42 protein-coding genes (1 of these 42 only partly in view) are annotated in these 57,671 nt (G+C 72.5%); 23 read left to right on the top strand and 19 right to left on the bottom strand.

What is annotated here, in order from left to right:
* Nucleotides 1–782, top strand: partial view of a beta-glucuronidase AbsR1 gene (locus tag BMZ82_RS00820; protein ID WP_093770523.1) — the 3' portion only. It extends 304 nt beyond the left edge of the window; only the last 782 of its 1,086 coding nucleotides appear in the window; its start codon lies off the left edge, out of view; its stop codon occupies nucleotides 780–782.
* 119 nt (nucleotides 783–901) lie between these two features.
* Here BMZ82_RS00820 and BMZ82_RS00815 read toward each other — a convergent pair whose 3' ends face one another.
* The 5 genes from BMZ82_RS00815 to BMZ82_RS42590 all read right to left on the bottom strand — a co-directional run bounded on the left by BMZ82_RS00815 (nucleotide 902) and on the right by BMZ82_RS42590 (nucleotide 4,984).
* Entirely contained in the window at nucleotides 902–2,278 is a 1,377-nt protein-coding gene (locus tag BMZ82_RS00815; RefSeq protein WP_093770521.1) for an NtaA/DmoA family FMN-dependent monooxygenase, read from the bottom strand.
* An 18-nt stretch (nucleotides 2,279–2,296) separates the two neighbouring features.
* Complete coding sequence (locus tag BMZ82_RS00810) at nucleotides 2,297–3,511, bottom strand: LLM class flavin-dependent oxidoreductase (protein ID WP_093770519.1); 1,215 nt, start codon at nucleotides 3,509–3,511, stop codon at nucleotides 2,297–2,299.
* 79 nt (nucleotides 3,512–3,590) lie between these two features.
* Nucleotides 3,591–3,656 (bottom strand): putative leader peptide, encoded by a 66-nt coding sequence (locus BMZ82_RS42595; protein ID WP_371270931.1) that lies wholly within the window; start codon nucleotides 3,654–3,656, stop codon nucleotides 3,591–3,593.
* A gap of 134 nt (nucleotides 3,657–3,790) precedes the next feature.
* The gene (locus tag BMZ82_RS00805; protein ID WP_093770517.1) at nucleotides 3,791–4,672 is read right to left on the bottom strand and encodes a glutathione S-transferase C-terminal domain-containing protein; all 882 of its coding nucleotides are present in this window, start codon (nucleotides 4,670–4,672) and stop codon (nucleotides 3,791–3,793) included.
* A 192-nt stretch (nucleotides 4,673–4,864) separates the two neighbouring features.
* Nucleotides 4,865–4,984, bottom strand: a complete 120-nt coding sequence (locus BMZ82_RS42590; RefSeq protein ID WP_329222829.1) for a putative leader peptide — start codon at nucleotides 4,982–4,984, stop codon at nucleotides 4,865–4,867.
* Between the two features lie 299 nt (nucleotides 4,985–5,283).
* Here BMZ82_RS42590 and BMZ82_RS00800 point away from each other — a divergent pair, with 299 nt between their 5' ends.
* Nucleotides 5,284–5,622 (top strand): trypco2 family protein, encoded by a 339-nt coding sequence (locus BMZ82_RS00800; RefSeq protein WP_093770515.1) that lies wholly within the window; start codon nucleotides 5,284–5,286, stop codon nucleotides 5,620–5,622.
* A complete protein-coding gene (locus BMZ82_RS00795) occupies nucleotides 5,619–8,858 on the top strand; it encodes a serine protease (RefSeq protein ID WP_093770513.1) in 3,240 nt (1,079 codons plus the stop codon). The genes BMZ82_RS00800 and BMZ82_RS00795 overlap by 4 nt, the downstream gene beginning before the upstream one ends.
* 10 nt (nucleotides 8,859–8,868) lie before the next feature.
* On the opposite strand, the gene BMZ82_RS00790 is transcribed toward BMZ82_RS00795, so the two are convergent.
* The 3 genes from BMZ82_RS00790 to BMZ82_RS00780 all read right to left on the bottom strand — a co-directional run bounded on the left by BMZ82_RS00790 (nucleotide 8,869) and on the right by BMZ82_RS00780 (nucleotide 12,004).
* Complete coding sequence (locus tag BMZ82_RS00790) at nucleotides 8,869–9,369, bottom strand: DoxX family protein (RefSeq protein WP_093770511.1); 501 nt, start codon at nucleotides 9,367–9,369, stop codon at nucleotides 8,869–8,871.
* Nucleotides 9,370–9,515: 146 nt separating this feature from the next.
* On the bottom strand, nucleotides 9,516–11,069 hold the full coding sequence (paaZ, locus tag BMZ82_RS00785; protein ID WP_093770509.1) for a phenylacetic acid degradation bifunctional protein PaaZ: 1,554 nt from the start codon (nucleotides 11,067–11,069) through the stop codon (nucleotides 9,516–9,518).
* Between the two features lie 74 nt (nucleotides 11,070–11,143).
* A complete protein-coding gene (locus BMZ82_RS00780) occupies nucleotides 11,144–12,004 on the bottom strand; it encodes a VOC family protein (protein WP_093770507.1) in 861 nt (286 codons plus the stop codon).
* A gap of 80 nt (nucleotides 12,005–12,084) precedes the next feature.
* Here BMZ82_RS00780 and BMZ82_RS00775 point away from each other — a divergent pair, with 80 nt between their 5' ends.
* From BMZ82_RS00775 to BMZ82_RS00725, 11 genes are all read left to right on the top strand, one after another.
* Entirely contained in the window at nucleotides 12,085–12,663 is a 579-nt protein-coding gene (locus tag BMZ82_RS00775; protein WP_093770505.1) for a carboxymuconolactone decarboxylase family protein, read from the top strand.
* 34 nt (nucleotides 12,664–12,697) lie between these two features.
* Nucleotides 12,698–13,546: a fumarylacetoacetate hydrolase family protein gene (locus BMZ82_RS00770; RefSeq protein WP_093770503.1), complete on the top strand. Its 849-nt coding sequence runs from the start codon at nucleotides 12,698–12,700 to the stop codon at nucleotides 13,544–13,546.
* 35 nt (nucleotides 13,547–13,581) lie between these two features.
* The gene (locus tag BMZ82_RS00765; RefSeq protein ID WP_256251699.1) at nucleotides 13,582–14,124 is read left to right on the top strand and encodes a MarR family winged helix-turn-helix transcriptional regulator; all 543 of its coding nucleotides are present in this window, start codon (nucleotides 13,582–13,584) and stop codon (nucleotides 14,122–14,124) included.
* A 155-nt stretch (nucleotides 14,125–14,279) separates the two neighbouring features.
* Nucleotides 14,280–14,810 (top strand): cupin domain-containing protein, encoded by a 531-nt coding sequence (locus tag BMZ82_RS00760; protein ID WP_093770501.1) that lies wholly within the window; start codon nucleotides 14,280–14,282, stop codon nucleotides 14,808–14,810.
* The gene (locus tag BMZ82_RS00755) at nucleotides 14,807–16,015 is read left to right on the top strand and encodes a cytochrome P450 (RefSeq protein ID WP_093770499.1); all 1,209 of its coding nucleotides are present in this window, start codon (nucleotides 14,807–14,809) and stop codon (nucleotides 16,013–16,015) included. The genes BMZ82_RS00760 and BMZ82_RS00755 overlap by 4 nt, the downstream gene beginning before the upstream one ends.
* Before the next feature lie 23 nt (nucleotides 16,016–16,038).
* Complete coding sequence (locus BMZ82_RS00750) at nucleotides 16,039–16,362, top strand: 2Fe-2S iron-sulfur cluster-binding protein (protein WP_093770497.1); 324 nt, start codon at nucleotides 16,039–16,041, stop codon at nucleotides 16,360–16,362.
* Nucleotides 16,359–17,615 (top strand): NAD(P)/FAD-dependent oxidoreductase, encoded by a 1,257-nt coding sequence (locus BMZ82_RS00745; RefSeq protein WP_093770495.1) that lies wholly within the window; start codon nucleotides 16,359–16,361, stop codon nucleotides 17,613–17,615. Before BMZ82_RS00750 ends, BMZ82_RS00745 begins: the two co-directional genes overlap by 4 nt.
* Entirely contained in the window at nucleotides 17,612–19,042 is a 1,431-nt protein-coding gene (locus BMZ82_RS00740) for a class I adenylate-forming enzyme family protein (protein WP_093770493.1), read from the top strand. Before BMZ82_RS00745 ends, BMZ82_RS00740 begins: the two co-directional genes overlap by 4 nt.
* Before the next feature lie 176 nt (nucleotides 19,043–19,218).
* A complete protein-coding gene (locus BMZ82_RS00735) occupies nucleotides 19,219–20,334 on the top strand; it encodes an alcohol dehydrogenase catalytic domain-containing protein (RefSeq protein WP_093770491.1) in 1,116 nt (371 codons plus the stop codon).
* Nucleotides 20,335–20,373: 39 nt separating this feature from the next.
* Nucleotides 20,374–21,564: an acyl-CoA dehydrogenase family protein gene (locus BMZ82_RS00730; RefSeq protein WP_093770489.1), complete on the top strand. Its 1,191-nt coding sequence runs from the start codon at nucleotides 20,374–20,376 to the stop codon at nucleotides 21,562–21,564.
* Nucleotides 21,561–22,466 (top strand): 3-hydroxybutyryl-CoA dehydrogenase, encoded by a 906-nt coding sequence (locus BMZ82_RS00725; RefSeq protein ID WP_256251698.1) that lies wholly within the window; start codon nucleotides 21,561–21,563, stop codon nucleotides 22,464–22,466. The genes BMZ82_RS00730 and BMZ82_RS00725 overlap by 4 nt, the downstream gene beginning before the upstream one ends.
* A 33-nt stretch (nucleotides 22,467–22,499) precedes the next feature.
* On the opposite strand, the gene BMZ82_RS00720 is transcribed toward BMZ82_RS00725, so the two are convergent.
* Entirely contained in the window at nucleotides 22,500–23,429 is a 930-nt protein-coding gene (locus BMZ82_RS00720; protein WP_093770487.1) for a carbohydrate kinase family protein, read from the bottom strand.
* Complete coding sequence (locus tag BMZ82_RS00715) at nucleotides 23,426–24,112, bottom strand: class II aldolase/adducin family protein (RefSeq protein ID WP_093770485.1); 687 nt, start codon at nucleotides 24,110–24,112, stop codon at nucleotides 23,426–23,428. The genes BMZ82_RS00720 and BMZ82_RS00715 overlap by 4 nt, the downstream gene beginning before the upstream one ends.
* 58 nt (nucleotides 24,113–24,170) lie before the next feature.
* Here BMZ82_RS00715 and BMZ82_RS00710 point away from each other — a divergent pair, with 58 nt between their 5' ends.
* Complete coding sequence (locus BMZ82_RS00710) at nucleotides 24,171–24,836, top strand: TetR/AcrR family transcriptional regulator (protein WP_093770483.1); 666 nt, start codon at nucleotides 24,171–24,173, stop codon at nucleotides 24,834–24,836.
* A 108-nt stretch (nucleotides 24,837–24,944) separates the two neighbouring features.
* Nucleotides 24,945–25,307 carry a hypothetical protein gene (locus BMZ82_RS00705; RefSeq protein ID WP_371270929.1) on the top strand — a complete coding sequence of 121 codons (363 nt, stop codon included), beginning with the start codon at nucleotides 24,945–24,947 and terminating at the stop codon, nucleotides 25,305–25,307.
* A gap of 11 nt (nucleotides 25,308–25,318) precedes the next feature.
* Here the strand turns inward: BMZ82_RS00705 and BMZ82_RS00700 are convergent, their stop codons facing one another.
* The 5 genes from BMZ82_RS00700 to BMZ82_RS00680 form a co-directional block, all read right to left on the bottom strand.
* A complete protein-coding gene (locus BMZ82_RS00700) occupies nucleotides 25,319–29,968 on the bottom strand; it encodes an FtsK/SpoIIIE domain-containing protein (RefSeq protein ID WP_256251697.1) in 4,650 nt (1,549 codons plus the stop codon).
* A gap of 60 nt (nucleotides 29,969–30,028) precedes the next feature.
* Nucleotides 30,029–31,315, bottom strand: a complete 1,287-nt coding sequence (locus BMZ82_RS00695) for a hypothetical protein (RefSeq protein WP_143098808.1) — start codon at nucleotides 31,313–31,315, stop codon at nucleotides 30,029–30,031.
* Nucleotides 31,312–31,854 (bottom strand): sigma-70 family RNA polymerase sigma factor, encoded by a 543-nt coding sequence (locus tag BMZ82_RS00690; protein ID WP_093770477.1) that lies wholly within the window; start codon nucleotides 31,852–31,854, stop codon nucleotides 31,312–31,314. Before BMZ82_RS00690 ends, BMZ82_RS00695 begins: the two co-directional genes overlap by 4 nt.
* Before the next feature lie 262 nt (nucleotides 31,855–32,116).
* Nucleotides 32,117–32,425 (bottom strand): hypothetical protein, encoded by a 309-nt coding sequence (locus tag BMZ82_RS00685; RefSeq protein WP_177244317.1) that lies wholly within the window; start codon nucleotides 32,423–32,425, stop codon nucleotides 32,117–32,119.
* Between the two features lie 170 nt (nucleotides 32,426–32,595).
* Nucleotides 32,596–34,104, bottom strand: coding sequence for a hypothetical protein (locus BMZ82_RS00680; protein ID WP_093770475.1), 1,509 nt, complete (start codon nucleotides 34,102–34,104; stop codon nucleotides 32,596–32,598).
* 260 nt (nucleotides 34,105–34,364) lie between these two features.
* Here BMZ82_RS00680 and BMZ82_RS00675 point away from each other — a divergent pair, with 260 nt between their 5' ends.
* From BMZ82_RS00675 to BMZ82_RS00665, 3 genes are all read left to right on the top strand, one after another.
* Complete coding sequence (locus BMZ82_RS00675; RefSeq protein ID WP_093770473.1) at nucleotides 34,365–46,862, top strand: RHS repeat domain-containing protein; 12,498 nt, start codon at nucleotides 34,365–34,367, stop codon at nucleotides 46,860–46,862.
* Entirely contained in the window at nucleotides 46,859–49,555 is a 2,697-nt protein-coding gene (locus BMZ82_RS00670) for a right-handed parallel beta-helix repeat-containing protein (protein WP_093770471.1), read from the top strand. Before BMZ82_RS00675 ends, BMZ82_RS00670 begins: the two co-directional genes overlap by 4 nt.
* A gap of 82 nt (nucleotides 49,556–49,637) precedes the next feature.
* Complete coding sequence (locus BMZ82_RS00665; protein ID WP_093770469.1) at nucleotides 49,638–50,495, top strand: hypothetical protein; 858 nt, start codon at nucleotides 49,638–49,640, stop codon at nucleotides 50,493–50,495.
* Nucleotides 50,496–50,503: 8 nt separating this feature from the next.
* On the opposite strand, the gene BMZ82_RS00660 is transcribed toward BMZ82_RS00665, so the two are convergent.
* Nucleotides 50,504–51,703, bottom strand: coding sequence for an erythromycin esterase family protein (locus tag BMZ82_RS00660; RefSeq protein ID WP_093770467.1), 1,200 nt, complete (start codon nucleotides 51,701–51,703; stop codon nucleotides 50,504–50,506).
* A gap of 58 nt (nucleotides 51,704–51,761) precedes the next feature.
* Here BMZ82_RS00660 and BMZ82_RS00655 point away from each other — a divergent pair, with 58 nt between their 5' ends.
* The 4 genes from BMZ82_RS00655 to BMZ82_RS00640 all read left to right on the top strand — a co-directional run bounded on the left by BMZ82_RS00655 (nucleotide 51,762) and on the right by BMZ82_RS00640 (nucleotide 55,107).
* Nucleotides 51,762–52,496, top strand: coding sequence for a TioE family transcriptional regulator (locus BMZ82_RS00655; RefSeq protein ID WP_093770465.1), 735 nt, complete (start codon nucleotides 51,762–51,764; stop codon nucleotides 52,494–52,496).
* Between the two features lie 134 nt (nucleotides 52,497–52,630).
* Nucleotides 52,631–53,104: a hypothetical protein gene (locus tag BMZ82_RS00650; protein ID WP_093770463.1), complete on the top strand. Its 474-nt coding sequence runs from the start codon at nucleotides 52,631–52,633 to the stop codon at nucleotides 53,102–53,104.
* Between the two features lie 42 nt (nucleotides 53,105–53,146).
* A complete protein-coding gene (locus tag BMZ82_RS00645) occupies nucleotides 53,147–53,896 on the top strand; it encodes a response regulator transcription factor (RefSeq protein WP_093770461.1) in 750 nt (249 codons plus the stop codon).
* Complete coding sequence (locus tag BMZ82_RS00640) at nucleotides 53,893–55,107, top strand: sensor histidine kinase (protein WP_093770459.1); 1,215 nt, start codon at nucleotides 53,893–53,895, stop codon at nucleotides 55,105–55,107. The genes BMZ82_RS00645 and BMZ82_RS00640 overlap by 4 nt, the downstream gene beginning before the upstream one ends.
* Here BMZ82_RS00640 and BMZ82_RS00635 read toward each other — a convergent pair.
* From BMZ82_RS00635 to BMZ82_RS00625, 3 genes are all read right to left on the bottom strand, one after another.
* Nucleotides 55,085–55,423, bottom strand: a complete 339-nt coding sequence (locus BMZ82_RS00635) for a barstar family protein (RefSeq protein WP_093770457.1) — start codon at nucleotides 55,421–55,423, stop codon at nucleotides 55,085–55,087. The two genes, BMZ82_RS00640 and BMZ82_RS00635, sit on opposite strands and share 23 nt — an antisense overlap.
* 71 nt (nucleotides 55,424–55,494) lie before the next feature.
* Nucleotides 55,495–56,043 carry a ribonuclease domain-containing protein gene (locus BMZ82_RS40120; RefSeq protein WP_093770455.1) on the bottom strand — a complete coding sequence of 183 codons (549 nt, stop codon included), beginning with the start codon at nucleotides 56,041–56,043 and terminating at the stop codon, nucleotides 55,495–55,497.
* 317 nt (nucleotides 56,044–56,360) lie between these two features.
* Complete coding sequence (locus tag BMZ82_RS00625) at nucleotides 56,361–57,584, bottom strand: PTS fructose transporter subunit IIC (RefSeq protein ID WP_093770453.1); 1,224 nt, start codon at nucleotides 57,582–57,584, stop codon at nucleotides 56,361–56,363.
* Nucleotides 57,585–57,671 lie beyond the last annotated feature (87 nt).

Below are 57,671 nucleotides of genomic sequence, written 5' to 3'. Positions count from 1 at the left end.
AGGCGGAGCTGCGCATCGGCTTCCAGTCGGGTGACGGCTCCTGGTCGGCGGTGGGCCGCGACGCGCTGTCGGCGGGCCGGGGCGAGCGCACCATGAACTTCGGCTGGGACCTGACCGCGCCCGGGGAGCGCGCGACGGCCCTGCACGAGATCGGGCACGCGCTCGGCATGCAGCACGAGCACCAGAGCCCGTTCGCCGGCCTGCACTGGGACGACGAGGCCGTGTACGCCGATCTGGCGGGCCCGCCCAACTTCTGGAGCCGGGACCGGACTTACTTCAACATCCTGCGCAAGCTGGACCCGGCCGAGGTGAACGGGTCGGTGTGGGATCCGCAGTCCGTGATGGAGTACCCCTTCTCGGCGGGGCTGGTCCTGGAGCCGGAGCAGTTCCGCGGCGGTGTGCATCCGCCGGGCTCGCTGTCGCCGCTGGACAAGGAGTTCGTGCTCGGCTGGTATCCGCCGCTGGACGCGCCGCGACCGCCCGCGCTGCTGCCGTTCCGTTCGGTGCCGCTGTCGCTGGGGCCGGGCGAGCAGGCCGACTTCACCGTCGAGCCGCCGGAGACCCGCGAGTACGTCTTCGCCACCTTCGGGGAGTGCGACTCGGTGGCCGTGGTCTTCGAGGAGCGGGACGGCGAGCCGCGCTTCCTCGCGGGGCACGACGACGGGGGCACCGCGCACAACGCCACGATCAGGGTCCGGCTCGTGCGGGGCCGCCGCTACTTCGTCCGCGTCCGCCTGTACTCCGGCTGGGGTTCGGGCGAGACGGCCGTCATGTGCTGGTGAGCCGTACGGCCGGGTAGGGACCGCAGTCCGACGCCGGGGGAAGCGCCGGGGACACGTCACCTCGGGGGAGGGAGACGTGTCCCCGGCCACACCGCGCCGTGGGGGTGCTCGGCACTGTTTCAGGATGCCGCGCGCTCGGCGGTGCCGGGGGCGTCGGGGTGGGTGAGGCCGAGGTGGTCGCGGAGTGTGGTGCCCTCGTACTCGGTGCGGAAGACGCCCTGTTCCTGGAGGAGGGGGACGACCTTGTCGGCGAACTCGTCGAGGCCGCTCGGGGTGATGTGCGGGACGAGGATGAAGCCGTCGGCGGCGTCAGCCTGCACGTAGTCGTTGATGGTCCGGGCGACGGTCGCCGGGCTGCCGACGAAGTTCTGCCGGTTGCCGGTCTCGATGACCAGGTCGCGGATCGACCAGTGGTTGGCCTCGGCCAGCTCCCGCCACTCCCGGGCGGTGGCCAGCGGATCGCGGTACATGCGGACCTGGGCGCGACCGCGGGCGATGTGGTGCTCGCCGGGGTCCGGGTCGATGGCGGGCAGCGGGCCGTCCGGGTCGTAGCCGGACAGGTCACGGTTCCAGACGAACTCCAGGTGCTTGAGGGCGGTGGCGCCGCTGACCTGCTTGCGGCGGACGTCCTTGGCGATCTCCTCGGCCTCGGCGTCGGTGTCGCCCAGGACGAAGCTGGCGGCGGGCAGGATCAGCAACTGGTCGGCGCGGCGGCCGTACCTGGCGAGGCGGGACTTGACGTCGGTGTAGAAGGCCTGGCCGGCGTCGAGCTGGGCGTACCGGCTGAAGATGGCGTCGGCGGAGGACGCGGCGAACTCGCGGCCCTCTTCGGAGTCGCCGGCCTGGAAGATCACCGGGCGGCCCTGGGGGCTGCGCGGGACGTTGAACCGGCCGTGGATGTCGAACTGCCGTCCCTCGTGGACGAACGCCCCGGCCTTGGCGTCGCCGAGGAAGGCGCCGGTGCTCTGGTCGGCGAGGATCTCGTCGCCCCGCCAGGAGTCGAAGAGTTCGTGGGTGGTGGCGAGGAACTCCTTGGCGCGGGCGTAGCGCTCCTCCTGCGGGAGGTAGCCGCCGCGGCGGAAGTTCTCGCCCGTGAAGGCGTCCCAGGAGGTGACGACGTTCCATGCGGAGCGGCCGTCGGAGAGGTGGTCGAGGCTGGCGAACTGGCGGGCCACCTCGTAGGGCTCGTTGAAGGTGGAGTTGATGGTGCCGGTGAGGCCGAGGCGCTCGGTGACGGCGGCGAGGGCGGCGAGGACCGTGAAGGTGTCGGGGCGGCCGACCACGTCCAAGTCGTAGATGGCACCGCCCTGTTCGCGCAGCCGAAGTCCCTCGGCGAGGAAGAGGAAGTCGAACTTGGCGCGCTCGGCGGTGCGCGCGAAGTGGGCGAAGGAGCTGAACTCGATGTGGCTGCCGGCCCGCGGGTCGCTCCACACGGTGGTGTTGTTGACGCCCGGGAAGTGCGCGGCCAGGTGGATCTGCTTCGGCGGCTTGCTCATGGTGGGGCTCCCTCCCGCTCAGGCGTTCGTCGCGGCGGCGTAGCGGTTGGCGGGGCGGGGCAGGCCGAGCAGCCCGCGCAGGGTGTCGGCCTCGTAGGCGCGGCGGAAGGCGTCGCGGCGCTGGAGTTCGGGGACGAGGCCCCGGGTGATGGCCGGCAGGTCATGGCCCGCGACGGCGGGCCGCAGCCGGAACCCGGTCAGACCGGCCGCCCGCAACTCCTGTAGCAGGTCGGCGAGTTGGGCGGGCGTGCCGGTGAATATCCGGGCGTCGCTCGTGTACTCCTCGCCGGCGAGGGTGTCGAGGCGGTCGCGGCGGGCGGCGGCCTCGGCGGGGTCGTCGTCGAGGAAGACGACCAGGTCGCCGAAGAGGTGCAGCGGCTCGGCGGCCCGGCCCGCCGTCTCCTGTTCGGCGCGGATCTCGGCGACGATCGCCCGGGCCCGGTCGGTGTCGTGCGGGGTGACGAAGCCGACGTCGGCGGCGCGGGCCAGCAGGCGGTAGGAGTCCGTGCCGTGCGCGAGGGCGGTCACCAGGGGCTGGCCCTGCGGCGGGCGCGGGGTGATGGAGGGGCCCTTGACGCTGAAGTGGCGGCCCTCGAAGTCGATGTAGTGGAGCTTGTCGCGGTCGATGAAGCGGCCCGTGGCCACGTCCCGGATCTCGGCGTCGTCCTCCCAACTGTCCCAGAGGCGGCGCACGACCTCGACGTAGTCGGCGGCCTCGTCCAACAAGGTTTCGAGGGCCTCGATGCCGGGGATCGCGCGGCGGCCGAAGTGGGCCGCTTCGGTGGGGCGGGCGGTGATCTGCACGCGCAGGCCCGCGCGGCCGGTGCTCACGTAGTCCAGGGTGGCGATCGCCTTGGAGAGGTGGAACGGCTTTGTGTGCGTGGCCACCACGGTCGGCACCAGCCCTATGTGGCGGGTCAGCGGGGCGACGCGGGAGGCGATGAGTACGGCGTCGAGGCGGCCCCGGACCTGGTCGGTGCGGTCGTCCGGGTCCAGGAGGTGGGAGGACTGCGGGCCGAGGCCGTCCTCGATGGTCACGAAGTCGAGCAGGCCGCGCTCGGCCTCGGCGACCAGGTCGGCCCAGTATCCGGCGGTGAACAGCTCACGGGGCCGGGCGACGGGCTCACGCCAGGAGGCGGGGTGCCAGCCGGCACCGTCCAGAGCGACGGCGAGATGGAGGGGAGAAGGGGACGTCGGAGAAAGGGGAGTCGGAGAAGGGGAGGTCGAGGACACGGGGGTGCCTTCCTGAAGGTCCGTACGAGGGCGCACTCCACCCGCGGCAAGGGGGTGGGGTGCGGCGGAGAGGAACGGGTCAGGAGCAACAGAGCGCGGCGGCCACGCGCTGGAGGTCTATGTGCGGCCGGGAGTGCAGGTGCACGGCGTGCAATATGTGCGTCACGTCCGCCACCTCCCCCTTCCGGGCGCGCTGTCGCGCCTCGCCTCATGCTTCTCGTCATCAGTCACAACGACCCGGCCCGCTCAGGTGTTCCCACCCGCACGCACCAGCCTGAGTCAGCGCCGGTCCGCTCCGTCCGTCGTGTGGGTCGCCCAGTCCAGGATCTGGACCGCCGCGCCGGCGGCCTCCAGGCCCTGGCAACGGGCGTGGTGGCGGCGGGCGATGGCGTCCAGGTCGACGTGGGCACCGAAGGCGGGGTGGGCGGCCAGTCGGCGGGCGTAGGCCCACAGGGCGGGGTGGTCGGCGATGCGGTGCACGGCGCTCGCGTCGAGGTGATTGCGGTGCACGGTGTCGAGTTGGACCAGCGCGACCCACAACTCGACGTCCGCGGCGGTGATCTGATCGCTGATCAGATGGGCGTGACTGCCGAGCCCGCGCTCCAGCACGCCGAGCGTGGTGAGCAGCGTGTCGAGCGCGGCGGCACGTTCCGCCTCGCCCGCGTCGGCCGCTCCGGCGCGCTGCGCGGCCTCCTCGATGCCCTGCGCGCACATCCGCTCGACGGCCTCGATCTGCGACTCCGCGCCGCACGGGTACAGCACGACCCGTCCGCCGCCGAACCGCCGGGCCAGGTCGCGGGCGATGTCGGGGCCGTGGCTGCTGACGATGCGCCCCGACCAGTCGTCGCTGAGCACGGGCGCGAGGGCCGGTCCGGTGTAGCGGTGCGCGCTGGCGTCGTAGAGCGGGCGCAGCGCGGAGTGGCCGCCGTCGGGGCAGTCCGGGACGGCCGGCAGGAAGGTGACCGGGCAGGCCCGGTCCAGGCCGAGGAGGCTGTGGGTGACGGCGATGCGCAGACAGTCGGGGTCGGCCGTGGCCAGGTGCAGGCGATAACGGCCGGGCACGGCGTAGTGGCCGCTGCGCGCGTCCCGGCCGATCCGGCCCCGGAAGGCGGCGGCGGGCCGGGCGGACGGGTGGGCGGCGGCCAGTGGTGTGACGGACATGTCTCTCCCCGGGGGCGGGCGCGCTGCGTAAGGAGGACGTGCGCGCGGCGGTTGCGACGTCGGGCGGGTGGGGCGGGGGCCGGAAGCCGGGGCCCAGAGCCGGGGGCGTGGCGCTCGTCCGCGCGCGCCGACGAAGCGGGGCCGGGGGCGGTACCGGGGGGGGGCCGGTGCGGCGCGGGAACGGGCCTGGGCTCAGCCCAGGGGGATCGCGCTGCACACGCGCTGTAGGTCGATGTGGCGGCGGGAGGTGAGAAGGGGCGACGACCACGCCGTACGGCTCACTCGGCTGGTGACCGGCTCTTGGCGCCCCATTGTTTCCCTACCCGTTCACTAGGATTCCCGGATCGAGTGTCGATCCGCCCACAGCGCCCGTCAAGGGGGCGTCCACCAGGTGGGTACCGAGCGGGTGCGGGGCGGGTGCGGGGCGGGTGCGGGGCGGGGTGCCGGGCGGGGTGCCGGGCGGGTCGGTCGACAGAAGGCGAGGATCACAGGTCGTCGGTCGCCGGGGCGGCGAAATGCCGGATCCGCCTGCTCGGAGGGGGTGGCGTGCAGCATGATGTCGGGCAGCGCCGAACTTCATGACGCTTGAGCATCAAGGGAGTTGACCCACCATGGCGAACCCGCCCGACGACGACCCGGCCCTCTCGATCGACCTGGTCTCGGCCGTCCAGGCCCTGCGCACCCAGATCACCGAGGCAGCCGCCACGGACCCCGGCTCCGACGTACGTTTCCAGGTCGGCCCGATCCAACTGGAGTTCTCCGTGGCGCTGACCCAGGACCGTACCGTCCAGGGCGGGGTGAAGGCCTGGGTCGTCACCGTTGGTGCCGAGGGCAAGTGGTCGAACGCCCAGACCCACCGGGTGACGCTCAACCTCACCCCGATCCTGGCCTCGACCGGTGAGAGTCCCGAGATCCGCAACACCGACGCCGGTCACCGTCTCGTTCCGTGACCGCTCCTCGCCACCCGAGCCGGGCCCACCTGGTCGCCGTCACCACGGCCGGTGACCAGGTGCGCGGCAGCGGCTACCTGCTCAACCCGCGCCTCGTGCTGACGGCCGGCCATGTCGCCGCCGACGTACCGCCGGACGAGTTGCGCGTGTGCCGCCTGTCGACGCTCGTGAGCAGTCCGGCCGAGGTGGTGAGCGTCAGGAGCGACGTCGCCTTCCTGCTGCTGGCCGAGGATCTCGCCGAACCCGGCGACCTGTCTCCGGTGCACATGGCCGATCTGGCGCCCGACACCCGGTTCGGCGACTGCTCGGCGCTCGGTCTGCCGGGGGTCATGACGAGGCCTGCCAGTGGTGCCGCCCCGCTGGAGGCGGCCTTCCGAGTCGCGCCGAACACCGCCGACCGGCACGGCTATCTCTCCCTCGAGGTGGAGAGTCATCCGCCGGAGGGCGCCAAGCCGTGGAGCGGCATGTCGGGAGCGCCGGTCTTCCACGCGGGGCGCTGGCTGGTGGGCGTCATCGTGCGGGACTCGGTCGGCTGGCAGCACTCCCGGCTGGAGGCCGCTCCGATCGGCGCGTTCTTCGAGGCCTCGCCGCTGGCCGACGCGGTGTTCCGGGTGCCGGTCCCGCTCACCGAGGCGGACGCCAGGGACGCCGCGTTCCTGGACGCGTACCGCAAGGACGTGATCCGCCGCTACGGGCACATCGAGCTGTTCGGCCTGGGCCGGCACGGGCACCTCGACGACGACATCGGCATCGAGCACGCCTACGTCAGTCTCGACGCCGGCCTGACCACCCTGGGGCTGTCGTCCACCGACCAGTCGAGGCCGGTGGAACAGTTGCTGCCGAAGAACCCCCGTCTTCTGCTGCGCGGCGATCCGGGGGCGGGCAAGTCCACGCTGCTCGAATGGCTGGCCGTGTCCATGGCACGCAACTCCTGCAAGGGCCCCCTGGAGCCGTTCAACCACCGGGTGCCCTTCCTCATCCGCCTGCGCGACATGTACGCGCCCCGGTGGAAGCAGGAGGAGGGGCGGGACGGCGTTCCGCCCGCACCCGAGGAGTTCCTCCGGTTCAACCGGATGGCCACCGGCGCGCCGCCCCCGGACGGGTGGCTCCGCCGCGTCCTGGAGCAGAACCGGGCGCTCCTGCTCGTCGACGGACTGGACGAGGTGCTGGAGTCGCACCGCGACGGCGTACTGAACTGGGTCAACAAACTGCTGAGGGACTTCCGCGACCTGCCCGTGATCGTCACCGGGCGGCCCGAGGCACTGCTGCGCTGGAGCCCGCCCACGAAGCTCGGCTTCGTCGAGCTCAAACTCCTGGAACTCAACAAGGACCAGCGCGCCCAGCTCATCCACAAGTGGCATGCCGCCGCCAAGCTCGGCGTCGCGGCCCCCCACCTCGACGACGAGGAGCGCGAGCGCCGCATCACCCGGCTTACCGAGCTCGAAGCCAAGCTGATCAGGCGCATCGACGAATCCCACGACCTCTCGACACTCGCCGCCACCCCCTTGTTGTGCGCCGTCCTGTGCAAGCTCCACGAGGTGCACGGTGCCCGACTGCCGCGTTTCCGGCAGGAGTTGTACGCCAAGACCGTCGACATGATGCTCGGCCTGCGCGACGCGGACCGCAAGGTTCCGGACCCGCTGCCCGAGGTGGACGTGGATCAGCGGCGCGCGATCCTGTCCTGGGTGGCCGGATATTTGACGACCGAGGGCGAACGGGAAATCACCCTCGACCGCTTCGACGACAAGGTCCGGGAGCGGCTGCGCAGCCTCGGCCACGAAGCCGGCACCCACACTCCCGAGGAGATCCGCAAGGCCCTGCACGAGCGGAGCGGGCTGCTCGTCGCGCCCGCCGAAGACACCCTGCGCTTCAGCCACCGCACCTTCCAGGACTACCTCGCGGCCACCGACATGGTCGCCCAGCGCGCCTTCGGCCAACTCGCCGGCCACGCCGGGGACGAGAGCTGGGACGACATCCTGCGCTTCGCCATGAGCCAGTGCAGTCTGGCCGACACCCATGAGTTCGTCTCACAGTTCCGCAAGAAGCTGCGGCTGATGACGAACCGGAAGCAGAAGGATCGGATGCGGATGGCGGCGGCCGCGTGTATTCCGTACGCGGTGCAGATGTCCGAGGACGACCGGCGGGCGCTGGTCTCGGGGGTTGCCAAGTCCTTCTGGGCCAACAGCTCTTACTCGCAGACCGTGCTCGGCTTGAGCCAGTTCGTGGCCGTGGGACCCGATCTGCTGGTGGAACTACAGCGAGTAGCCAACTGGAAAGAATCCGTCGCGTCCTACAGCGCCATCCGACTGGCCACGGCAATGGGCGGCCCTGAAGCCCTGCGCTTCCTCGCCGCCATCCCTGACAACCGGCGCAGAGCCCTGTCCTCCCGTCTCGCCGATGCCTGGATGGACTTTCCCGGCCCGGAGTTCGCCGACGAGATACTTTCCGGTCTGAACATCAGCGACCTGCCGATCGGCCGCGCCCAACAACTCGTCCAAGGGCGGGTCATCGGCCGCGTCGGCAAACTCAGAGTGGCAGGGCGCATTCCGATGGACGCGATCGCCGCCTTCGCGAACGAGCATGCCGTCGATTCTCTGTACCTCGACTGGCGCGTGCTCTGGGGCGACGTGTCGCTTGCTCCACTGGACAGCGCGCGGAGTCTGTCCAGCCTGAACGCCACAGGTCCAGATGTGTCCCTCAGAGCACTGTTCGACGATGATTCACCCAGATCCACTGCTTTGTACCGCCCGTACGCCGGCCAAACACGATTCGCTCTGCCTGCACTTCCCCACCTGCGAGAACTGTCCCTCGCCAGCCTCCCCACCGACTGGGCCGTACACACGGCCGGCTGGGCGAGCCTGAGCCATCTGGGCCTTTACGATCAGGCCGAGGTGGGGATGCACGCGCTTGCCGCCCTCCCCGCGCTCACCCACCTGGTCCTGACAGCACATTCGGACTACGCGCTGTTGCCGACACCCGTACACCCCGGGGTGACCCACCTGTTCCTGCTCCTCGGCGACGCTCAGGAGAAGCGCGTCGTCCTCTCACAGTTGTTGTCGGCGTTTCCTTCCCTGGTTCGGCTTACGCTCTTGTCGCTGCCCGGCCGCGAGACATGTGTGGACCTGAAGGGACTTGAACGCGTTCCCCACCTGCGCGTCCGCCTCAACGGATTCACGCGCTTCGACCCCCGGATCATCGGGGTCGACGCCTCCCACCCCCAACTGACCTGGCGGTGAACCGGGTTCCTCAACTAGCCCTCCGCGGACGCCAGAACACCGCCAGCAACCCAGCCGTAGCGACAACCCCCACCCCAACCACCACTCCCGCACCCGCCCATCCCGTCACGGCGATGTCCGCCGCCTCGTCGATCGCGCACTTGCCCGGCCCCCATGCCCCCAGCGCCACCGCGAGGACGCCCAGGACGAGGACGTACTCGTAGCCCTCCTTGAAGACGAAGAAGCCGTTGCGGCGGTGGGCGAGGAGGCCGGCCACCAGCATCACGGACAGCACCGCCGCGCAGGCCAGCGGGGTGAGGAAGCCGGTCAACAGCAGGGCGCCCGCGCCCAGTTCGGTGAGGACGCTCAGCCAGGCCTGGAGGCGGGGGCGGGTGAGACCGAGGCCGCCGAACCAGCGCGCGGTGCCGGTGATGCCCCCGCCGCCGCGCCAGTGGTTCCAGCCGTGGACCACCATGACCACGCCGAGTACGACCCGTACGAGCAGCAGCGCCGTGTCCGAAGCCTCGCTCATGCCACGTCCCTTCTCCGTGGGCAGCGCCTGTGCGCATGCCCGGCTGGTCGTGGCGTACCACCTGCGGGGTGAGGTGTACATGGAGAGGCCGCCCCGTGGTCCCAGATCCACGGGGCGGCCTTCGCGCGTCTGTTCCTCGGGGGGCGCTACGCGCCGCTCAGTGCGTCCAGCACTCGACGCGAGCCCTGCACGGCGGTGCGCTGCATGAGGTCCAGGACTCCCCTGGTGCCGGCCATCTCCGAGCCGCCGCCGGCCCGGCCGGGGCCGCCGTGGCGCAGGGCCGGCAGGGGGGAGCCGTGGCCCGTGGTCTGTGCCATGTTCGCCGAGTCCAGCAGGTGCAGGCGGCCGTGCCAGGGTGCCGCCTCCCGCACGAAGGCGGTCGTCCAGGCGAGGTCGTCGCTGACCACGGAGGCGGCGAGGCTGCCGCGGCCGCGGGCCACCAGGTCCGCGCCGTGCTCGGTGTCGCGGTAGGCCAGGACGGTCGCCGCCGGGCCGAACGGCTCGACCTCGTGGGGTGCGGCGGCGTCCGGGTCGGCGGAGACGAGGAGGGTGTCGAGGAAGGCGCCCCGCTCGGGGTCGGCGTCCAGGACGCGCACCTTCTCCGGGTCGCCGTGCACGAAGCGGCCGGACTCGGCGATCCTGCGCACGGCCCGTCGGATGTCGTCGCGCTGCGCGAGGCTGACGACCGCGCCCATCGTGACGCCCTCGGCGGCGGGGTTGCCGACGACGACGCCGGCCAGCGCGGCGGAGATCGCGTCGAGGGCGGCGGACTCGTGGGCGCCGGGCACCAGGACCCGGCGGATCGCGGTGCACTTCTGGCCCGCCTTGACCGTCATCTCGGTCACCACCTCGCGCACGAACGCGTCGAAGAGGGGGCTGCCGGGGGTGACGTCCGGGGCGAGCACGATCGCGTTGACGGAGTCCGCCTCCGCGTTGAAGCGGACCGAGCGGGCCACCACGTTCGGATGCGTGCGCAGGGTCTCGGCGGTGGCGGCGGAGCCGGTGAAGGACAGGACGTCCTGCTCGCCGAGCAGCCCGAGCGCCGGCCGCACCGAGCCGACGACGAGTTGCAGCGCCCCCGGCGGCAGGACCCCGGCGTCGGCCACGATCCGGATCAGGTGCTCGGTGAGGTACGAGGTCGGGGTGGCCGCCTTCACCACGCTCGGCATCCCCGCGAGCAGGGACTGCGCCAGCTTCTCCAGGGGCGCCCACACGGGGAAGTTGAAGGCGTTGACCTGGAGCATCAGGCCCGGGGAGGGCGTGACCAGGTGGGCGCCGAGGAAGTCGTCGCCCCGGGCGAGCCGTTCGGCGGGGCCCTCCACCAGGTGCGGGGCGTCGGGGAGTTCGGCTCGGGCGCGGGTGGCGTAGTCGCGCAGGACGCGGATGCCGCCGTCGACGTCGTACCGGGCGTCGTTCAGGGTGGCGCCGGCGCGGGCGGAGAGGGTGTAGAGCTCCTCGCGGCGGGCGCGGACGGCCGCGGCGAGGGCGTCCAGGAGGTCGGCGCGCTGGTGGAACGTCAGGGCGCGCAGCGCGGGGCCGCCGACCCGGCGGGCGTGGTCGAACGCGCCGGCGAGGTCGAGGCCCGCGGAGGAGACCCGGCAGACGAACTCTCCGGTGACCGCGTCGCTTACGTCGACCGCCGGTTCGTCGGCGGTGGCCGTGGGGGTGACCCAGGTGTCCTGCAGATAACTCTGGAGCATGAGTGCGGCTGCTTTCGTCGAAGGACGCGGGAGTGACGGAGGGCGCAAGGGGGGCGGGGGGGCGGGCCGGTCCGTCAGTCGGCCGGGTGGTGGCCCCAGATGTCGGCGGTGTAGACCCGGCTGACCCAGGTGCTCTCGTCGACCTGCACGCCGCCCGCGCCGATCTCGATGCCGAAGCCGGCCGGCGAGTGCATGTAGAAGGAGAACATCCCGTCGTTGGCGTGCTTGCCGAGCGTGGCCATGAGTTTCACGTCGTGCTCACGGGTGCGGTCGAGGGCGCGGCCGACCTCGTCCGGGCTGGTCACCTCGCACAGGATGTGGTGGGTGCCCTCGTTCTTGTACGACCGGATGAAGGCGATGCTGTGGTGGCGCGGGTTGCAGCCGAGGAAGTGGAAGGTGCCCCAGGGGTAGTCGGCGGTGTCGCTGAGCCGGAATCCCAGGACGTCGCAGTAGAAGTCCACCGCCTCCTGCACGTGCGGTGTCTTCATCACCACGTGCCCGAGCCCCTGCTCGCCGGTCACGAAGTCGACGCCGAGCGGTGACACGAACTGGCTGGAGGCCAGCCGGCGGCCGCAGAACAGCTCGGTGCGGATGCCGAGCGGGCCGGTGAAGTGCACCATCCGGGCCACCTGCCGGTCCTGGCACTCCTCGTCGGTGCCGACCGACACGTCGACGCCGGCCTCTTTGAGGCGCACCGTCGTCTCGTCGATCGCCGCCGGGTCGCGGACCTCCCACCCGATGACCGTCACGCCACCCGTCGGGGCTTCGGTCAGCCACATGCGGAAGGGGTGCTGGTCCATCCGCAGCCGGTACCGCACGGGGCCCTCGGAGCCCCCGGGCTCGACCGCGAGGCCTATCACGTTGCGGGCGTACTCCGCCCATGCTGTCGGGTCGGGGGCACCGATGCCCACGTACCCAAGGCTCTGGATCGTCATGCCGAGGACGATATTTGTTAGACCCTTGACGGTCAAGACTCATACGAATACGTTGACGCCATCGAGCCGAGGAGGTCCCGATGCCGGCAGAAGTGCCCGGGAAGGCCCGCGTGCTGCCACGCGACGAGAGCGAGCTGCACGAGAAGACACTGGCGTCACTGGCGCCGTACCGCGATCAGGACGGCCGGATCTACACGATCTGGGCGACCCTGGCGCACCACGAGGACGCACTGCGCCGTTTCGTCGTCTTCGGCAACCACGTACTGGGGAAGAACACCCTGCCGCTGGCGTCCCGGGAGCTGATGATCCTGCGGATCGCGGCCCGGGCGCAGGCCGCGTACGAGTGGGACCAGCACGTGCGGATCGCCCGCCGCGCCGGGCTCGCCGACGACACGATCCTGGCCGCCGTGAACGGCGACTGGGCGGGGCTGGACGAGCTCGACCGGGTGCTGCTCACCGCCACCGACTCGCTCCTGGGCCGCCAGGGCGTCGACGACGAGCTGTGGGGCCGGCTGACCGACCACCTGAGCATCGAGCAGGTCATCGACGTGCTCTACACCGTCGGCCAGTACCTCACCATCGCCACCGTCATCAACACGCTCGGCGTCCAGGTGGAGGGCGACCTCGCCCTGCCGCTCCCCCAGCCCGTCGACCGGTAGCACCCGTCGACCAGTAGCAGAAGGAAGAAGCCGCATGAAGCTCGCCAACCTCGCCGGACGCCCCGTCGTCGTCCGGGACGACCGCGCCCTCGACATCGCGGACGCCAGCAAGGGAGCGATCGAGCCGCGCCTGGAAGTGCTCTCCGACCTCGCCCTCCACGACGAGCTGCGCGCCCTCGCCGAGCAGGCCGCGGAGGCGGACTGGAAGCCGTTCGCACCGGCCGACCTGGGCCGCGTCGCCAAGCCGTACAAGGCCATCGGCGTCGCCCTGAACTACCGTGCGCACGCCGAGGAGTCGGGCCTGCCGGTGCCGGACGAACCGTCGGTGTTCGCGAAGTTCGCCTCGTCGGTGGTCGGCCCGTACGACGCGATCGTGGTCGAGGCGCAGTACGACAAGATCGACTTCGAGGCCGAGCTGGTGGTCGTCATCGGCAAGGAGGGCAAGAACATCTCCGAGGCCGACGCCTGGTCGCACGTGGCCGGGGTCACCGCGGGCCAGGACGTCAGCGACCGCAAGGAGCAGTGGCGCAAGCCGATCAACCAGTTCACGCTGCCGAAGTCGTACGACACGTTCAGCCCGATCGGCCCGTACCTGGTGACGCTCGACGAGTTCGCCGACCCCGACGACATCGAGGTGGCCGGCTGGGTCGACGACCTCGAGGTGCAGCGGGGCCGCACCTCGGACCTGATCTTCAGCGTGCCCGAGCTGATCGCCTGGCTGTCGAAGCGGGTGACGTTCGAGCCCGGCGACCTGATCTTCACCGGCACCCCGGCCGGCTGCGGCGTCCGCCGCACCCCGCGCCTGTACCTCACCGAGGGCAAGGTCCTGCGGACCGAGGTGACGGGTGTGGGCACTATGGTCAATCCGGTCGTCGGCGGCTGACACCGGCGAGACCGGAGAGGGAAGGGTGACAGACCGTGACGGACACCGCGCGTGAACCGGAGACCGCAGGCGCGCGACGGACCCGGGAGTTCTCGGAGCTGCTGCGCCACCAGCACCGTGAGCTGGGCACGACCGATCCCCGCAATCTCGACGCGATCGAGATGGTCACCGACCTCACCCGCCTCGAAGCCCGGCTCACGAAGGACTTCGAGAAGCACGTCCACCGGCCGCTGGGCCTGACCTGGGCGGGCTTCCGGATCCTCAACGCCCTGTGGGTGTACGGTCCGCTCGGCCAGCAGGACATCGGCCGGGTCTCCGGATCCACCCGGGCCAGCATCTCCAGCGCCCTCGCGACGCTGGAGGGCCGCGGCCTCGTGACCCGCGAGCGGGTCGAGACCGACCGCCGGCAACTGGTGGTCGAACTCACACCGGAGGGCCGCGAGACGCTACGGCTGGCCATCGCGGCCCAGACGAAGCGCGAGCACGCCTGGACGGGCGTACTGCGTGACGACCAACTCAGTGAATTGGTGCATTTGCTGCGTACTCTGGTCAACCAGGAGACCCCGCCCGCGGAGTGACCGGGCCCGGGAACCGACCCAACGACCCATAGCCCACCGGCTCGTACCCGCGGCCGGGTCGCGCACCTGTCGAAAACAGTTAGAACCCTTACCGTCAAATATCTAACAGTAGGTCACGTATCTCGCAGTAGGTTGGTTTCTCAAGGGAGAGAATCATGGTCCGTCGTGTTGTCACCGGTGTCAGCCAGAGCGGCAAGCCCGTGATCGTCAGTGACGGCGAGCCGCCGGTCACCCTGCAGTACACCCACACCCCCGGCTTCGCCCGCTCCCTGGTGTGGAACACGGCGTCCCCCGCCGTCGCGTCGGCCGACCCGACCGAGGCGCTGGAGTCCTACGTCCCCGCCCCGGGCGAGACGATAGCCCTCACCATCACCTTCCCGCCGGCCAGTGTCTTCGCCGACCCGTCCTGGGACCCGGTCGCCGCGGGCGCCGAGCAACTGGCGGGCGCCCCGGGCCTGGCCGAGCTCTTCGAGCCCGACAACCCCGGCATGCACACCACGCCCACCGTCGACTACGGCGTCGTCCTCAGCGGCGAGATCGTCCTCGACCTCGACGGCGGCGAGACGGCCCTGCTGGTGCCCGGCGACCTGATCGTGCAGAACGGCACCCGGCACGCCTGGCGCAACAACGGCACCGAGCCCGCCACCGTCTTCTTCGTCCTGATCGGCGCGGGCGGCACGGCATGACAGCCGTGAGCGCGGTGACGACGGCGGCGCCCGGAGCGCCCGTCGTCGACCTCGACCTCGCCGACCTCCGCCACGACCCCTACCCCGCCTACGCCGAGCTGCGCGCCCGCGCCCCGCTCGCCTGGGTGCCCTCGGTCGGCCGGCACCTGCTCACCCGGTACGAGGACATCGTCCACGCGGAGAAGCTCCCCGAGGTGTTCAGCTCCCGCGAGCAGGGATCGCTGCTGCTGCGCACGGTCGGCCCGAACATGCTCCGCGAGGACGACCCGAACCACCGGCGGCTGCGCTCCGCGGCCGAGCCGCCGACCCGACCGCGCCAGGTCCGCGACCTGTGGGCAGGAGCCTTCGAGCGCACCGCGCACGACCTGCTCGACCGGATCGCCGGCCGCGGCGAGGCCGACCTGATCGCCGACTTCGCCGAGCCGCTCGCCGCCGCCAACCTGGCCCTCGTCCTGGGCCTGCACACGGCGAGCGCCACGGACATAGCCGACTGGTCGCGGGCCATGATGGCCGGCAACAGCAACTACGCCGACGACCCCGACATCTGGCTGCGCGCCGAGCGGGCCACCGGGGCCATCGACGACGCGGTCGCCGAGGCCGCCGAGGCCGCGCGGCGCGAGCCCGACGGTTCGGTGATCTCCTCGATGGTCCACGCGGCCGAGCCGGTGGACCTCACCGAGATCCAGAACAACGTCAAGGTCATCATCGGCGGAGGCGTCAACGAGCCGCGTGACGTCTTCGGCGTGGGCGCCTGGGCGCTGCTGAACCGCCCCGAGGTGCTGGACCGGGTCCTGAAGGAGCCGGCGAGCTGGAAGCGGGTGTTCGAGGAGACGGCCCGCTGGGTGTCGCCGATCGGCATGTACCCGCGCCAGCTCACCCGGGACTACGAGATCGCCGGGCTGACCCTCCCGGCCGGCAGCCGCGTCGGCCTCGTCATCGCCTCGGGCAACCGGGACGAGTCGGTGTTCGAGCGGGCCGACGAGTTCGATCTCGACCGGCCGAACCGTCCGCACCTCGCCTTCGGCGGCGGACCGCACTTCTGCATGGGCGCGTGGGTCGCGCGCCACGAGGTCAGCGCGGTCGCCTGGCCCCTGGTCTTCAGCCGTCTCAAGGGGCTCCGCCTCGCAGCGGGCACCGAGAGCCCCCTGGAGGGCTGGGTGTTCCGCGGGCCGACCGCACTGAACGTCACCTGGCAAGCAGCCTGAGCCGTCCCCTTCCGGAGGACTCCATGCCCACCGTCATCTTCCAGTTGCCCGACGGGACCGAACGCAAGGTCACGGCCGCGCCGGGGACCGTGCTCATGCAGGCGGCCGTCGCGAACGGCGTCGCAGGCATCGTCGCCGAGTGCGGCGGCAACGCCTCCTGCGCCACCTGTCACGTCTATCTCGACGACGCCCAGTCCGCACTGGCGGGCGAGCCGGGCGACGTCGAGGACGAGATGCTCGACTTCACCGCCGCCGAACGCCGGCCCACCAGCCGGCTCAGTTGCCAGGTCCGGCTCTCCGACGCCCTCGACCCGATGCTCGTCCACGTGCCCGAGGAGCAGGTATGAGCGCGGACCGACCCGGCGCGGCGGGCGTCGTGGTGGTCGGCGGCGGGCAGGCCGGCTTCAGCGTCGTCTCGGCGCTGCGCGCCGGCGGCTACGACGGCCCGGTCACCGTGTTCACCGACGAGCCCCATCTGCCGTACCAGCGGCCGCCGTTGTCCAAGAAGGCGCACACCGAGCCGGACGACCTGCGGGTCTCGCTGGTCCCGGAGTCCTTCTACGGCGAGCGGGACATCGAGTTGCGGCTCGGTGACGACGTGGTCGCCCTGGACACCGCCGCCCGCACCGTCCACACCCGCGCCGGACTGAGCGTGTCCTACGCCCACCTGGTGCTGGCGACCGGCGCCCGCAACCGGCCGCTGCCCGTCCCCGGCGCCGATCTGGCCGGCGTGCACGCCGTGCGCTCGCTGGACGACGCCCTGGCCGTCGGCCGGGCCCTGACGACGGCACGGGACGTGGTCGTCATCGGCGGCGGCTTCATCGGGCTGGAACTCGCCCAGGTGGCCCGGTCGCGCGGCGCACGGGTGACCGTCGTCGAACTCGCCGACCGGCTGCTCGGCCGGGCCGTCTCCCCGCAGGTCGCGCAGCATCTGCGGCAGCGGCACGAGGAGTCCGGGGTCACCGTCCGCACCGGGACCGCCGTCCGGGCGATCGAGGGCACGGACCGGGTCCGGCAGGTCGTGACGTCGGCCGGGACCCTCCCCGCCGACCTGGTGGTGTACGGCATCGGCGCGGTCCCCCGCGACGAGCTGGCGCGGGACGCCGGCCTCGCCGTCGACGACGGTGTGCTGGTCGACGAGCAGCTCCGCTCGGTCACCGACCCGCGGGTGTCCGCCGTCGGCGACTGCGCCCGCAACCCCCACCCGCACGCGCCGGGCCTGGTCCGGCTGGAGTCCGTACAGAACGCCACCGACCAGGGAGCCCTGGTCGGCCGCCGGCTTGCCGGGCAGCCCGCCGCCGCGTACGGGAACCTGCCGTGGTTCTGGAGCGACCAGGGTGCCGTAAAACTGCAGATAGCCGGGCTGCGGGAGCCCTCCGACGACGTCCGGCTGGTCGCGGGCGACGCTCCGGGGCGCCTCGCCGCGTACGCCTTCCGGGGCGGCCGGCTGGTGGCCGTCGAGACGCTCGACTGGCCCGCCGAGCATCTGGCGGCCCGTCGGCTGCTGGAGCGGGAGACACCGGTCCTGGCCGACGAGCTGACGGACACCACGCTGGGCGGGCTCGCCCGCTCGCGGCGAGCCGCGGAGGTGCGGGCATGACCGCCGCTTCCTGGTTCGGAGCGCACCTCGTGACCAGCGCCGCCGAGGCGGGCTCCCGGCTCGCCCTCGTCTTCGAGGACCGCTCCTGGAGCTACGCCGAGCTGGACCTCGCGGTCCGCCGCACGGTCGCCCGGCTCGACAAGTCCGGGGTGCGGGCGGGCGACCGGGTGGTGATGCAGGGCGCGGCCCGGCCCGAGGCGCTGATCACGCTGTTCGCGGTGACCCGCATGGGCGCCGTCCTCGTCCCGCTGCACCCGCAGGTCACGGGCGGCGAGCTGGCCGTCGTGTGCGAGGAGACCACTCCGACGGCCGTGGTCGCCGACGAGGGGTTCCCGGCGGGCACGGGCCTGCGGCTGAGTTGGGCGGACCTGCATCCCGAGGACGAGGGTCCCGAGGCTCCGGACTGCGCTTTCCCGGCCGGTTCGGACGTCGCGGTGATCGCGTTCACGTCCGGGACGTCCGGCCGTCCCAAGGGCGTCGCGCTCACCCACGACAACCTGGACCGGAGCATGGCGGGCGGGCTGGCCGGGTTGCCGTTCGGCACGGACGACACCGCGCTGGTCGCCACCCCGCTGGCGCACGTCGCCGTCCTGGGCGGGCTGCCGCAGTGCACCTGGGCGCGGCGCGGGACGGTCGTGCTGGCTCCGCGCTTCGACCCGGACCTGTTCGCCGACCTGGTCCGCGACCACAAGGTGACCTGCGCGTTCGCCGTCCCCGCGATGTCCGCCCTGCTGGCCCGCCACCCGCGCTTCACCGGCGGCGACCTGGGCACCCTGCGGTGGATCCTGTCGGGCGGCTCACCGGCCCAGACCGCCACCCGCGAGCAGTTCCGGGCCCGCGGGATCGGCGTGGTCAACTCCTACGGGCTGACCGAGACCAGCGCGGGGGTCACGTACTCCGCGCCGGACGAGGCGGCGACCTCGACGGGCCGCCCCGTCCCCGGGGTCGAGCTGACGATCGTGGACATGACCGGCGAGATCTGGGTGCGCGGCCCTTCGGTGGCGTCCGGGTACTGGACCGCCGCCGGGCCGGTGCCCGCGACCGACGCCGAGGGCTGGTTCCACAGCGGTGACCGGGGACGGTTCGACGACGAGGGCCGCCTCACGGTCGTCGGCCGGCTCAAGGAGACCATCATCACCGGCGGCGAGAACGTCGACCCGGCCGAGGTCGAGAACGCCCTCGCCGACTTCCCCGGCGCCGTCGAGATCGCGGTGTCGGGGGCGCCGGACCCGGTCTGGGGCGAGGTCGTGACCGCCTTCCTCGTCACCGACGCCGGCGCCCCGACCCTGGAGGACGTCCGCGGTCACCTGGACGGCCGGCTGGCCCGGCACAAATGGCCCCGACGCCTGTGCGTCGTGCCGGCACTGCCGCGCGGGGCCACCGGAAAACTGCAGCGCGCGCGGCTGACGACGCTGCTGGACGACTGACCCGCACACCCCCCGCACCGCCGCACCGCTCCACCGCCACACCGCTCCACCCGTTCACCGCCACACCGCCTCACCGCTCGAGGACGGCGCGAACCCGGCGCCGGCACCCCCACTCACCCCCGAGACCGCGCCCCCCTGACGGCGCCGTCTCTCCCTCCCCTCCCTGAGGAGACGCCATGAGTGCGACCATGCGAGCCGCGCGGATGCACCACGTCGGAGAGCCGATGAAGCTCGAGGAACTCCCCGTTCCCGTGCCCGGCCGTGGTGATGTCCGCGTGACCGTCCACGCAGTCAACATCGTCCCGAACCTCGCCAACATCCTGAACATGTGGACCACCTGGTTCCCGCACAGCCCGCTGCCCACCCTGCCGGCGATCTTCGGCCTGGACCCGGCCGGCGTCGTCGAGGAGATAGGCGAGGGCGTCGAGGGCTTCGAGGTCGGCGACCGGGTGTACGTCAACCCGGGCCGCTCCTGCGGCTCCTGCCGCTCGTGCCGCGACAACGACTCGATCAACTGCGCCAGTTACGCCTTCGCCGGGTACTTCGGCTTCTCCCCGACCGCGCTGAAGCTGCTCGACCGCTACCAGGGCGGCCTGGCCGAGTACACGATCGCCCCGGCGTACAGCCTGGTGAAGCTGCCGGACTCGCTGTCCTTCGAGGCCGCGGCCCGCTTCGGCTACCTCGGCACGATGTACTCGGCGCTGCGCAAGGCCGGGGCGGGCCCGGGCAAGCGGGTCCTGATCAACGGCATCAGCGGCACCCTCGGCATCGGCGCCGCGCTCCTTGCACCCGCCCTCGGCCTGACCCACGTCTACGGCACCGGCCGCGACCGGGCCCTGCTGGAGCAGGTCGGCAAGCTGGCGGGCGGCGACCGGCTGCGGCTGCACTCCCTGGACGAGGGCCCGCTCGACGAGTGGATCCACCAGGAGACCGACGGCTACGGCGTCGACATCTACATCGACGCCCTCGGTCCGGGCGCCCCGCACGAGACCTTCCGGGCCGGTATGCGGGCGATGGCGCGCGGCGGCATCGCCGTCAACATCGGCGCCGTCGCCGGCGATCTGCCGATCGACATCCACCGGATGATGGACCAGCAACTGCGGCTGATCGGCTCCGCCTGGTTCACCGCCGGCGAGGGGCAGGCCATGGCCGACCTGGCGGAGGCCGGCCTGCTGGACCTGAGCCCGCTGGAGCACCACGTGTACCCGCTGGAGCAGGTCAACGACGCCATCGGCGGGATCGCCGAGCGCAACGGCGGCTTCAGCAACTTCGTCATCAGCCCGACGGCCTGACCCCAGCGAAGACTTGAGCGAAGACCTAAGGAGACACCGATGCACACACCGCACGCCGGGCGCCCGGCCGACCCCCTCGACCTCCTCGAACTCGACAGCCTGCTCACCCCGGACGAGCGCGCCGTACGCGACGCGGTCCGCACCTTCTGCGACCGGCGCGTCGACCCGTTCATCGCCGACTGGTTCGAGCGGGGGGAGATCGACGACATTCGCGGGCTCGCCAAGGAGCTCGGCGAACTCGGCCTGCTGGGCATGCACCTGGAGGGCTACGGCTGCGCGGGGATGAGCGCGGTCGACTACGGCCTCGCCTGTCTGGAGCTGGAGGCGTCCGACTCGGGGCTGCGGTCCCTGGTCTCGGTGCAGGGCTCGCTGGCGATGTACGCCATCCACGCCTTCGGCTCCGAGGAGCAGAAGCAGGAGTGGCTGCCGCGGCTGGCCGCGGGCACCGCGATCGGCTGCTTCGGCCTCACCGAGCCCGACTCCGGCTCGGACCCGGGCAGCATGCGCACCGCGGCCCGCCGGGACGGCGACGACTGGATCCTCGACGGCCGCAAGATGTGGATCACGAACGGTTCGGTCGCCGACGTCGCCGTGGTCTGGGCCCGCACCGACGACGGCGTCCGCGGCTTCGTCGTCCCCACCGACTCCCCCGGCTTCTCCGCGCCGGCCATCAAGCACAAGATGTCGCTGCGGGCGTCGGTGACGAGCGAGCTGGTCCTGGACTCCGTACGGCTGCCGGCGACGGCCGTGCTGCCGGAGGTGCGGGGGCTGCGCGGTCCGCTGTCCTGCCTCAACGAGGCCCGGTACGGCATCGCGTGGGGTGCGATGGGCGCGGCGCGCTCCGCCTTCCGCACGGCGCTGTCCTACGCCGGCGACCGGGTCCAGTTCGGCCGTCCGATCAGCGGATTCCAGCTCACCCAGGCCAAGTTGACCGACATGTCCCTCGAACTGAACAAGGGCACGCTGCTGGCGCTGCACCTCGGCCGGATCAAGGACGACCGCGGGCTGCGGCCCGAGCAGGTCAGCTACGGCAAGCTCAACAACACGCGTACGGCGCTGGAGATCTGCCGCACCTCGCGCACGATCATGGGCGCGAACGGCATCTCGCTGGAGTACCCGGTCATCCGGCACGCCAACAACCTGGAGTCGATCCTCACCTACGAGGGCACGGTCGAGATGCACACGCTGGTGATCGGCCAGTCCCTGACGGGCCAGGCGGCGTTCCGGTGAGCACCGGGCCGGGCGCGGACATACGCAGGGTCGGGGTCGTCGGCTGCGGGCTGATGGGCGCGGGCATCGCCGAGGTCTGCGCCCGGGCCGGTCTGGACGTCGTCGTGCACGAGGTGAGCCCGGGCGCGGCCGAGGCCGGTCACGCCCGGATCGCCGGCTCGCTCGACCGGGGCGTACGGCGCGGCAAGCTCTCCTGGGCGGACCGTGAGGCCGCGCTCAACCGGGTGCGGGTCTCCGCCGATCTGACGGACTTCGCCGACCGGGATCTGGTGGTGGAGGCGGCGACGGAGGACGAGAAGGTGAAGTGCGAGCTGTTCACCGAGCTCGACCGGATCGTCGTCCGGGAGGACGCGCTGCTCGCGTCGAACACCTCCTCCCTGCCCATCATGAAGCTGGGCATGGCCACCACCCGCCCGCACCAGGTGATCGGCGTGCACTTCTTCAACCCGGTGCCGGTGCTGGAGCTGGTGGAGATCGTGCCGTCGCTGCTGACGGCCCCTCAGACTCAGGTGCGGGCCGAGGAGTTCGTCACGGAGGTGCTGGGCAAGAAGGTGATCCGGGCGCAGGACCGGGCCGGCTTCGTGGTCAACGCGCTGCTCGTGCCGTATCTCCTGTCGGCGATCCGGATGCTGGAGTCGGGTCACGCCTCGGCGGAGGACATCGACACCGGCATGGTCCTGGGCTGCGCCCACCCGATGGGCCCGCTGAGCCTGGCCGATCTGATCGGCCTGGACACCCTCACGGCCATCGCCGAGGCGATGTACGCGGACTTCAAGGACCCGCTGCACGCCCCGCCGCCGCTGCTGCTGCGCATGGTGGAGGCGGGACTGCTCGGCCGGAAGTCCGGCCGCGGCTTCCACGACCACTCGGAGCCGCGCAAAGTCCCCGCGAAGGTCAACTGAGGCCACCCGAACGACAACTGATCCATCGTCAACTCAGGTGCGGGGCTTGGCTGTTGCCGCGAAGGTGTCGGCGGCCGTGAGGTCGAAGTCGCCGTGGTCGCTGCCGAGCCCCTGCGCGACGAGCGCCGCGGCGGCGCTGCCGAGCACGGCGGCGTCGCCCGGTGTGCGGCCCAGGCTCACGCCCCGCAGATAGCCCGCCGAGAACGCGTCGCCGCACCCGGTGGTGTCGACGACGTCGATCACGAAGGCGGGCACCGGTTCCGCGCCGTCCGCCGTCACCACGAGCGCGCCCTCGCCGCCGCGCGTGACGGCGACGACGCCCGCGCCGGCGTCGAGCAGCTTGCGGGCTCCTGTCAGCAGGTCGCTCTCGCCGGTGAAGCCGAGCACCTGGTCCTCGTTGGGCAGCAGATGATCGATGTACGGCAGGGCCGCCGCCACCTGCTCGAAGCTGCCGAGGACACCGGGGGCGAGCAGGTCCACGGAGGTCACGACGCCGTGTTCCCTGGCGTACGACAGGATGCGCGTCGCGACGTCGACGCCGATCAACTCCGGTCCGCCCAGGTGCAGATGGGTGGCTTCGGCGAGGGCGTCCCAGGGGACGTCGTCGAGGCCGTAGGTGATGTTCGCGCCGAGCAGGTGCAGCGAGGGTCGGTCCCCGTTGGGCCGGATCGGCAGGACGCTCGCGGAGGTCGCGGTGTCGCTGCGGCGGACCAGGAACTCGGTGTCGACACCGGCCCGTTCGAGCAGTTGGACCAGCATGTCGCCGGTCGGGTCGGAGCCGATGGCGCCGGCGCTGCGCACCTCCGCGCCCAGCTTGGCGAGGGTGAGGGCGGTGCCGCCCGCGGTCCCGGCGGCGGTCATCCGGATGTCGTCGACGAGCGTCGCGCCCTGCCCCTCGGGTATCTCCTCGACCGGCCGCACCAGCACGTCGAGCACATGCACACCCATCGTGAAGACCTTCATCGGGTTTCCTCCTGCGCGGGTGGAACGGGGTGGGTGGTTCCGTAGTCGCGGGCGATCGCGGCCTCGATCACCGCGAGTTGCTGCCGTTCGTCGAGGAAGTGGGGGCGGCCCATGGCGGCGGCGCGCTGGTAGAGCCCGCAGGCCCATTCGAGGAGCAGCGCGTTCTCCACGGCCTTGTCGAGGGTCGTGCCGTGGGTGAGCGCGCCGTGGTTCGCCATGAGGGCGGCGCTGCGGCCCTCGAGCGCGGTGAGCACCGACTCGGCGAGTTCGGGGGTGCCGAAGGTGGCGTACGGGGCGACCCGCACGGTGCCGCCGAGGGCGAGCAACTGGTAGTGGATACAGGGCAGTTCGTCTAGCACGCAGGAGACGGCGGTGGCCATCGGGGCGTGCGTGTGGACGACCGCGCCGGTGCCGTGGCGGCGGTAGACGCCGAGGTGCAGGTCCAGTTCCGAGGTCGGGCGCAGGGTCCCGGCGACGATCGTCCCGTCGAGGTCGACCACGGTCACCTGGTCCGGGGTGAGCCGGGCGAGGACCGCTCCGGTCGCGGTGATCGCGACCCGGTCCTCGACGCGCACGCTCACGTTCCCGGCCGTGCCGATGAGGAGGCCTTCGGCCCCCAGACGCCGGCAGGCGTCCGCGACGGCGGCCCGCTCCTGACCCAGCGCCGAGCTTGAGGCGGTCATGGGCGCGAAGGTAGCGTAAACCTGAAACAAAGTCACGTTCAGGTTTGGAGGCAGTTCCTTGGTCCCCCAGGAGACCGCGGGCCCGGGCGGTGGCGCTTCCGGCGCTCCCCTGCGCCGTACTCCCCGGCAGGCGCGCAGCAAGGCGCGGCTGGCCCTGGTGCTGGAGGCCGCCGAGCGGATCCTGGTCGGGGAGGGCGTCGAGGCGCTCACCACGACGCGGGTGGCGGCGGAGGCGAAGGTGTCGGTCGGCTCGCTGTACCAGTACCTCCCCGACCGTGGCGCGATCATCGACGCCCTGGCGGCGGGCTACTTCGCCCGTCTGGAAGCCGTCATGGACGACCTGGCGGGGGCGGCTGCGGCGGAGGGCCGGTGGGACGATCCGGTGGGCGTGCTGATCGACACGTACGCCGGCGTCTACCGCACCGAACACGGCTTCCGCGCCCTGTGGTTCGGCAGCGGGCTGACCGAGCGGACCCGGGCGGCGGACCGCGAGCACAAGCGCCGGATGGCCGACGGGATCCGCCGGGTCCTGCTGGCGCTGGGCGTCGTACGGGACGACGCGGACCTGGCCCGGGCCTGCCACGCCGCGATCCTCACCGCCGACGCCCTCGCCCAGGAGGCCTTCCGCCGCGCCCCGGAGGGCGACACGGCCCTCCTCGACGAGGCGAAGACGATGCTGCGCGCCTACCTCACCGAGGTCACCGCCCGCTACGCGCGGCGGTAGCCGCGCCGCTCCCGGAAAGTCGCTGGCCACGCCACTCGGCAGGCCGATACCGTCACCCTCCCGTCCCCCGAATCCGACCGCCCCGCCGGTCACCGCACTCGGAGAGCAATTCCCGTGACCAGCCGACCCCGCGCCACCACGACCCTCTGGCGCCCCACCGGCCCCAAGGAGCTGGAGCTGCTGCGCGCCCTCGACTGGCGCGCCTGGCCACCCCGCCTCCCCGAGCAGCCGATCTTCTACCCCGTCCTCGACGAGGACTACGCCATCAGGATCGCCCGCGACTGGAACGTCAAACACGACGGCGCGGGCTACGTCACCCGCTTCGAGGTCGACACCGAGTTCCTGAGCAGATACCCGGTCCAGCAAGCCGGCGGCCGCACGATCCTCGAACTGTGGGTACCGGCGGAGGAGTTGACGGAGTTCAACGCCCACATCGTGGGCGGGATCGAGGTGGTGCACACGTTCTCGTGACGCCGGGCTCGTCAGTCGAGTGCCGTCTCCGGGATCTGTACGTTGGTCGGTTCTCCGGTGCGGGGGTCGGCGGTGAGGCCTCGGCCGGGGGTGCGGTTGCGGAGGTGGGCATGGGTGAGGCGGGTGCCGATGATGTCGCCCTCCATCAGGGACTGGGGGTCCAGGAGGACGCCTCGGCGTTGGCGTTTGAGGGCGCTGAGCCAGCCCAGGGCGCTCACCATGCTCTCGCCCGTCGCGGCGACGGCCACGCCGATGCAGCGGTCCCTGCCGGAGTCGACCAGGGCGCGGAGGTCCTGGTCGAGGTCCGTCGGGCCGAGCAGGTCGGCGTCGTCGACGAGGACCACCCGGGGTTCGGAGCCGGTGCCCAGGGCGGCGGCGAGTTGCTGGGCCGTGGGGGACGGTGAGCTGAGCAGTCGTACGCCCGGATGGCCGTCCAGGGCGCGCAGCGGCGACTCGCGGGGGGTGAGGACGACGAGGCGGGTGCCGGCGGCCAGCAGGGAGACGGCGAGGCTGGCCAGGGTGGTGCTGCGGCCGGAGCCGGGCGGTCCGGCGACCGCGAACGTCGACGTGGTGTCCGCGAAGTCCACGCCGACCGGGGCGACGTCGTCGCCGCCGAGGCCGAGCAGTCCCCACATGGGGCGGCGGAACTCCTCGGGGACCTTCTCGTAGGCCTCCGTGAAGGCGACCTGCGCGGGGAGCGAGCCGATGCGGGCCGGGCGGCGGGCGGCGGCCAGCCCCGCGTCGCGGCGGGTGGCCTCGGCGCCGATCGCGCGCAGCGCCTCCGCCTGTTCCTGACCGGACGCGCCGGGCGCGAGCAGCGCGACCTGGACCTCGACGCCGTCGGAGGTCCAGCCCTGTCCGGGGCGGATGACGTCGGGCAGGTCGCGCGGGCGTCGGCCGACGACGTGGTAGTCGCTGCGGTCGTTGAGCCGCAGCAGCAGTTTGTTGTCGTTGAGGGCGGTGGCCCGGCCGGACAGCAGGGCGCGCTCGGACGTGGCGACGACGTGCAGGCCCGCCGCCGCGCCCTCCCGCAGCAGGCGGTTGACCTGGTCCATCAGGCGGCCGCCGCTGTGGTCGCCGATGAGGTCGGCGAGCGCGTCCCAGCCGTCGATGAGCAGCAGGACGTGCGCCGGGCGGGCGGCCGGCGGGAGGATCTCGCGCAGTTCCGGCAGGTTGGCGGCGTGATGCCGGGTCAGCAGTTCCTGACGCCGGCCCAGTTCGGCGTCGAGCCGGGCGAACAGCCGCTCCAGCCGTTCGGCGTCGCCGCGCGGCACGACCGCGCCGCAGTGCGGCAGGACGCCCAGCGCGGACAGCGCGCCGCCCGCGAAGTCGATGCCGTACAGGTGTACGTCGGCGGCGGAGTGGCCGGCGGCCAGCGCCCCGGCCATCGTCCGCAGCACCTGGGAGCGTCCCGAGCGGGGGATGCCGACGACGTACAGGTGGCCGAAGGTGGCGAGGTCCAGGGGGACCGGCGACTGCGCCTGGGCGGCCGGCAGGTCCGACAGCGCCCAGGACACCGGGGCGAGCCGGGCGGCGCCGGTCGGCTCGGGCTGCGGCAGGTCGGCGGTCAGCACGTGGTGGTCGAGCGGGGGCAGCCACGGGCTGGGCTGCGGGGCGCAGCCCGTCAGCTCCGCCGCCTCGCGCACCGCCTCCACCAGCACGTTGAGGTCGGTGGGGAGGTCGTCGTCCGGGGCGGGCCCGCCGGGCGCGCCGGGCATACCGGTCTCGGCGGGGTCCGGTCCGCCGACGGCGCGGCCCAGGCGCTGCCAGGGCAGGCCGGTGCCCCAGATCTGGCGGGTCTCCCCCTCGGTCGGCCGCTGCCGTTCCTGGGCGGGAGCGGTGGCCCCGGGCCGGGTCGCGCCGCTGTACGCGGTCTGGAAGGGGACGACCGTGCCGTGCCCGAGGCGGGCCAGGGCGCGGCCGGGGGTGTTCGGGGAGATGCTGACGGCGTCCTTGGTGTCGATGACGTCCTGGCTCTCGCCGGCGTCGGTGACGCGCAGGGCGATCCGCAGGTTGGTGTTGGCGCGGATGTCGGCGTTGATCACACCGGCGGGGCGCTGGGTGGCCAGGATCAGGTGGATGCCCAGGGACCGGCCGCGCTGGGCGATGCCGACCAGGCCGGGGATGAAGTCCGGGATCTCCCGGAAGAGGGTCGCGAACTCGTCGATGACGATGACCAGCCGGGGCACCGGCGCCAGTTCGGGGCTACGGCGGCGCATGCTCTGGTATTCGGGCAGGTCCTTGGCCCCGACGCCGGCGAGGACGTGCTCGCGGCGGATCAGTTCGGCCGACAGCGAGGTCAGCGCCCGCTGCACGAGGTGGCTGTCGAGGTCGGTGACCATGCCGAGGGTGTGCGGCAGCCGTACGCAGTCCTTGAAGGCGCTGCCGCCCTTGTAGTCGACCAGGACGAAGGTCAGTTCGTCGGGCCGGTTGGCGACGGCGAGCGAGGCGACGAAGGTCTGGAGCAGCTCCGACTTGCCGGATCCGGTGGTGCCGGCGACCAGTCCGTGCGGGCCGTCCTTCACCAGGTCGAAGGCGGCCGGGCCGTCGTAGCCCGCGCCGAGCAGCACCCCGGTGGACGCCGGCCGCTGCGCCCAACGGGCCGCGATGGTGGGGCCGTTGGGCTCCGGGAGGCCCAGCAGGTCGAGGAGGCCGACCCGGTCGGGCAGCCCCTCCGAGGCGTCCGGGGTGACGTCGTGGATCGGGGCGATGCCGCGCGCGAGGCGTTCGCACCAGGCGGGTTCGACGAGGTCGGGGCGGATGCCGGGGAGGTCGGGCTGTCCGGTGCGGCGCAGGGTGAGCCGCTGATGCTCGTACCGCACGACGGCGGTGCACTCCTCGGGGAGGAGCCGTTCCTCGTGGTCCAGGCAGAGGGGGAAGATCCGGACCGCCGGGCCTTCCTTGAGGATGGACACGACACCGGGGACGTCGCGCAGGCGGCGGGCGCCGTCCATCACGACCAGTACGTCGGGTTCGCTGAGCAGGGCCTTGCTCATGGTCGACTCGGCGGCCCGCTGCCGGGTCCGCAGGGTGGAGACGAGTTCGGCGACCCGGTTGGCGACCGTCTCCGGGTCGTTGCCGATGAGGGTGACGGCGCCGCCGCGGGAGCCGGGCAGTCCGTCGCGGGAGTGCGGCAGCCAGCGGGCCCAGTCCCAGGACTCCTCGGCCGTCTTGTCGGTGAGGACGACGATCCGCAGGTCGCGGGGGGTGTGCAGGACGGCTGCCTGGGCGGTCAGCCAGCGGGCCAGGGCCTGCACCGCGCTACTCTCGCCGGCCAGCCCGACGACCCCGCAGTGCGCGAGGTCGACGCTGACGGGTGCGTCCGGGATGGTCCAGTGCACGGAGGTGTGGTTGTCCTCGCGGGCCGCGTCGTCGATGCCGAGCAGGGACGGCTGGTCGGCGGTGCCCAGGCGCAGCGCCAGGTGGTCGGGGTCGCCCCGGCGGCGCTCCCACAGGCGGCGGCCGGGGCCGACCGCGCACAGTCCGGCCGCCGCCGGGTCGGGCGCGCTCTCGGTGCGCAGCCGCTGCTCGCTCGCGACCTTCCGCCGGACGTCCTCCTCCAGCGAGGCGCGGCGCAGCCGGTAGACGCGGGACCGCTCCTCGTAGTCCTTGCGTTCCTGCCGCCGTCCGCTGACCTGGTTCGCCGCCATCAGCAGCGGCGACAGAAGCATGAAGATCAGGTAGTAGTACGAGTTCCAGAGGAGCACCATGACGAGGCCCATGATCATCGGGGCGAACGCCACGAGGAACGGGATGGGCCTGCGCTTGGGCGGCTCGGGCGGTCCGGGCAGCCGGAAGCGCTCGGGTTCCAGGTGCGGCAGGATGCGCGGCGGCCGGTTGTAGTCCAGCCCGCCGCCGCCCTCGGACGGCACCACCGCGGCGTCCCTCGGGGTCGGCTCGGCCAGCCGCAGCAGGAACTCGCCGAGGGCCAGTTCGCCGCCGAGCGGCCAGGGCTCCCAGCCGTCGGGGAGGGCGACCGGGTCGGGCTCCGCGTCGGCGGCGTCCGCCGCCGCGTGCGCCGCGTCCTCCTCGCGCTCCTCGTCCTGCGGCACCGGCGGCAGCAGCGGGACCTCGGGCTTGCCCCGGTGCTCCGGCGGCTCCGGGACCGACAACCGCACCGCGCCGAGCGGGCCGCCGCCCTGCTCCAGCGAGGCCGAGAGCCTGGGGGACGGCAGCTCGACGACGGCGGAGCCGTCCCAGCGCACGGTGATCCGTACGCCGTCCGACGGCAGGCCACGGCCCTGGAGCGGTACGGCGGAGCCCTCCAGCGGGCCGATGCCGTGGGTGCCCAGGCCCAGGGCGTACACGCGTCCGGCGTCCGGTCCGCCGACCACCTGCAGTTCGACGACCGGCGCATGGCCGACCGACCGCGGCTGCGGCATCGCGGACCGCTCGGGCCCGTACGCCCGGCCGGCCCTCGGTACGGGAGCGCCGAGGCCGAGGACGCTGCCGTCCATGACCGGCGTGGCGGCCAGCGGGGTGCCGGGGGCCAGCTCTTCGCCGCCCAGGTAGCAGACCGGGGTGCCGGGCGTCCCGTCGGCGCGGATCCGGGTCAGGTGTTCGGCGACGTCCTGGACGGGGGTGGCGGCGTCGACGCTCAGCACGATGTCCTGACGGCTCGCGGGGTCGCCGTCGGCGATGGTGGTGACGAGGAGTTTCACGTCTCCCCTTCGGGTGGTTCGCGGGCGGGCGGTGGGCTGCGGTGACGGCGTGGAGCGGCGTTACGGGGCTGCGGGCTGGTCCCCGCCGGTGGACGACGCCTCGGCGGAGCGCGAGCGGGCGGTGGCCGGTTCGGACAGCAGGGGGGAGGCGGTGTCCGTCCGGGGCGGGGGCGTCGGCGGGGGCGTCGGCGGGGGCGTGGGTTCCTCGGTGAGGGCGTGTCGTTCGGGCGGCCGCTGCTCCGGCCATCCGCGCAGTTCGATGGGCGGCTCCACCATCGTGTGCCGCTGCGGTGCGCGGCGGGCGCGACGGCGGTCCGCGCGGACGGCGGCGGCGACGGCCCTGCCCAGCGGGGCGCAGTCCGCGTGCAGCCCGAGTTCCGGGGCGGTGACCCGGCCCCGGGCGTCGACCCGCAGGGCCCAACTGTGCCCGGGTACCGGGCCGTCGGCGAGGCAGACGACGACGCCGGAGGCGGCGAGCGCGCCCAGCCGCCGGGCCTGCTCCCGGGTGGGGGCGGCGCACACCACGACCTCGGCGGCGGTGCCGGCCTCCTCCCGCGCCGGGTCGGCGGGCGTGTCCTCCAGGCGGCGCAGCACGGTGTCGAGCCGCTCGGCCGGGTAGTGCGGGTGGACGCCGTCCGTCACGGTGACCGAGGCTCCGCTGCCCGGTCGGTCGAGCTGCGCGGCGAGCGCCTGGAGCAGGTGGGTCCGGGCGGCCGTATCGCCTTCGACGGTGATCATCCGTGGTCCGGCGGCCAGGTCGAGGTGGACGCAGGCGTCGGCGGCCAGGCCGACGGCGACCGGCAGCGGCCGGATCCGGGCACCCGCGCGGGGCGGGCCGTCGGGCAGCAGCGCGGCCGTCTCGTCCAGGCGGTCCAGGTCCAGGCACCAGGACTGCCGGCCGGCCGCGTCGTCGGTCTCCCACGGCGCGGGCGGCTCGGGCAGCCGCCGGGCGGCCACCTGGACCTCGGCCCAGCCCGGCTCCAGCCGCAGCGCGTAGGCGAACGCCCCGGGCACGTCGCCGAGGGCCGCTCCGGCCGCGTCCAGCAGCCGCCGCACGCGCAGTCCGCCCCGGGGGTCGCCGAGCTGCCGGGCCAGGGCCCGTACGCCTCGGCGATGCCGCCGCCAGGCGCGCACCGGCTCGCCGAACGCCCGCCGGGTCAGCGCGGCCTCCCGGGCGACGCCGCGCCGAAACCGCCGCCAGCCGCCGCGCTTGCGCACGACGTGCCGCAGCAGGAGGAAGAACAGCAGGAGTACGACGACGGCGACGATGACCGGGATCAGCATCGACTCGTCGGGCTTCCCCAGCGCCACCAGCCGACTGCCGGAACCCGCGCCCCCCGCGCTCATGCGGCGACCAGGGCGTGTTCGGGGTGGCGGCGGCGCAGTTCCCGGATGGCGTGGTGGGTGCGGGACTTCACCGTGCCCGGCGGGATGGACAGGGCGTGCGCGGCGTCCGGGCCGGTCCAGCCGAGCACGTAGACGTAGAAGAGCACCTCCCGGTGGGCCGGGGAGAGGCGGGAGAGGGCGTGCACGAGGAAGCAGCGCTGCACCGCCTGGCCGATCGGGTCCACCGGTTCGGCGTGCGCTTCCAGGAGTTCCGGGTGGTACTCGGGGCGCGCCTGCTCGCGTCGCATCCAGTCGATCACCAGGTTGTGCGCCACCCGGAACAGCCAGGCCCGGGACGGCGACCAGCCCGGCGGCTGCTCCTCCGTACTGAGCCAGGCGCGCAGCAGCGTCTCCTGGACGAAGTCCTCCGCGCGCTGCCGGTCGCCGCGCAGCAGGCCGCAGGTGTAGCGCAGGAGCGGCCCGTGATGCCGCTCGTAGAGCTCACGGACGGATCCGTCGCAGGAAGCGGAGGCGGAGGGTCTGGATATGGACGTTGTCATGGGATACCTCCCCCAGCACCGGCGTCGCTGCCACGAGCCGGTCCGGTCAGGCGCCGCGCGTGCGGCGTAGCTGGGCGGGGTGAACGCGGGCTCACCACGTCCACAAGCGGAATCGGATGTTCCTTTTGCGGCGTGAGTCTATGTGGGGTGAAGCGACATTCAAGAGGCTGCCAGATGAACGTGAGGTTCCACATAAAACGGGTGTGCCGGCCCGACAGGGGTGATCCGGGCCGACACCACCGTTTCGGTCACATGAGGGGCGTCAGGAGGGGATGCCGCCGGCGATCTGCCCGTCCAGGTCGCGCACGGAGCCGGCGATCTGCTGGAACTGTTTGGCGAACTCGGTGATGTTCTGCACGGCGTCGGTCACCGACTTGTTGAAGGTCTCGTAGGAGTGCTGCAGCTTGGGGCTGGTCTGCGCGAGCGCCAGGCCGCCGCTCGAGGGGTCGAGCAGGGTCTGTACCTCGCGCTGCAGATCCGCGAGTTGGGGGACGAGCGTGGAGCTGACGGCGTTGTTCAGCTTCGCCGCCGTGGCGTTGATCTGCTCGTCGTCGACCGTGGTACGGGGCATCGTGGCCTCTTTCGTCGTGGTGCGGCCGGCCGGAGCGGCCGGTGCACTCGGGTGATGGGTGGTGCGCCGGGCAACCGACCGAGGTCGGCGCGGCCCGGTGGGGCCCTGCGGGCGTCCGAAGGGGGAGGAGGCGCCCGCAGGGAGTCATGGGGGCGGTCGGCCGGGGACGGTCACTGCCAGTTGATCCCGAGCGTCCCGAGGGGCGGTTCGTCGTTCTGGCGCGTGTGCTGTGTGATCGAGTCGCGCAGGAACCAGGTGCCGTCCGGACGCTTCTGCCAGATCTCCCGGATCTCGTTGTTGCTCCCGTAGGCGACGAACCGGGTGCTGTCCGTCGTGACGACCCGGGTGACCGAGCCGTCGGAGTTCGTGAAGTCCGTCCGGCTGGCGCCGTCCGGCAGCGGGGTGGTCGTCTCCTTGGCGGGCGGGGCACCGGTCGGCCGGCCGTCGCCGTCGACGACGGGGTGCTCGACCGTCAGATAGGCGGGCGGCCGGTCCAGGTACTGCTGGTCGTCCTGCTGGCCCGCCGCCGAGTTGAGGTAGGTGTCCCGGTCCATCGTCAACTCCCACCCGCCGTCGGGGTGTTTGGTGTAGATCTGGAGCGTGTTGCCGGCCTCGTCGGTGACGTAGCGCGTCATGGAGCCGTCGGTGACGCCCTCGGGGCTGGCGTCGACGTAGTCCTTGCGGACGGAGCCGTCGGCGCTGCGGATCGTCGTCACGGAGTCGCCGTCGTCCGAGAGCGAGCGGTACGTCTCGGAGTGGACGAGGCCGTTGTTGTTGGTGATGGTGGTGGTCGTCTCGACGGGATCGCCGTTCTTGTCGACCTCGACCTGGCCGTTGTCGTCGAGCTTGTACGTGACCGTCGTGGTGCCCTCGTCGCTCTGCCAGGTGAAGCCGGTGGGCGGGGGCGGCGGCGCCGGTCCCTCGGGCTCCGTGCCGCCGTACTCCCGGTTCCTGGCCAGCGGGTCGTCGGCGCCGCTCTCCGGGGTCCACGGGGCTTGCTTGTTCAGCGCCCCGAAGTCGTCCGCGTAGTTCTTCTGCAGCGTCTGCGCCTGCTCCCGCAGGGGCTCCTCGTCCTTGTCGAGCTGCTTCAACGCGTCGTCGGTACGGGACTGGTCCTGCCACAAGGCCTGCTGCTGCTTCAGCAGTTCGTCCCGCGACAGGGTCGAGCTTTTCCGGTCCAGATCCTCCTGACGCTTCTGCTGGTCCGCCTGCTCCTTCTCCAATTCGCCGCGTCTGCTTTCCAGTTCGGCGTACTTCTTGGCGAGGAGCTGTTCCTGGAGCCCATAGCGCACACGAAGCCGATCGGCCTGTGCCTCTTTCCGCTGCGAGTCGTTCCTGTGCTGGTAGGCGTCGTTCTCCGCCTCGGCCTGTTTACGCTGGAAGAAAGCCGCCTGTTGGGCCCCGGAGACGGCGAACGACGCGTCCTGGTCGTAAAAGGCCTTGCCGATCTCGTCGAGGAGGTTTCCCAGGTCGGTCATGACCTGCCACGCGTCGCCGAAGGACTTCTGCCAGTCGCCGTAGAAGTCGTTCAGAGCCTCGGCCGTCTGCTTGCGGGGACCGACGTCCGAGGCGGTGAAGGCGTGCTTCGCCTTCGAGGTGACGTCCAGTTCATCGCGAAGGTGCCACACCTGCCGCGCGAGGACGTACATCAAGTCGTAGTCGATCGATATGCGAGCCACGTCTTTGCGTCCTTTCCCTTGGGCATGGTGATGCCCTGTAGACGCAAGAACGGGTCCGCAGGGTTCAAACGAATTTCGCCCGGTTCCCACCGACCGGTAAGTATGTGCCGTGCGTCACTCGGGTGAACTCATGGCCCTTCCTATTACGTCACCAGGAAGTCAACTGCGAGCGCACGGCGACCCTCGAGTCCTGGAACACCTTGGAGGACCCTGTGGCCACCCCGGACGACTGGACAAAAGTCGGTCACGACGGAAATCCGGTGACGGGAAACCCCGATTTCCTCGACGGCATCGCCAGGGACCTCTTCGAACTCCGGGACCTGGCAGGCGATGTCGACGCGGGGCTCGACGCCATGCTGCGCACGTCGGAGGACGGCGGCTTCGAGGGCAAGACGGCGGACGCGCTGCGCAGGTACATCAAGACCGAGCTGAAGACCTTCACGGCGAACGTCACCACCTCCTTCGAGGACGCGGGCCGGGCCGTGACCCGGTACGCGAACGCCCTGCGCAACGCCCAGGGCAGGGCCGAGGACGCTGCGACCCGGGCCGGCCAGGTCGAGGTGCCGCCGGCCGGTGTCGTGGGGAAGAACGCGCCGCCGCCCGCGGAGCTGACCGCCGCCCGCAACGACGTGTCGGCCGAGGTCGACGGGATCAGCGCCGAGGGGAAGATCCTCGAGGATGCCCTGCGGGTCGCGGCCGAGCTGGTGTCCCGGCCCGTCAGGCCGCCCAAGAAGAGCTTCTGGAAGAAGTTCATCGAGAAGTTCTGGCAGGCCCTCGAGATCCTCACGATGGTGCTGACGTTCGCCGCCGTCCTCTTCACCGGCCCCCTGGGCATGATGGCCTTCGGGCTGGGCGCGGTGCTCTTCCTGAAGACCGTGGCCGACTACGCGATGGGCAAGACGAACGCCCTCGGCCTGGGCCTGGCCCTGGTGGGCATCCTCTTCCCGTCGACCAAGGGCCTGATGACGTTCACCAGGGGGCTGCAACTGGTGAAGGGCGCGTCGAGATTCGCGTTGGGCGGTCTGTCGGCGGGCCTCTCCTCCACCTCGCGCATGCTGCTGCGGGGCGGCGGGCTGCTGGCCTCGCCCCGGTCCCTGTTCGCGATGACGGGCGCGAACCTGGTCAAGTGGTCCGCGCGGATGGGCAGTCTGGGCAACTGGGGCCTCGACGCGATGGCGCGCGCCCCCGGCCTCGCCGCCCGCACGGGCCGGATGGCGTCGGCGCTGCTGAGGTCCGGTCCCGGGTTCCTGAAGGGGGTCTGGCAGCAGGGCCGGTTCGCGCTGCGCCGCGACTTCTTCATGTCCACCGCGTTCGTCGGCGGCAGCACGGCGAAGCGGCTGGGCGTCTACTCGGTGATCAACACAGGCCGCCTCTTCGATCTGGCGGTGTCCGCGATCCTGCCGCTCAAGTACTCGGAGCTGGCCGGCCTCGGCTTCCGGGGGGCCTGGCGCGTGGGCATCCTGGAGCGCGGCCTGCTCAGGGGGGCGCCGGCCGGCACGCGGGTCACCGGGGCGGGCCGGCTCGGTGCCGACGTCACCGCGTTCACCACCAGGAACCCGTTCACGCCCGGCTCCGGCAGGGCGTTCGGCGACACGAGCGCGCGCTCGCTGGTCGTGCCGGGCACCCCGGCCTGGGACGACGCGTTGGACACCCTCCGCGAGAGCGCGGTCGCACCGGTCGCGCTGCCGCGTACGCCGGGCTTCAGCTCCCTGGGCCGACCGGGCACCGCGCCCGGCCGGGTGCCGGGCAGCCTCGACGACCTGGTGGAGCCGGGCGTCCTCGACGACCTCGACGCGAGCGGCTCCCGCTTCGGCACGCCGTTCGGCACTCCCCTCGGCAGGACGGGTCTCGGCCCTCTGGACTCGCTCGACTCCCTCGGTTCGCTCGACCTGCGGGCCGGCGGGCCGGTCTCGCCGCGGCTGCGCACCGCGTCCGACGCCTTCGACGAGCTCAACGACCTCCACGGGTTCGGCGGTCTCCACGGGTCCGGCGACCTCGACACGCTCGGCGACCTCGACGCGTTCGGCGCGCCGACCGTGCCGGGGCCGCCCCGGAGCGTCCTGCTGGAGCGACCGCCGAACGCGGTCGCCCGGCTTCGGGACCTGGACGCCCTCGTGGGCCTGGACCGCACCGGGACCGGCCTGCTGAAGCCCCTCGACGACATGCCGGACCTGGCGTCCCTGAGCATCGACGGGAAGCTCGGCGGCCTGACCGAGGAGCAGTTGGGCAAGGTGTTCGACGGGGAGATCGACCTCGTGGACTTCACGCCGGACGGGGTGGTCCTGCGCGTCGGGAAGACCGACCCGGTGGATCTGCACGTCGGGTTCGGGGACGAGGTGACGGTCCGGGTCCTGGACCCCGAGGAGGTCGGCGCCGGGACGCCCAGGTTCCTGGGAACGCTGAGCGGACCGGACTCGCCGGCCCGGCTGGGCGTCCGGCTCGACGACCTCGCGCGTCTGCTCCCCGACTCCGCCGACGGCCTGGGCCACGCGCGTGAGCTGCTCGGACTGGGCCCGGTGCGGACCGAACTCCCCGTCAGGCCCGTCCATCCCGTCGATCCGGTGAGGGCGCGGACCGGTGGGCCGGCCCTGACCCTGCGGGAGATCGTCACCGGCGGGGCGGTCGGCAAGACCGCCACGGACCGCTTCCAGGCCTGGCTGCGCGCGCAGCACGCCGGGGTGGAGCTGGACTCGGCCGGCCGCACCCTCACGCGCGTCACCGAGCAGCCCGGTCTGCCCCCGCTGAGCCGTGCGCAGGCCGAACTCGACCTGAGCGCGGCGGAAGTGAAGGTCACTCAGGCCCGGATCGACTTCGACAGGCTCGGGACGAGCCTGGACACCGTCCACCAGGACATCACCGTGATGATGGCCCGTCTGGACGGTCCGGCGGCGAGCATGCCGACCGGTGAACTGCGGCTGCTGGACGACCTGGGGCAGCCCACCGGTCAGTGGATCACCATGGAGCCCGGCGCGAACCTCACATGGGTCCTCCGGACGGACACCGGGATCGTCCCGCACGTCAAGGTGGACATGGTCGACGGCGTGTTCACCGTCACCGCCCCCGACGGCGTCCGCACCACGATCGGCGCGGACGGCAGGATCCTGGCGGACGGCAAGGCCGTGCTCGTGGACACGCCGGTTCCCCAGGTGCACTGGCTGGTGCGGCAGGACATGGACTTCTCGGCGGCGAGTCTCAAGTCCGGGATGAAGACGCGGCTGACCGAGGACGGCCTCGTCCCGGTCAAGGTCGACGGAACCATCTCACCGCTCCAGGCGGTGACCACGGTCAACGCCAAGGCGCTGAAGGAGAACAGTCCGTTCACCGCGTTCTCGCCGCCCGGCACCCTCGCCAAGCCCTACGGAGGCAGCGAGCTGGGACTCGACGTGGTCGCCCTCGGCCATGACATCAGGGCCGGGCTCGAAAGCGTCAAGGACGTACGGATCGTCTCCAACACGCAATTGCAGCACGACATCCTGAACGAGATCCGGCTCAAGGTCGAGAACGCCCAACTGACCGTCCCGCCGAATTTCAACCACATGACCAGCAACAAGGAAATACAGAATTTCCTCACCGTCGACAACAAGATAACCAAGGGCATCGCCACCAAGGTCACCCCGGACATCAAGGCACTGCTGCAAGTGCGCCGTGACGGCACCTGGCTGGTGAAGGGGGACATTCCGAAGCGGTATCTGACCGGGCCCTATCCGAGCGCCGACTCCCTGAAGTTCGTACCGGCCGCGCCGACGACACCGCTCACGATCGCCCCGGACGCGCTGGAAGCCGCGGGTCGGGCCTCCGGGTCGGGCGGCGGACGGCCCATGGAGGCCCTGAATCCGGTGCCCCGTTCGGACAGCTTCTTCGTCAACCGGTTCGAGCTCGACGAACTGCGACAGGTCACCCTCGTCCGGCAGGACGACCACCCGTTCGTCCAGATCATCGACGTGGACAAGGGCCTGCGGAAGTCGCACTTCGCCTCCGACATCGGCATGATCCCGGCCAATCCGGAGGGGAACACCACCGCGTTCCAGCATGTGCGGGGCGCCGGAAACGTACAGCAGAAGAGCGAGAGCCCGTTCACGTCGTTCGCCGTCGCCAACGGCGATCACAAGGTGTACGGCAAGTTCCAGTTCACCCTTGACGTCCATCGGTTGGGCGCGGACATCAAGGCCGGAACGCTTAAAAACGTCGGGATCCTTCCGGCGCACAATCTCCAGCAACTGATCCGCGAACAGCTCGACTGGAAATTCGGAAAGCGCCTCGACTTCGAGTCGCTCAAGGCGGACAGCACCACCCAGGACGCCATCGCCTTCCTCAAGGAGAACGACGTCAAGTTCGCGGGCCGGGGCGGCGCGGACCTGAGCACCACGTTCGCCCAGGACGTCCGCGTCCTGCTGAACACCAGGCGCGACCAGGAGTGGCTGATCAAGGGCGTCATCCCCGAGAGGTACCTCGACGGCCCGCACCCCACGGCGACACCGTCCACCCCCGCCCTCGACGAGGCCGTCGGGAACCTCCACCTGGCGGACACGGTCAAGACGGACGTCGACGCCATGCCCGTCCTCGTCGAGTGGCGCACCGCCCCCGACGGCGTGGTGCCGCTGGATCTGCGCCCCGGCGAGCTGCGGTTGGCGGACGAACGGGGGCGGCCGACCGGGCAGTGGATCACGTTCGAGCCCGGTGCGGAACTCACGTGGGCGCTCAGGACGGACGCCGGGATCGTCCCGGACGTCAGGGTGGACCTGGTCGACGGCGGGTTCACCGTCACCGCGCCCGACGGCGTCGTCACCGGGTTCGGGCCGGACGGCCTGCCGGCGCGCCTCGGTGACGCCGGGCCGGACCGGCTGTCCGTCGCCGCCGACCGCACGGTCGACGTCGAGGGCATCCGTCCGGAGCCGGTCTGGCGCGAGAGCGACGAGACGCTGTGGCGCATCGGCGGCAGACGGGGGCTGGACCAGATCTTCGACGAGGGGTTCCGCGCCCGGGACGTCTCGGAAACCGATCTGGAGGTCATGGTCAGGACGGGCCAGCCGTCGGCGTTCGTGAGCACCACGAGCGACCGGAACCTCGTCTGGGACGGCGTGTTCAAGTTTGAGATCGAGGCCCCGGGCGGGATCGACGTCGGCCGGACCTTCGAACGGGCCGAGGGTACGGACGCCTGGCGGGCGTCGGGCTGGGAGTCGGAGCACGAGATCGCCTTCCCCGGTGGCATCTCCCCGGAGTTCATTCGCGGCGCGTACCGGATGGACGCGCAGCACAACCTCGTCGAGTGGGTCCCGAACCCCCGCTTCCAGGGCCGCAGCCCGCTGCCCGAGCTGGCGGCGGACCTGAAGCTGTCCCCGGAGGCTCCGTCGGCCCTCGGCGCGGCGGACTTCCAGGGGTTGTCCGTCGACGAGCAGGTGCGGCTGCTGGACCGGTTGGATCTGGACGGCTTCAAGGGCGTGGACGGCGCCGACAGCCCGCACGGGTCGGAACTGCACGGGCTTGGACTGGACGGGTCGGAACTGGACGGGCTGGGCAGCGAGGTGGGCGGCGATCTGGATCTCGGCTACCTCTCGGACTCGTCCCTGCTGGACCGGTTCGACGCGCCGCACGAGCCGGCCGGCACCTGGACCGGCGGCCCGGACAGCCGTCCGCCGACCCCCGATCACCTGGACCTCGGGGATCTGCCCGACCTCGACGAGTCGGCCCTCCGCGCCACCCTGGACGAGCACCGGCAGGTGCTGGACGACTACCGGCGGGCGCTGGGCGACCCGATCCGCGTCCCCCTGTCCGGCTCGGACGAGTTGGCGGGTCTGGAGCTACGGGTGACGCGCCTGCCCGACAGCGGTACGGCACCGGGCTCGATCCGGCTGGAGCTCGTCGACGTCGTCCACGCGGGCGGCGGGCCGGGACGCGCGGCGGAGTTCACGGTCGAGGTGCTGGACGACGGCGGCCGGGTCGTCGTCACCGACCCGGCCGGGCACACCCGGTTCACGCTCGGTGCCGACGGCCGCTTCCTCGGCCGGGAGACGGCCCTCACCGGTGACGGGCTGCCGGACGGGCTGCGCATCGGCGTGACGGTCGGTGCCGGTCCGGACGGAGCACCGCGCACGGCGGTCCGGTTGACCGGTCCGCCCGGACCGCGCGGCTCGCTGCGGCTCACCCCGGTGGAGGGCACGCTCGCCGAGCGGCTGCCCGGCGGTTTCACCCTGTCCGACACGGTCACCGGCAGCCGCTTCCACTTCGACCTGAACGGCCGCCTCGCCTTCCGCGACCTGCCCGCCCACGACGGCTCCGGCCTCGCCCGCTTCACCGAGGGCGCCGCCCCCGGCACCCCGCCCCTGCGACTCGACGAACTGGGCGGGCCGGGCGAACTCGGCGGCGTGAGCGAGCGGTTCCCGCTGGGCACCATCCCCGAGGACGGCGTCCTGGACGAGGCCGCCGCCACGGCGACGGACCTCTTCGACCGCACGATCGCCGAGGCGACGGACTTCCGTACCGCCGCCTTGGGTCGACTGGACCTGGGCCGCGTCCTCGGGGACGTGACGCCGGGCGGTCTCACGCCCGCCGAACTGTCCGGGCTGCGGGTCACCCACGTCCGTGCCCCCGCCGCCGACGGTCGGCTCGCCGACGCCTACCACCTCGTCGGCTCCCCCGAGGCGACCGCCCGCTTCACCCTCACCCCGTCCCCGGACCGGGCGGGTGGCTTCGTCGTCGCCGACGGCGTCACCGGCGGCCGTTTCCACTTCGGCCCCGACGGCACGATGACCGTGCGGGAGCTGCGGCTCGACGGCGGCTGGGGGGTCGTACGGTTCGACCCGGCGACCGGAGCGGCCTTCGCGCACACCGCGTCGGACGGGACGCCGACGCGCCTGGTGCCCCGGTCCGTGGACGGCGGGCGCGTGACACTCGCACCGGCCGACGGGCTCCCGAACCGGCGGCTGGAACAGATGGTCTTCGACACCGGCACCGGGAGCCTGGTGGAGCGGACCGTCGCCGCGTTCGGCGAGCGCGGCGAACTGCTGGGCCCCTACTGGAAGATCGACCACCTGACGGAGACGGCCGTCCGGCTGGACGACACGGGCCGGCCGCTGACCGGCCGGCTCGACACCGCCGTCTTCAGGCCCGAGCCCAACGGCGAGTTCCAGTTGGTGGGCGACGGCGACCGGGTGCTCTTCGCGAGCCGTGGGCCGGGCCGGCTCGAAGCGGCGGCGAACCCGGCGGTGGACCTGAACCGGATGGTCCCGGACGCCCCGGTGTGGCGGCGCGGCACCGAAGTGCTGTGGCGGTACGACGACAGAGGCCCGGCGATCATCTTCAAGGAGGGCTTCCAGCCGAAGGACGTCAGCGCGGTCGACCTCCCCAGGTTCGTGGTGACGAACGACGACGCGGCCTTCGTCAGCACCACCTACGACGTCGACCTCTCGTGGGGAAGCCGGTACAAGTACAAGATTCACGCCCCCGGCGGGATCGACGTCAACAAGACCCTCGACGGCACCTACCAGACCATGCTCGACAAGCCCGGGAACAAACACTGGGACGAGCACGAGGTCTCGTTCCCGGGCGGTGTGCACCCCCGGTTCATCGCGGGCGTCCACCGGCTCGACAGCCAGGGCCTGCCCACCGCGTGGAAGGCGAATCCGGGCTTCACCCCGTGGGCGAACCCGACGCGGTGGGACAAGAACGCGCACTACGGCATCGACCCGACGGCTGAGCGGCTGCGCCGCGTGGAAGAGGATCTGGCGGTCCCCCTGAGCCACCGGTTCCCCATGACCGACATCCCCGAGAACGCCCTGCTGGGAAGGGGTTTCGCCGAGCGGTTCCCGCTGGACGCGATCCCCGAGGGGACCGTCACGGACATCGCCCTGACGGGGCCGGGGCTGGACGGGCTGCGGGTGCGGATCAGCGAGGCCCCGGCCACGGAGACGCTGCACGCGTCCAGGGACCTGGAACTGGTCGACCACCGCGGGCTGCCGGTCGACAGCGGGTTCACCGTGGAACCTCGGGAGGGCGGCGGGTTCACCGTGACCACGCCGGCGGGGGACGCGCGCTGGCACCTCGACGCGGCGGGGCGGCCGGAGTTGCGTGATGTGCGGCTGCCGGGAACGGAGTCGGCCCTGCGCTTCGACGTCTCCGGCGCCGCCGCGCCGCCCCGGGTGACCGGGTGGGACGGGTCCGTGAGGACGCCGGAGCACGCGATGGTGGAAGCGGTCCGGGACGCCTCGGGCCGGCCGGCCGGTCACACCGTACGGCTGCCCGGCGCGGGCGGGACTCCGGTGGCGTGGCGGTTCGACGCCGCCGGGAGGCTGACGTACCAGCAGACGCCGCTGGCGGGCGAACGGCTGGGCGGGCTCACCGGGTTGCGGGTGGGGACGACGTTCACCTCGGACGCGGCGGGCACGTCGACCGGCCGGGTCTTCGAGCTGATCGGCCCGTCCGGTGCGACCAGCGGCTTCCGGGTCGTGCCGCCGGACGCCGGGCCGGCCGGGCCGCTGACGGGCGGCTTCACCGCCGTCGACACGGTGACCGGCAGCCGGTTCCACTTCGACGCGGCCGGACAGCTCGCCTTCCGGGACGTCCCGGCACGCGACGGCGACGGATTCCTCCGCTTCGTCGAGAACGCCCCCGACGCCCCGCCGATCCGGCTGGACGACCCCGGCGACGGCATCGTCGGGGGCGACGGTCCCGGCGAGATGGCGCGGATCTTCGACATCACGCTCGACGAGGCGGCGCACCTGCGCGCGCCGATCGAGGGCACGGCCGCCGAACTGTCGGACGTGTCGGGGGCCCTGGACTTCCTGCGCGTCGCGCCCGACTCCGAGGTCTTCCAGACCCTCGACCTCCCCCGCGTCGAGCAGCTCGCCGACGCGGCCACCGAGTCGCTGAACCGGTTCGGCCTGAGCCCGGACCTCCTGCACGACCAGTTCCGTGAGATGACCGCGCAGGCACACCGCAACCTCCGGCAGGGCGCGGCCACCGCGCTGCGCGAGTACCAGAACCTGCCGCTCGCCGTCCGTCTCGACGATCTCCGGGCGGGCGGCGGCCGCAGCGTCGGCGACTTCACCGTGACGCCGACCCCGCACGGCGGGCCCGGTGGCAGCCAGTACACCGTCACCCACTCGGCGACGGACCTGGCCACGGGCTTCGGCGCGCACGGCGAGCGCCGCTACCAGGAGGTGTTCCTGCGGGGCGGCCCCGGCGACCTCGACCGGCTGCGGCTCGGCATCACCGGCCGCGCGACCGAGGGCGGGCCCTGGACGCCGGACTCCTTCACGTTCGTGGGCGCGCGCCCGGCCTCCGACTCCCACACCCTCACGGGCCTCGCCCCGAGCGCCCCGGCGGACCTGCGCGGCGGCTTCACCGTCACCGACGCGTCCGGGGTCACCCGGTGGCACTACGGCCCCGAGGGCACGGCCGCGCTGCGGGACGTCGAACTCCCCGGCGACCGGGGCACCTTCCGCTTCGACGCGGGCGCGCCCGACGGCGTGCCCCGGGTGCTCGACACGGCGGGCCGGCCGGCCACGGCCCTGCGCGCGGAGCGGCTCGACGACGGCCGGCTCGCCCTGATCCCCACGTCGGACGCCGCCCAGCCGCTGGAGCGGACCCTGTTCGACGCCGACGGCACCACCCTGCTGGCAGAGACCGTCGCCGTCCGCGGCAGCGGCGGGAGCCCCACCGGCACGTACTGGACCATCGACCACGTGACCGGCGAGGCCGTCCGTACCGACTCCGACGGCACCGCGTTCACCGGCCGCTACGACACCGCCACGGTCGAGCGGTCCGGCACCGGCCAGTTCCGGCTGACGGGCACGAGCCCCGGCAAGGTGACCCTCTTCGAGCGTGAGGTGCTGAAGAACGGCAACACCCTGCACGTCGACCTGCACCGCTCCGGCCACGCCCGGTGGACGGAGTTCGACGGCGCCGGCCGGCGGGTCCGGCACGGCGAGCGGATCGCGGACGTCGACCAGCGCACGCTGCACGACGTGCCGTCCGGTTCCTGGCGGGTCCTCAACACCGTCGACGTACGGACGTACACGAAGGCCGCCGACGGCGGTCTCGTCCGGGCCGAGAAAGGGGCGGACGGCCACTGGACGTGGCAGCGCTTCGACAAGGACGGCGGCGAGGCGCTCACCGGCGACCGGCACTGGAGCTGGAACCACGTCGCGTTCAGGGACACCTTCCGTGATCCGGCCACCGGGCGGGAGACGGTGGCCCAACAGCGCGGGCAGACCTGGCCGTTCGACGGTCTGCACGGCTCCGGGCTGTACCGGGAGAACGCGGTGCTGCCCGGTCACGCCCCCGCCGGAGCCCGGATCGACCCCGGCGACCACACCGGCTACCACTCGATCACGCAGACCGAGCGTCTGGAGGCGCTGTCGGACGGCGGGAGTCTGCTCGTCAAGCGGTTCTCCGACATGCGTCCGCCGGCCTTCCTGTGGAAGGGGGCGGCGGGGCGCAACCCGTTCGAGGGCTTCTTCCGCGACCTGTTCGGCGGCGAGTCCCTGAACCGGGTCAGCCACTGGACCGAGACCGCCGCCGACGGCACCGAGACGACCGGCGTCCGGCTCAACGCGACCGGCGCGAACTGGGTCGACGTCGACCGGTTCGGCCGCCTCGTGCGGGAGAGCCGGAAGCTGGAGAACGGCCATGTCGTCGAGGTCGGGCGCAGCCCGGAGGACCCCACGCGCTGGGCGCCGGTCCCGGAGCACCGCGAGGGCGGCCCGTACGAGCTGCACTGGCGGGACACGACGAGCGGCCTGACCGGCACCCGGCAGGTCGACGGCCAGGGGCGGTGGCAGGACCTCTTCCGCGACGACCAGGGCGTCGAGCGGGTTCAACTGCGCAGCCAGGGCCGGGGCACCCGGGAGTATCTGCACACCGCTCCCGCCGCCGAGGAACTCCGCCTCGACGACGGCACGGGCTTCTGGGTGGACAAGAACGCCCAGCAGCACGTCTCCGGCCGCCGCGACCTGGTGGACGGCACGATCGTGGAGGCGTCGGGCGACCCGTACCGCACCAGGTGGACGTGGAAGGCGTACGACCCGAGCGCCCCGCACACCGTCGTCGGCGAGGGGCTGCGGCTGCAGAACCGCGGTTCGATCTACTCACGGCCCTGGGACGACTCGTTCAGGGACTTCGACCGCGGCGGCGACCTCGTCCGCGAGCGCAACGCCACCGATGTTGGAAGCTCCTGGGTCGACGCGGTGAAGCAGGACGACGGCGGCTGGCGGTGGACCAAGCGGGCGGCCGACGGCACCGTCCACTCCGAGGGCGTCCGCGTCCACGACGACATCACGGCCGGCCGGTGGCGCGACCTCGTCGACGATCAGGTGGTGCGGCGGCGGACCGGGGGCCGGGTCCGGGAGTACCAGTACGAGCCGATCACCACTCCGGAACGGTCGCCGGCACCCCCGACGGCCCCGGCTTCCGTCGCCCCCGCCTCCCCTGCCAGGACGACGCTGCGGGACCTGTTCGCCGACTCCCCCCGGGTGGCCGAACCGGCCGCCGCCACCCCCGTGAGGGCGACGCTGCGGGATCTGCTCAACGCGTCCGTCCGGCACTTCGAGACGCCGGCCACGGTCCGTGTCGACCCGGACGTCTGGAGGGAGTTCGAGGCCGGCAAGGTCTTCCGCGAGCGGGTCGCCGTGGACGGCGTCCCGGGCCGACACCGTCTGGTCGACAAGCAGTGGGGCCAGTGGGTGGAGTACCAGAGCGGTCACGTGGTGCAGTGGCGGACCATCGACGGACGGGTCTGGTCGACGGACGCGTTCGGCCGTTTCGGCACCTCGGGACCGGCCAGGGCCGCCCAGTTCCTGGCCGGGGGCCTGCCCCGGATCGGCGGCGACGTCGGCCTGCCCGGCAGCGGCGGCTGGTCGCTGATCGGCCGGGAGGTCCCCTTCCGCGGCACGGACGTCGAGATCATGGGGCATCTGCGGGAGATCCAGGACGTGTGGCACGGGCCGTTCACCGCCTTCCAGGGCGGCGAGGCGGTCGAGATGCCCATGTGGCAGCGCGAGTTGCGCAGCGGGCTGACCACGTTCGCCACCGGCTTCCTCACCGACTTCACCGCGAACCTGGCGATCACCGCCGCCGTGAACAACGGCAACGTGAAGGACGTCGACGTCTTCAAGGCGCTGCTCGGCGGGACGGTCGGCGGAGCCTTCAGCGGCGGACTCAACCTGCTGTACAACCAGACCCGGCTGGGCTGGCTGCGCACCAGCATGGGCACGACGGACTGGGGCGGGCGCCCCGACCAGACCCTCACCACCCAGTCCGAGGACTGGGCGGGCGATTTCAGCGCCCAGGAGAAGGCGACCCGCTGGCGCGGTGCGACGTACGCCAACACCGTCGGCCTCGCCACCGGGGCGCTCAGCGGTTTCGTCAGCAACGCGGTCAGCGCCTCGGTGTTCGGGGTCAACGGCCATGACGTCCAGGGCGCGGACGCGCTGCTGGCCGGCGGGTGGGGCGCGGCGGGCTCCCTGTTCGGCGGGGTGACCACCGGTCTGGCGAGGAACATCTGGCATCTCACGACCGGCGCCCGCGTCTTCCACAAGGGCGGTCTCGGCGAGCTGGGCATGAACTGGGCCGAGTCCGCGCTGTCCCGGTACCTCACGTTCGTCATCACGCAGGCGGACAGCCACAACGGCGGCAACCTCCCCGGTCCGGGCCGCGCCTTCCCACCCCCGACCCCGCCCACACCCACACCCACACCCACGCCGACACCCACGCCGCCGTCCGAGCCCTCCGCGGCTCTCCCCGAGACCATGGAGCTCCCGTGACCGCCATCACCGCCACCGTGCACCGGGTCGCGCCCAAGGGGCGCGGCGCCCACCGCAGCATCACCGCCGCCGTGCGCGCCGCCGCCGACGGTGACGAGATCCGGATCGCCGCGGGCGAGTACGTCGAGGCGCTGGTCCTGGACCGTGCGGTGTGCCTGCTGCCGGAGGACGGTCCGGACCGGGCCGTACGGGTGCTGGCGGCCGACCCGGGCCGGCCGGTCGTGGAGGTCACCGCGCCCGGCGTCCGCGTCGGCGGTATCGCCCTGGTGGGGCAGGACCCCGCGCTGCCCGCCGTGCTGGTGACCGGCGGGGGCCTGGAGCTGGACGGCTGCGAGGTCTCCGGCGGGCGCGTCGAGGCGGGCGGTGACACGTCGTTGACGCTGCGCGGCTGCCGCGTCTTCGGTGCCGCGCTGGCCGGGGTGCACGCGAACACCACCGGTCCGACCGCGTTGACCGACACGGTGGTCGAGGACGTCGACGGCACGGGCGTCGTCCTCGGTTCGGCGACGAACGCCGAGGCCACGGGGTTGACGGTGCGTCATGTCACCGGTTCCGGGGTGCGGGTGCGGGGCCGGGCCCGGGCGGTGCTCCGCGACTGCCGGATCACCGCCCCCGGCCGCAGCGGACTGCTGGTGGAGGACGACGCGGCCGTGACCGCGCTGGAGTGCCGCGTGGCGGACACGGGCGCGGAGGGCGTCCGGGTGCTGGGCAGTTCCCCGCGCCCCGAGGCGGCCCGGGAACACGGGCGGCCGACGGTCGTGGACACGGCGGACGGCGGGGTCGTACTCGCCGACTGCCAGGTGCTGCGCACCGGCTCGGACGGGGTGGCGGTCTCCGGCTCCGGTGACGTCCTGCTGCTGAACTGCCGACTGCGGGACGGCGCGGGCGCCGGCGTGAGCGCCGAGGACGACAGCACGGCCGTCCTGGCCGACTGCCAGGTGGACCGGCCGCACGGCTCCTGCCTGGTGGCCCGGGGCACCGCCCGGCTGTCCGCGCAGGACACCGCGCTGCACGGCAGCCGCGCCAACGGCCTGCTCGCGGGCGACCGTTCCCAGGTGCGGCTGGCGTCGAGCGATGTGACGGACTGCGGCTTCAGCGCGGTGCACGCCTGCGACGACGCCCGGCTGTCGCTCACCTCCTGCCGGATCGGCTCCACCCCCGAGCACGGCGTCCGGGCCACCGACCGGGCCGAACTCACCGTCGAGGGCGTCCGCATCAGCGACTGCGGCCTGTCCGGCCTCCAGATCGACGCCGCGGCGGGGGCCCGGGTGCGCGGTCTGTCCGTGGTACGGGGGCGTACGGGCATCAGCGCCGAGTCCACCGGGACGGTCGTCCTGGAGGAGTGCGACGTCACCGGCGCCGAACGCGCCGGGATCACCTGCGGAACGGGGACGTCGGCCGTGGTGCGGGGCTGCCGGATCAGCGGCACCGGCACGGCGGGGCTGGTGGTCGGCGAGCGGGCGACGCCGAGCATCGAGGACTGCACGGTGCGCGACACCGCCGGTTCCGGTCTGGTCCTGGGCCCGGCCGCCGAACCGCGCGTCAGGTCCGTCACCGTGGCCCGGACGGGCAAGAACAGCCTGTTCGTCGGCGAGAAGGCGCGGGGCACCTTCGAGGACTGCGTCTTCGCCGGGTCGGGCACCGACGGTCCGGCGTTCCCGGCCGTCCATGTGTCGGCGGGGAGCGCGCCCGTGCTACGCGGCTGCCTGGTGCGCGACGCCGAGGAGGACGTGGCCGCGGAGAAGGGCGCCCGGCCGGTGTTCGACGACTGCGTCTCGCGGAACGTGACGAACCCGGCCCTGCCGACCGGCGCGAAGGAGGCGCTGCCGAACACGGCCGGCGGGGACCCGGCGGCCGGGACCTGCGCGCGGGAGACCGAGGCGCCCTCGGAGGACACCCTGGAGGACCTGCTCGCCGAACTCGACGGGCTGGCGGGCCTGGAGCGCGTCAAGCACGACGTGTCGTCCCTGGTGAAGCTGATGCGGACGGTGCGCCGCCGCGAGGAGATGGGCCTCGCGGCTCCCCCGCTCAGCCGCCACCTGGTCTTCACGGGGAACCCCGGCACCGGCAAGACGACCGTGGCCCGGCTCTACGGCCGCATCCTGGCCGCCGTCGGCCTGCTGGAGCGCGGCCACCTGGTCGAGGCGGACCGCTCCGCGCTGGTCGGCGAGTACGTCGGCCACACCGGCCCCAAGACCGCGCGGGTCTTCCAACAGGCCCGGGGCGGCGTCCTGTTCATCGACGAGGCGTACTCCCTGACCCAGTACGCCGGTTCCAACGACTTCGGCCAGGAGGCGATCGCCACGCTGCTGAAGCTGATGGAGGACCACCGTGACGACGTCGTGGTGATCGTCGCCGGATACCCGAGGGAGATGGAGGTGTTCGTCCGCTCCAACCCCGGCCTCGCCTCACGCTTCAACCGCACCCTGCTCTTCGAGGACTACGGCTCCGCCGAACTGGTCAGCATCGTGGAACTCCAGGCGGCACAGCACCAGTACGAGCTGACACCGGCCGCCGGCGAGGCCCTGAAGGCGCACTTCGACGCCCTCCCCCGGGAACGCGGCTTCGGCAACGGCCGCGCGGCCCGCCAGTTGTTCCAGGCGATGACGGAACGCCAGGCCTACCGAGTCGCCGAACTACCGGAAGCCACGGAATCCGACCTGATGACCCTGACACCGGGAGACCTCCCGTAGCAGGACGCGGCCCGAACCCAACGGCCGAAAGCCCCAATCCCCGCCCCCCCCCAGCCCTGACTCTCCCTTAAGGACCCGCTCCATGCCGCAGACGCCCGATCGACCGACCCGCTCGGACAGCGAGTTCGCCGAACTGTTCGCCCGCAAGGCGCGGACGCCGTTGCGTGGGTTCCTGCCCGGCCGCAGGGTCTGGAACGCCGTCGGCGGCTCCGTGGCCGTGGTCCTGGTGCTCGTCGGGGCCACGGCGGTCATCTCCCGGATCGACTGGAGCGGCGGCCCGGACAAGGTGACCACCGCCTCCGCCAAGAAGACCGGCACGAAGGAGAAGGGCGCTGCGGGCGGCAGCGGCGCGCCGACCGCCACCGCGCACTCGAGCGCGCCGGCCGGCACGAAGCAGGACAAGACCTCCGGCACCGCCCCGCTCCCCGCCGCCGGCGGCGACACGTCCGGCGGAGGCTCCGGCTCCGGCGGTTCCGGCACGACCGGTGGCGACAGCGGCACGACCGCCGAGTCCCCGGACACGGGGTCGCACCGGACGACGTCCTCGCCGACCACGCCGACCGGCTACCTCTGGTCCGACGGCAGCGTGGACACGACGGACAACAACAGCTACTGGGACCAGAGCATCGTCACCGTGAAGTCCACGAAGTCCCTCAGCAGCCTCAAGGTCGTCGTCAAGATCATCCAAACCGGCGGAGTCGTCAACACCGGCACCTGGACCTCCCTGGGCGACCAGGTGACGGTGGCCTCCGCCGCGAGCGGCAGCGAGGTGGACTACGTGATGACCCTGAAGTCGGGCATCACCCTGAGCCCCGGCACCTACGTCTTCAAGCTCCAGTACAACCACGCCCAGGGCAACCGGGACGCAGGCGGCGACCGCTACAACGTCACCGCAACGTCCACCACGTCCGACGACGAATTCCTCAAGGGGGGCTTCTGAGACCGGGGCTACCGCCGGACGTCCTTGACGAACACGATCCCGTCGGTGCCGGCCACATGGGCCGGATCGAGTGGGGCGTAGCCGAACCAGGGGGAGACTCGGGCAGCCGGCGCCACCTGGGCGAGGGCAGCGGCCAGTCGGCGGGCGTCGACGACGCAACGCTCCTGCGGGAGGGCGTACAGCAGCCCCTCGACGGTGTCCGGGGGCGGGGCGTCCACCCCCTGGTGGGGGATCGTGCCGAGGGCCGTGGCCAGGAAGGCGTACTCCCCGCCCAGGCGGGCGCTCACGATCGCGCCGGCGCTCCACCACTCCAGCGACATGTCCCCCATCCGCATCGTGCTCTTGGCCCGCTGGAGATGCGCGTTGTGGGCGTACACCAGCGCCGGTCCTCGTTCGGCGACGGCGAGCAGGTTGGCGGCCATCGTCGAAGCCCGCAGGTCCAGCAGCCTCGCCATGCGGACGGGTGACGTGTCGGCCATCCAGAAGTGGTAGCGCAGCAGCCCGGTGGCGGTACGGCCGTACAGGCGTGCCCGGTGCCAGTCCTCCCGGGAGGACGCCGCGATCAGGTGGGGCGTCTGCGCGTCGAGCAGGGCCACCAGGTCATCGGCGAGCAGCCGCAGTCGTTCGGCGTCGGGCGTGCGCCCCACGGACCGGGACGGGTCGGTCATCGCGGCGGGATCGGTCCACCGGTCGTCGGCGCCGAGCAGGCGCTCGAGCGTGTCCGCGGTGCAGGGAAGCAGGTCGGCGTCGCCCCGGGCGGCGAGGTAACCGTGGAGTGCGGTGAGGGCCTGCCGAGGGCTCGCCGCGCCGGTGATCTCCAGCGGGCCGTCGAAACCGGCGAAGCGGACCTGCTGTGACGCGGGCCGGCCGTCGTTGTGGGCGCGCATCCAGCGCACCAGCTCGCGGTTGGCCGCGGACGCGCCGAATCCGTGGCTGAAGCCGCGCTCCATGACGTCGTCGAGGGTGCCGGTGCCCGAGGTGACGTAGTCGTCCACGACCAGGCCCATCAGGCAGTCGCTCTCGATCGCGATCGTCCGGTAGCCCTCCTGTTCGGCGAGCTGCCGGAAGAGTTCGTCGCGCAGGGTGAGCAGCACGTCCTCGCCGTGGGTGGGCTCGCCCAGGGCCAGCAGTCGAGGCCGGGCGGGGAGCAACCCCAGGACGGCGGCGGGGGTGACGGCCTGGGCGGCTTCTGTGATGGCAGCGGTCATGCCTTCAACGGTATCGTTGAACCAACGGTGGAAACTTTTCGTCGATCGTGGCAGGACAGTGCGGAAAAACCTTCAAAGCAGTGGTCGGCTCAGGCCTGTTGATCTGGCACGCGCGCACGGTCTGTCCACCCAGGCGGTCAGGAACTACGAGGCGGCCGGGATCCTGCCGGCCGCCGCGCGCACCGCGCACGGCTACCGCACCTACACGCCGCTGCACGCGCGGGCCCTGCGCGCGTTCCTCGCCCTCGTGCCCGGACACGGCCACCAGACGGCCACGGCGATCATGCAGGCGGTCAACCGGGGCGCCACCGAGGACGCGCTGCGACTCATCGACGAGAGTCACGCCCAGCTTCTCGACGACCGCCGCACCCTCCAGGCAGTCGAAGCCGCCATCGGCGACCTCGAACCCCTGCCGCAGGAACGCGGCGAGATGTTCGTCGGCCCACTGGCCGACAGGCTCGGCATCCGCCCGGCCACCCTGCGCAAGTGGGAACGCGCCGGACTGGTCCGGCCGCGCCGCGACCCGCGGACGGGCTACCGGGTCTACAGCGCCGCCGACGTGCGCGACGCGCTCCTGGCCCATCAGCTCAGACGGGGCGGCTACCTGCTGGAACAGGTCGCCGCGCTGATCGCCCAGGTCCGTTCCGCCGGAGGCATCGCGCCGCTCGAGTCGACGCTGCGCGACTGGCATGCCCGCCTCTCGGCTCGAAGCCACGCCATGCTCACCGGCGCCGCCGCACTGCACGCCTACCTCAGCCGGACGCCTGCCTCGGCGGAGGAATCCGGTCCCTGACAGCCCGTTCGGGCCCTGATGCGCGATCGCGGGGTGTGGTTGCTGTTGCGGAAATCACGGGGCGAGTTAACCCAAGGTTCATGTCACGACATGCACGATTCAGACGGATCATTCATCGCACGGGGGGGACGCGCATGGCATTTCGTCGTTCGGCGCTCGGTGTCTCGTTCACCGCCTGTCTGCTGGCCTGCGTGCTGGTCTGTTTGACCGGGTGCGGTGCGGCGAGCGGCGGGATCCGGGTCGAGGGGCCCGCCCCGTCCCGGATCCCGTGGTCGGGGCCGGTGTACGTACTGGACTGGAAGTCGCTCGCCTGGCAGCACCCGGACGGGCTGGACCTGACCGGCCACACCGTTCTGTGGGGCGTGACGTGGCGGAACTGGGGCTCGCCCCGGGCCATCGGCACCGGCAGCGTGCTCGATCTGCCCTGCCGGTCGGGCTGTCCGCACGGCGACTATCCCGACTACGCGGTCACGATCGTGTTCGAAGGGCTAGTGAAGCGCCAGTACGCGGCGTACTACAGCCGGGCGTACGTCACCCCCGTCGGCGCGGCCGCGCCCCACTGGGCGGAGGACGTGAGCAGCGTGCGCCTGCATGTCCCGAAACCCTGACCATGACCTTCTGACAACGTTGCCCAACCGAAGAGGACGCCCATGCCCGACATCCTGCTGGTCGAGGACGACGAGATGATCCGTGAGGCCACCCGGCTCACGCTGGAGGCGCAGGGTTACCGCGTCCGTACGGCGGCCGACGGTGTGACCGGGCTCGACATGTTCCGGGAACACCGGCCCGACCTGGCGGTGCTCGACATCATGCTGCCGGGGCTCAACGGGGTGAGCCTGGCCGGCCGTATCCGCGAGGAGTCGGGTGTGCCGGTGCTGCTGATCTCGGCGCGCAACGACCCGGTGGACGTGGTGATGGGCCTGGAGGCGGGCGCCGACGACTACGTGACCAAGCCCTTCGACGGGCCGGTGCTGGTCGCCCGCATCCGCTGCCTGCTGCGCCGCGTGACGCCGGTCGAGACGGCGGCGACGGCCACGGCGTCCGCGACACCCATGGCTGGTGCGACGGGCGCTACGGGCGCTACGGGTGCGACGGGCGTGGCACCCTCCGCACCCGCTCCGCTGCGGTTCGGGGACCTGCTCTTCTGCCCGGTGACCCTGGCCGTACGCCGGGGTGAGCAGTCCCTCGCCCTGACCACGACCGAGCTGAAGCTGTTGCGGGAGTTCGCCACCTCGCCCGGGATGGTGTTCACCCGGGATCTGCTCCTGGAGCGGGTGTGGGACTACGCCTGGTCCGGCGACACCCGGGTCGTGGACGTCCATGTGCAGCGGCTGCGCGCCAAGATCGGCCGGGAGCGGATCGAGACGGTGCGCGGCTTCGGCTACAAGCTGCGCGCATGAGGCGGCCCAAGGCCGTGACCGTCGGTACGAAGGTCGCCCTCGCCGTCGCCACGGCGGCCGTGGCGGTGGCGGCCGCGGTCGGCGTCCTGGTCCACCACATCACCGCCGCCAACCAACTCGCCACGGCCCGCTCGGAGTTGGACCAGCAGTTGCTGAGCGCGGCGTACGACTACGCGGCCGCCCGCAAGTCCCCGGCGCGGATCAATCCGCCGAACCTGCCCGGCCCGGTCGCGAAGTCCGTGCGCGGCGGTGTCCGGGTGACCTACCTGCAGAACGGCGGCCGTCCGGTCCTGTGGGCGGCCAGCCGGGTCTCCGACGGCGAGGTGCTCGCGCTGTCGCGGTCCTACGCGCGGGAGGCCCGGTCGCTGGCCTCGCTGGACCGGACCCTGCTCGCGGTGGGCGCGACCGCCACCGTCCTGGTGTCCCTGGCGGGACTGTTCCTCGGGGTGCGGATGGGCCGCCGGGCGACGGCCGCGGCCCGTACCGCGGAACGCATCGCGAACGGCGACCTCGACGCCCGGGTCAACCCCGACGGCCGGGACGAGATCGCCCGCCTGTCCGCGTCCGTCAACACCATGGCGGACGCGCTCGGCGCGCGGCTGGAGGCCGAACGCCGGGTGACCGCCGACATCGCGCACGAACTGCGCACACCGGTCGCCGGCATGTCGGCGGCGGTCGGTCTGCTGCCGCCCGGGCCCGCCTCGGACCTGGTGACGCGCGCCGTGCAGAACCTGCGCGGGCTGGTCGAGGACGTGCTGGAGGTGGCCCGTATGGACGCGCAGGTCGCGACGCTCGAGACCGAACAGCGGCAGGTCAGCGCGATGGCCCGGCGGGCGGTGGCCGCGCTGGCGGGGGTGGAGGTGCGGGTGGTGGCCGACACGGTGGTGACGACGGACCCGCGCCGCGTCGAGCGGATCCTCACCAACCTGGCCGCCAACGCGCTGCGGCACGGCGCGCCGCCGGTCGAGGTCGAGGTGGACGGGCCGGTCGTCCGCGTCCGCGACCACGGCGAGGGCTTCCCGCCGGATCTCTTCGCGGTCCTGCACACCTCCGGACCCCAGCGCTTCCGTACGACCGCGCCGGGCGCCGGGACCGGTCTGGGCCTGACGATCGCGGTCGGTCAGGCCCGTGTCCTGGACGCCGAGTTGACCTTCCGCAACCATCCCGAGGGCGGGGCGGAGGCGGTGCTCACTCTTCCCGACCGGCCCTGAGGGAGAAGCCGCCGCCCTTGCCGACGGTGTCGACGATCGCCAGGAAGGTCGCGAGCTGCCGCGGTTCCTCGTCCACGAGGAGCTGCGCGGCGTCCCGGACGACGACCGTGACGGACCCGGCCGCCCCTGCCGAGTCTGCCGACTCCGCCGACTCGACCGTGGTGAACAGGCATTCCTCGAAGGCGTCCCAGTTGTGCCCGAAGTAGTCCGGGAAGTCGAGTACGCGGGCCCACTCGGCGAAGAGGTCGAGGGTGGTACGGCAGTGGCTGCCGCGCACCTCCTTCACGAGCGGCTCCGCCGATGCTGCTGATGTCATTCCGTCGCTCCTGCTGGTCTGGTGGTGAGGTGAGGTGGTGAGATTCGGTGAAGGGGAAGGCAGTTCGCCGGCTACCAGTGGCCCAGGTAGTGGAAGGACCCGCAGTGGTCGAACGTCGCGTAGACGTGGTGGGTGCGGACGTTGCGGACGATGCGTTCCCCGCCCCGGGGGCCGGTGTGGCCGGCCTGGGCGTTGACGTCGTACTCGCGGTAGACGTCGTTCGCGCCGCTGGCCTGGTTCGCCGGGACGTGCCGGGACTCTTCCAGGCGCTGGACCCGGTGCTCCCGGTCCGGGAAGACGCCCCCGTAGTAGATGACGTGCCGTTGTCGGCCGGGCCGGGAACCGCTCTCGAAGTGGTACCAGCCTCGTGTGTGGGGGTCCTTGCCACCGGGCCAAGCCCGTCCCGGGAACTGCGCGTTCCAGAAGTCGGCCGCGCCCAGAGCGCCACGCCACTGCTGATCGGAAACCTGGGGCGGCTGGCGCCCCCGCGCCGGCGGCTTCGCCGGGCACCGGGTGGCGGACCTCTGACAGGCCCCATTCTCGCAGGCGTCGGCAGCCTGGACGAGGGCGGAGAACGCCCCACCGACGGTGAGGCTACCGACGGCGAGACCAAGAAGCACGGCCGGTATCGCAGCCAGGCGGGCACGGATCCGTGGACGGGGACGGCATGAGGTCAACTGCGGGGACCGCCGAGACCGCTGGGACTGTGGGGACTGTAGGGGTCGTTGGGGCTGCTGAGGCTGCTGAGGCTGCTGAGGCTGCTGAGAGTACTCGGGGTGCTGCGAGTGCTTAGGGTGCTTTGCGTTCGGCCCCTCGGGCTCTACCGACCCCTCCGGCTCTCCCCGCTCCACCGGCTCTCCCCGCTCCTCCAGTGCCTCGTCCGGGGACATGGCGGCTCCCTGATCCGTTCGATCCGCCCTGTTCTGTTCGTGTGTGCTCAGCCGACCACGGACATCTTGCGGCGGGCCTTGACGCGGGGCTTGACCCCGGCCTTGAGCGTGCGGGTCGTGGTGTTTGCCGGGCTCGTGGCGGGCCGCTTGCCGAGGCTCTTGAGGGCGATTGCCGTTGCGGCTGTGACCAGGGTGCCTGCGGCGACGGCCGCCACGTAGAGCAGGAGGCCGCTGATCTCGCCGGCGGCGAAGAAGCCGCCGTACAGGGCCTTCTGTGTGCTGCCGAAGGCCATCGTCAGGACGCCGGTGACCGCGCCGCCCGCCATGGAGGCCGGGAGCACCCGCAGGGGGTCGGCGGCGGCGAAGGGGATCGCGCCCTCGGACACCCCGGCCAGGCCGAGCAGCCACGCGACCTTGCCGTACTGCCGGTCGGCGGGGCGGAACGCCTTGCGCCGCACGATCGTCGCCAGCGACATGCCCAGCGCGGGCACCATGCCGGCCGCCACCATCGCGGCGACGAGGCCCAGGTTGTACGAGTTGGCGACGCTCATCCCGCCGGCGACGAAACCGAACGTGATCTTGCTGATCGGGCCGCCCAGGTCGGAGCAGACCAGCGCGCCGATCACCAGGCCCATCACGAGGGCGCTGCCCCCCGTGAGGCTGGTCAGCATGGTGTTCATGCCGGTCTCCAGGTCGGCCAGCCACTCCCTGACCAGCGCGAACATCAGGACCGACACGACGAGGGCGGCGACCAGGGGGACGGCGACGTCGTCGAAGAGGTCGCGCAGCGCGTGCGGTACGCGGATCCGCGCCAGTGCCACGGTGAGCGCGCCGGCGACGAGGCCGGCGGCCAGCCCGCCGAGGAAGCCGCTCTCCACGTCCATGGCGACCAGCCCGCCGACCACTCCGGGAATCAGCGCCGGCCGGCCCGCCATGCCGTAGGCGACGTACGCGGCGATGGCCGGGACCAGGAACCCGAGCGCCGAGACGCCGGAGCGGAGCATCAGCGCGGCCCAACTGTCGGCGTGGGTCCAGGCGAACGACTGCTCCGTCATCTTGGCCCCGGTCACGCTGATCTGCCAGCCGCTGATCAGATAGGCCACGGCGAGCAGCAGGCCGCCCACCGCGGCGATGGGTCCGATGTAGGCGATGCCGCCGCCCAGCCAGCGGCCCAGCCTGATGCCGGCGTGCTCGCCGGGCGCGGCGTTCTCGTTCATGGGGGCCGTCGGGCGGGAGGTCCGGGGGGCTTGGGGGGCGGTCGGGCGAGGCATGGTCGAGCTCCGTTGGGTAGGAGAAGCCGTTTGCGTGGGAGGGGAGGGAGGGATGCCGAATGGGGGGCGGCATCCCTCCCTGGCCTG

The sequence above is a fragment of the Streptomyces sp. yr375 genome (assembly GCF_900110755.1).
Taxonomy (GTDB): Bacteria; Actinomycetota; Actinomycetes; order Streptomycetales; family Streptomycetaceae; genus Streptomyces.
This window is presented reverse-complemented; position numbering and strand designations above follow the sequence as displayed.

Coding starts and splice junctions, on each gene's coding strand:
- BMZ82_RS00780 (WP_093770507.1), bottom strand. CDS start 12,004: ATGACGATCCAGAGCCTTGGGTACGTGGGCATCGGTGCCCCCGACCCG.
- BMZ82_RS00720 (WP_093770487.1), bottom strand. CDS start 23,429: ATGAAGGTCTTCACGATGGGTGTGCATGTGCTCGACGTGCTGGTGCGG.
- BMZ82_RS00760 (WP_093770501.1), top strand. CDS start 14,280: ATGGTCCGTCGTGTTGTCACCGGTGTCAGCCAGAGCGGCAAGCCCGTG.
- BMZ82_RS00745 (WP_093770495.1), top strand. CDS start 16,359: ATGAGCGCGGACCGACCCGGCGCGGCGGGCGTCGTGGTGGTCGGCGGC.
- BMZ82_RS00755 (WP_093770499.1), top strand. CDS start 14,807: ATGACAGCCGTGAGCGCGGTGACGACGGCGGCGCCCGGAGCGCCCGTC.
- BMZ82_RS00730 (WP_093770489.1), top strand. CDS start 20,374: ATGCACACACCGCACGCCGGGCGCCCGGCCGACCCCCTCGACCTCCTC.
- BMZ82_RS00815 (WP_093770521.1), bottom strand. CDS start 2,278: ATGAGCAAGCCGCCGAAGCAGATCCACCTGGCCGCGCACTTCCCGGGC.
- BMZ82_RS00715 (WP_093770485.1), bottom strand. CDS start 24,112: ATGACCGCCTCAAGCTCGGCGCTGGGTCAGGAGCGGGCCGCCGTCGCG.
- BMZ82_RS00800 (WP_093770515.1), top strand. CDS start 5,284: ATGGCGAACCCGCCCGACGACGACCCGGCCCTCTCGATCGACCTGGTC.
- BMZ82_RS00640 (WP_093770459.1), top strand. CDS start 53,893: ATGAGGCGGCCCAAGGCCGTGACCGTCGGTACGAAGGTCGCCCTCGCC.
- BMZ82_RS00660 (WP_093770467.1), bottom strand. CDS start 51,703: ATGACCGCTGCCATCACAGAAGCCGCCCAGGCCGTCACCCCCGCCGCC.
- BMZ82_RS00665 (WP_093770469.1), top strand. CDS start 49,638: ATGCCGCAGACGCCCGATCGACCGACCCGCTCGGACAGCGAGTTCGCC.
- BMZ82_RS00775 (WP_093770505.1), top strand. CDS start 12,085: ATGCCGGCAGAAGTGCCCGGGAAGGCCCGCGTGCTGCCACGCGACGAG.
- BMZ82_RS00625 (WP_093770453.1), bottom strand. CDS start 57,584: ATGCCTCGCCCGACCGCCCCCCAAGCCCCCCGGACCTCCCGCCCGACG.
- BMZ82_RS00690 (WP_093770477.1), bottom strand. CDS start 31,854: ATGACAACGTCCATATCCAGACCCTCCGCCTCCGCTTCCTGCGACGGA.
- BMZ82_RS00750 (WP_093770497.1), top strand. CDS start 16,039: ATGCCCACCGTCATCTTCCAGTTGCCCGACGGGACCGAACGCAAGGTC.
- BMZ82_RS00790 (WP_093770511.1), bottom strand. CDS start 9,369: ATGAGCGAGGCTTCGGACACGGCGCTGCTGCTCGTACGGGTCGTACTC.
- BMZ82_RS00685 (WP_177244317.1), bottom strand. CDS start 32,425: ATGCCCCGTACCACGGTCGACGACGAGCAGATCAACGCCACGGCGGCG.
- BMZ82_RS00635 (WP_093770457.1), bottom strand. CDS start 55,423: ATGACATCAGCAGCATCGGCGGAGCCGCTCGTGAAGGAGGTGCGCGGC.
- BMZ82_RS00695 (WP_143098808.1), bottom strand. CDS start 31,315: ATGAGCGCGGGGGGCGCGGGTTCCGGCAGTCGGCTGGTGGCGCTGGGG.
- BMZ82_RS00740 (WP_093770493.1), top strand. CDS start 17,612: ATGACCGCCGCTTCCTGGTTCGGAGCGCACCTCGTGACCAGCGCCGCC.
- BMZ82_RS00650 (WP_093770463.1), top strand. CDS start 52,631: ATGGCATTTCGTCGTTCGGCGCTCGGTGTCTCGTTCACCGCCTGTCTG.
- BMZ82_RS00735 (WP_093770491.1), top strand. CDS start 19,219: ATGAGTGCGACCATGCGAGCCGCGCGGATGCACCACGTCGGAGAGCCG.
- BMZ82_RS42590 (WP_329222829.1), bottom strand. CDS start 4,984: ATGGGGCGCCAAGAGCCGGTCACCAGCCGAGTGAGCCGTACGGCGTGG.
- paaZ (WP_093770509.1), bottom strand. CDS start 11,069: ATGCTCCAGAGTTATCTGCAGGACACCTGGGTCACCCCCACGGCCACC.
- BMZ82_RS00805 (WP_093770517.1), bottom strand. CDS start 4,672: ATGTCCGTCACACCACTGGCCGCCGCCCACCCGTCCGCCCGGCCCGCC.
- BMZ82_RS00770 (WP_093770503.1), top strand. CDS start 12,698: ATGAAGCTCGCCAACCTCGCCGGACGCCCCGTCGTCGTCCGGGACGAC.
- BMZ82_RS00645 (WP_093770461.1), top strand. CDS start 53,147: ATGCCCGACATCCTGCTGGTCGAGGACGACGAGATGATCCGTGAGGCC.